The sequence below is a fragment of the Pseudomonas sp. MDV22-iso1 genome, assembly GCF_058145095.1.
In genome coordinates this window covers 344,287-401,957 of record NZ_JBYVMF010000001.1, presented here as the reverse complement: position 1 = coordinate 401,957, position 57,671 = coordinate 344,287, and the positions used below count along the sequence as shown (strand labels likewise).

The 57,671-nt window shown below is 54.7% G+C and carries 50 protein-coding genes (1 of these 50 running past the window's edge); 13 read left to right on the top strand and 37 right to left on the bottom strand.

Going from position 1 to position 57,671, the window contains the following annotated elements; translation table 11 throughout:
- Nucleotides 1-268 carry the 5' end (the start) of an urea carboxylase-associated family protein gene (locus tag AC3ZVB_RS01835; protein WP_490145617.1) on the bottom strand. Its footprint begins 584 nt before the window's first position, so 268 of the gene's 852 nt are visible here — the first part of the coding sequence; the start codon lies at nt 266-268; its stop codon lies off the left edge, out of view.
- Nucleotides 269-468: 200 nt separating this feature from the next.
- Here AC3ZVB_RS01835 and AC3ZVB_RS01830 point away from each other — a divergent pair, with 200 nt between their 5' ends.
- Nucleotides 469-1,026 (top strand): TetR/AcrR family transcriptional regulator, encoded by a 558-nt coding sequence (locus AC3ZVB_RS01830; protein ID WP_162436132.1) that lies wholly within the window; start codon nt 469-471, stop codon nt 1,024-1,026.
- On the opposite strand, the gene fabF is transcribed toward AC3ZVB_RS01830, so the two are convergent.
- The 3 genes from fabF to AC3ZVB_RS01815 all read right to left on the bottom strand — a co-directional run bounded on the left by fabF (nt 1,023) and on the right by AC3ZVB_RS01815 (nt 3,692).
- Nucleotides 1,023-2,297, bottom strand: a complete 1,275-nt coding sequence (gene fabF, locus AC3ZVB_RS01825; protein WP_490145616.1) for a beta-ketoacyl-ACP synthase II — start codon at nt 2,295-2,297, stop codon at nt 1,023-1,025. The two genes, AC3ZVB_RS01830 and fabF, sit on opposite strands and share 4 nt — an antisense overlap.
- Nucleotides 2,298-2,329: 32 nt before the next feature.
- Nucleotides 2,330-3,124: an SDR family NAD(P)-dependent oxidoreductase gene (locus tag AC3ZVB_RS01820; protein WP_490145615.1), complete on the bottom strand. Its 795-nt coding sequence runs from the start codon at nt 3,122-3,124 to the stop codon at nt 2,330-2,332.
- Between the two features lie 232 nt (nt 3,125-3,356).
- Nucleotides 3,357-3,692: a ComEA family DNA-binding protein gene (locus tag AC3ZVB_RS01815; protein WP_490145614.1), complete on the bottom strand. Its 336-nt coding sequence runs from the start codon at nt 3,690-3,692 to the stop codon at nt 3,357-3,359.
- 502 nt (nt 3,693-4,194) lie between these two features.
- Here AC3ZVB_RS01815 and AC3ZVB_RS01810 point away from each other — a divergent pair.
- A complete protein-coding gene (locus AC3ZVB_RS01810; RefSeq protein WP_490145613.1) occupies nt 4,195-5,136 on the top strand; it encodes an NAD-dependent epimerase/dehydratase family protein in 942 nt (313 codons plus the stop codon).
- 62 nt (nt 5,137-5,198) lie between these two features.
- Here AC3ZVB_RS01810 and AC3ZVB_RS01805 read toward each other — a convergent pair whose 3' ends face one another.
- The gene (locus tag AC3ZVB_RS01805; protein WP_490145612.1) at nt 5,199-6,269 is read right to left on the bottom strand and encodes an acyltransferase; all 1,071 of its coding nucleotides are present in this window, start codon (nt 6,267-6,269) and stop codon (nt 5,199-5,201) included.
- 247 nt (nt 6,270-6,516) lie between these two features.
- On the opposite strand from AC3ZVB_RS01805, the gene AC3ZVB_RS01800 reads away from it, so the two are divergent.
- Entirely contained in the window at nt 6,517-7,674 is a 1,158-nt protein-coding gene (locus tag AC3ZVB_RS01800; RefSeq protein WP_490145611.1) for an acyltransferase family protein, read from the top strand.
- A gap of 71 nt (nt 7,675-7,745) precedes the next feature.
- On the opposite strand, the gene AC3ZVB_RS01795 is transcribed toward AC3ZVB_RS01800, so the two are convergent.
- The 19 genes from AC3ZVB_RS01795 to mtnA form a co-directional block, all read right to left on the bottom strand.
- Entirely contained in the window at nt 7,746-9,740 is a 1,995-nt protein-coding gene (locus AC3ZVB_RS01795; protein WP_490145682.1) for a polysaccharide biosynthesis protein, read from the bottom strand.
- A gap of 89 nt (nt 9,741-9,829) precedes the next feature.
- The gene (locus AC3ZVB_RS01790; RefSeq protein WP_490145610.1) at nt 9,830-10,849 is read right to left on the bottom strand and encodes an MraY family glycosyltransferase; all 1,020 of its coding nucleotides are present in this window, start codon (nt 10,847-10,849) and stop codon (nt 9,830-9,832) included.
- Nucleotides 10,846-11,823, bottom strand: coding sequence for a UDP-glucose 4-epimerase family protein (locus tag AC3ZVB_RS01785; protein WP_490145609.1), 978 nt, complete (start codon nt 11,821-11,823; stop codon nt 10,846-10,848). Before AC3ZVB_RS01785 ends, AC3ZVB_RS01790 begins: the two co-directional genes overlap by 4 nt.
- A gap of 31 nt (nt 11,824-11,854) precedes the next feature.
- Nucleotides 11,855-12,976 carry a glycosyltransferase family 4 protein gene (locus tag AC3ZVB_RS01780; protein WP_490145608.1) on the bottom strand — a complete coding sequence of 374 codons (1,122 nt, stop codon included), beginning with the start codon at nt 12,974-12,976 and terminating at the stop codon, nt 11,855-11,857.
- Between the two features lie 158 nt (nt 12,977-13,134).
- Nucleotides 13,135-14,238 (bottom strand): glycosyltransferase, encoded by a 1,104-nt coding sequence (locus AC3ZVB_RS01775; RefSeq protein WP_490145607.1) that lies wholly within the window; start codon nt 14,236-14,238, stop codon nt 13,135-13,137.
- A complete protein-coding gene (locus AC3ZVB_RS01770) occupies nt 14,235-15,023 on the bottom strand; it encodes a glycosyltransferase family A protein (protein WP_490145606.1) in 789 nt (262 codons plus the stop codon). The genes AC3ZVB_RS01775 and AC3ZVB_RS01770 overlap by 4 nt, the downstream gene beginning before the upstream one ends.
- A complete protein-coding gene (locus tag AC3ZVB_RS01765; protein ID WP_490145605.1) occupies nt 15,020-16,264 on the bottom strand; it encodes an oligosaccharide flippase family protein in 1,245 nt (414 codons plus the stop codon). The genes AC3ZVB_RS01770 and AC3ZVB_RS01765 overlap by 4 nt, the downstream gene beginning before the upstream one ends.
- Nucleotides 16,261-17,499 (bottom strand): hypothetical protein, encoded by a 1,239-nt coding sequence (locus AC3ZVB_RS01760; RefSeq protein ID WP_490145604.1) that lies wholly within the window; start codon nt 17,497-17,499, stop codon nt 16,261-16,263. The genes AC3ZVB_RS01765 and AC3ZVB_RS01760 overlap by 4 nt, the downstream gene beginning before the upstream one ends.
- A 266-nt stretch (nt 17,500-17,765) precedes the next feature.
- Nucleotides 17,766-18,821 carry an LPS O-antigen chain length determinant protein WzzB gene (locus AC3ZVB_RS01755; RefSeq protein ID WP_490145603.1) on the bottom strand — a complete coding sequence of 352 codons (1,056 nt, stop codon included), beginning with the start codon at nt 18,819-18,821 and terminating at the stop codon, nt 17,766-17,768.
- A 430-nt stretch (nt 18,822-19,251) separates the two neighbouring features.
- Nucleotides 19,252-19,545 carry an integration host factor subunit beta gene (gene ihfB / locus AC3ZVB_RS01750; RefSeq protein ID WP_134422175.1) on the bottom strand — a complete coding sequence of 98 codons (294 nt, stop codon included), beginning with the start codon at nt 19,543-19,545 and terminating at the stop codon, nt 19,252-19,254.
- 151 nt (nt 19,546-19,696) lie between these two features.
- Nucleotides 19,697-19,975 carry a hypothetical protein gene (locus AC3ZVB_RS01745; protein WP_490145602.1) on the bottom strand — a complete coding sequence of 93 codons (279 nt, stop codon included), beginning with the start codon at nt 19,973-19,975 and terminating at the stop codon, nt 19,697-19,699.
- Nucleotides 19,976-20,260: 285 nt separating this feature from the next.
- Nucleotides 20,261-21,955, bottom strand: coding sequence for a 30S ribosomal protein S1 (gene rpsA, locus AC3ZVB_RS01740; protein ID WP_162436111.1), 1,695 nt, complete (start codon nt 21,953-21,955; stop codon nt 20,261-20,263).
- Between the two features lie 120 nt (nt 21,956-22,075).
- Nucleotides 22,076-22,807: a (d)CMP kinase gene (gene cmk, locus AC3ZVB_RS01735; protein WP_208525567.1), complete on the bottom strand. Its 732-nt coding sequence runs from the start codon at nt 22,805-22,807 to the stop codon at nt 22,076-22,078.
- The gene (locus tag AC3ZVB_RS01730; protein ID WP_490145681.1) at nt 22,762-24,969 is read right to left on the bottom strand and encodes a bifunctional prephenate dehydrogenase/3-phosphoshikimate 1-carboxyvinyltransferase; all 2,208 of its coding nucleotides are present in this window, start codon (nt 24,967-24,969) and stop codon (nt 22,762-22,764) included. Before AC3ZVB_RS01730 ends, cmk begins: the two co-directional genes overlap by 46 nt.
- Before the next feature lie 28 nt (nt 24,970-24,997).
- A complete protein-coding gene (gene hisC / locus AC3ZVB_RS01725; RefSeq protein WP_490145601.1) occupies nt 24,998-26,110 on the bottom strand; it encodes a histidinol-phosphate transaminase in 1,113 nt (370 codons plus the stop codon).
- A gap of 13 nt (nt 26,111-26,123) precedes the next feature.
- A complete protein-coding gene (pheA, locus tag AC3ZVB_RS01720) occupies nt 26,124-27,218 on the bottom strand; it encodes a prephenate dehydratase (protein WP_162436108.1) in 1,095 nt (364 codons plus the stop codon).
- Nucleotides 27,218-28,303, bottom strand: coding sequence for a 3-phosphoserine/phosphohydroxythreonine transaminase (gene serC, locus AC3ZVB_RS01715; RefSeq protein WP_490145600.1), 1,086 nt, complete (start codon nt 28,301-28,303; stop codon nt 27,218-27,220). The genes pheA and serC overlap by 1 nt, the downstream gene beginning before the upstream one ends.
- Before the next feature lie 247 nt (nt 28,304-28,550).
- Complete coding sequence (gene gyrA, locus AC3ZVB_RS01710) at nt 28,551-31,211, bottom strand: DNA gyrase subunit A (RefSeq protein WP_162436106.1); 2,661 nt, start codon at nt 31,209-31,211, stop codon at nt 28,551-28,553.
- Between the two features lie 427 nt (nt 31,212-31,638).
- On the bottom strand, nt 31,639-32,715 hold the full coding sequence (gene mtnA, locus AC3ZVB_RS01705) for an S-methyl-5-thioribose-1-phosphate isomerase (protein WP_162436105.1): 1,077 nt from the start codon (nt 32,713-32,715) through the stop codon (nt 31,639-31,641).
- A 107-nt stretch (nt 32,716-32,822) separates the two neighbouring features.
- Here mtnA and AC3ZVB_RS01700 point away from each other — a divergent pair, with 107 nt between their 5' ends.
- The 5 genes from AC3ZVB_RS01700 to AC3ZVB_RS01680 all read left to right on the top strand — a co-directional run bounded on the left by AC3ZVB_RS01700 (nt 32,823) and on the right by AC3ZVB_RS01680 (nt 37,764).
- Nucleotides 32,823-34,157 (top strand): TRZ/ATZ family hydrolase, encoded by a 1,335-nt coding sequence (locus AC3ZVB_RS01700; RefSeq protein WP_162436104.1) that lies wholly within the window; start codon nt 32,823-32,825, stop codon nt 34,155-34,157.
- A gap of 57 nt (nt 34,158-34,214) precedes the next feature.
- Nucleotides 34,215-34,913: a bifunctional 2-polyprenyl-6-hydroxyphenol methylase/3-demethylubiquinol 3-O-methyltransferase UbiG gene (ubiG, locus tag AC3ZVB_RS01695; RefSeq protein ID WP_162436103.1), complete on the top strand. Its 699-nt coding sequence runs from the start codon at nt 34,215-34,217 to the stop codon at nt 34,911-34,913.
- A gap of 4 nt (nt 34,914-34,917) precedes the next feature.
- Nucleotides 34,918-35,589 (top strand): N-acetylmuramic acid 6-phosphate phosphatase MupP, encoded by a 672-nt coding sequence (gene mupP / locus AC3ZVB_RS01690; RefSeq protein ID WP_162436102.1) that lies wholly within the window; start codon nt 34,918-34,920, stop codon nt 35,587-35,589.
- 132 nt (nt 35,590-35,721) lie between these two features.
- Complete coding sequence (locus AC3ZVB_RS01685; RefSeq protein WP_162436101.1) at nt 35,722-36,462, top strand: YciK family oxidoreductase; 741 nt, start codon at nt 35,722-35,724, stop codon at nt 36,460-36,462.
- 375 nt (nt 36,463-36,837) lie between these two features.
- Nucleotides 36,838-37,764, top strand: a complete 927-nt coding sequence (locus AC3ZVB_RS01680; RefSeq protein WP_490145599.1) for a GGDEF domain-containing protein — start codon at nt 36,838-36,840, stop codon at nt 37,762-37,764.
- Nucleotides 37,765-37,809: 45 nt separating this feature from the next.
- Here AC3ZVB_RS01680 and AC3ZVB_RS01675 read toward each other — a convergent pair whose 3' ends face one another.
- From AC3ZVB_RS01675 to AC3ZVB_RS01665, 3 genes are all read right to left on the bottom strand, one after another.
- Nucleotides 37,810-39,684 carry an MFS transporter gene (locus AC3ZVB_RS01675; protein ID WP_162436099.1) on the bottom strand — a complete coding sequence of 625 codons (1,875 nt, stop codon included), beginning with the start codon at nt 39,682-39,684 and terminating at the stop codon, nt 37,810-37,812.
- A gap of 96 nt (nt 39,685-39,780) precedes the next feature.
- Nucleotides 39,781-40,929 (bottom strand): TDT family transporter, encoded by a 1,149-nt coding sequence (locus tag AC3ZVB_RS01670; RefSeq protein ID WP_490145598.1) that lies wholly within the window; start codon nt 40,927-40,929, stop codon nt 39,781-39,783.
- A gap of 75 nt (nt 40,930-41,004) precedes the next feature.
- Nucleotides 41,005-42,195 (bottom strand): MFS transporter, encoded by a 1,191-nt coding sequence (locus AC3ZVB_RS01665; protein WP_490145597.1) that lies wholly within the window; start codon nt 42,193-42,195, stop codon nt 41,005-41,007.
- A gap of 91 nt (nt 42,196-42,286) precedes the next feature.
- Between AC3ZVB_RS01665 and AC3ZVB_RS01660 the strand changes: the two genes are divergently transcribed.
- Both AC3ZVB_RS01660 and AC3ZVB_RS01655 read left to right on the top strand, forming a co-directional pair.
- The gene (locus AC3ZVB_RS01660) at nt 42,287-42,826 is read left to right on the top strand and encodes a TetR/AcrR family transcriptional regulator (protein WP_162436096.1); all 540 of its coding nucleotides are present in this window, start codon (nt 42,287-42,289) and stop codon (nt 42,824-42,826) included.
- A gap of 249 nt (nt 42,827-43,075) precedes the next feature.
- A complete protein-coding gene (locus AC3ZVB_RS01655; protein WP_490145596.1) occupies nt 43,076-46,546 on the top strand; it encodes a hybrid sensor histidine kinase/response regulator in 3,471 nt (1,156 codons plus the stop codon).
- 218 nt (nt 46,547-46,764) lie between these two features.
- On the opposite strand, the gene AC3ZVB_RS01650 is transcribed toward AC3ZVB_RS01655, so the two are convergent.
- Nucleotides 46,765-48,129, bottom strand: coding sequence for a DNA recombination protein RmuC (locus AC3ZVB_RS01650; protein ID WP_178114271.1), 1,365 nt, complete (start codon nt 48,127-48,129; stop codon nt 46,765-46,767).
- Nucleotides 48,130-48,304: 175 nt separating this feature from the next.
- On the bottom strand, nt 48,305-48,628 hold the full coding sequence (locus AC3ZVB_RS01645; RefSeq protein ID WP_162436093.1) for an SEL1-like repeat protein: 324 nt from the start codon (nt 48,626-48,628) through the stop codon (nt 48,305-48,307).
- A gap of 984 nt (nt 48,629-49,612) precedes the next feature.
- Between AC3ZVB_RS01645 and AC3ZVB_RS01640 the strand changes: the two genes are divergently transcribed.
- The 3 genes from AC3ZVB_RS01640 (at nt 49,613) to AC3ZVB_RS01630 (ending at nt 52,013) form a co-directional block, all read left to right on the top strand.
- Complete coding sequence (locus AC3ZVB_RS01640; protein ID WP_162436092.1) at nt 49,613-49,837, top strand: hypothetical protein; 225 nt, start codon at nt 49,613-49,615, stop codon at nt 49,835-49,837.
- Nucleotides 49,838-50,112: 275 nt separating this feature from the next.
- On the top strand, nt 50,113-50,595 hold the full coding sequence (locus AC3ZVB_RS01635; RefSeq protein WP_194690604.1) for a hypothetical protein: 483 nt from the start codon (nt 50,113-50,115) through the stop codon (nt 50,593-50,595).
- Between the two features lie 146 nt (nt 50,596-50,741).
- Nucleotides 50,742-52,013 carry an OmpP1/FadL family transporter gene (locus tag AC3ZVB_RS01630; RefSeq protein ID WP_490145595.1) on the top strand — a complete coding sequence of 424 codons (1,272 nt, stop codon included), beginning with the start codon at nt 50,742-50,744 and terminating at the stop codon, nt 52,011-52,013.
- Nucleotides 52,014-52,102: 89 nt separating this feature from the next.
- On the opposite strand, the gene AC3ZVB_RS01625 is transcribed toward AC3ZVB_RS01630, so the two are convergent.
- From AC3ZVB_RS01625 to cobU, 8 genes are all read right to left on the bottom strand, one after another.
- Complete coding sequence (locus AC3ZVB_RS01625; RefSeq protein WP_162436089.1) at nt 52,103-52,654, bottom strand: glutathione peroxidase; 552 nt, start codon at nt 52,652-52,654, stop codon at nt 52,103-52,105.
- A gap of 55 nt (nt 52,655-52,709) precedes the next feature.
- Nucleotides 52,710-52,832 carry a hypothetical protein gene (locus AC3ZVB_RS01620; protein ID WP_268932883.1) on the bottom strand — a complete coding sequence of 41 codons (123 nt, stop codon included), beginning with the start codon at nt 52,830-52,832 and terminating at the stop codon, nt 52,710-52,712.
- Complete coding sequence (locus AC3ZVB_RS01615) at nt 52,829-54,037, bottom strand: MFS transporter (RefSeq protein ID WP_194690606.1); 1,209 nt, start codon at nt 54,035-54,037, stop codon at nt 52,829-52,831. The genes AC3ZVB_RS01620 and AC3ZVB_RS01615 overlap by 4 nt, the downstream gene beginning before the upstream one ends.
- Before the next feature lie 52 nt (nt 54,038-54,089).
- Entirely contained in the window at nt 54,090-54,494 is a 405-nt protein-coding gene (locus AC3ZVB_RS01610) for a MarR family winged helix-turn-helix transcriptional regulator (protein WP_162436087.1), read from the bottom strand.
- 114 nt (nt 54,495-54,608) lie between these two features.
- Nucleotides 54,609-55,340 carry an adenosylcobinamide-GDP ribazoletransferase gene (locus AC3ZVB_RS01605; RefSeq protein ID WP_490145594.1) on the bottom strand — a complete coding sequence of 244 codons (732 nt, stop codon included), beginning with the start codon at nt 55,338-55,340 and terminating at the stop codon, nt 54,609-54,611.
- A 2-nt stretch (nt 55,341-55,342) separates the two neighbouring features.
- The gene (cobC, locus tag AC3ZVB_RS01600; protein ID WP_490145593.1) at nt 55,343-55,918 is read right to left on the bottom strand and encodes an alpha-ribazole phosphatase family protein; all 576 of its coding nucleotides are present in this window, start codon (nt 55,916-55,918) and stop codon (nt 55,343-55,345) included.
- Nucleotides 55,915-56,970 carry a nicotinate-nucleotide--dimethylbenzimidazole phosphoribosyltransferase gene (cobT, locus tag AC3ZVB_RS01595; RefSeq protein ID WP_490145592.1) on the bottom strand — a complete coding sequence of 352 codons (1,056 nt, stop codon included), beginning with the start codon at nt 56,968-56,970 and terminating at the stop codon, nt 55,915-55,917. The genes cobC and cobT overlap by 4 nt, the downstream gene beginning before the upstream one ends.
- Nucleotides 56,967-57,488, bottom strand: coding sequence for a bifunctional adenosylcobinamide kinase/adenosylcobinamide-phosphate guanylyltransferase (gene cobU / locus AC3ZVB_RS01590; protein WP_490145591.1), 522 nt, complete (start codon nt 57,486-57,488; stop codon nt 56,967-56,969). The genes cobT and cobU overlap by 4 nt, the downstream gene beginning before the upstream one ends.
- Between the last annotated feature and the right edge of the window lie 183 nt (nt 57,489-57,671).

The following is a 57,671-nucleotide window of genomic DNA, read 5'->3' as shown; positions in this document are numbered from 1 at the left end:
GCCGGGTACGAGCTGCCCACAAGCGTTCCCGCGGATCATTGGCGTTCCAGACGTTGAAGTCCCCCACTTGTGGCCCGACGGGTGTGGTCACACGAAACACATGCCCGGCCGGCACATTCCAGGCGCGGCCAGTGCGAATGGGGACCTCGAACTGTTCGACCAGCGTGCGCCCGTCCTTCGCCTCGCGAATCCGGTCGTAAAAGGCAGTATCAACCTGCAACGCAGAGCCTTTGCTGACCTGATAGGCCGCTGGATAGTCTTTGTACATGGCACGAATCCTCAGTCAGTGAACGCCGTGCAAGTTCGCCGGCCTCAGTGGTCAGTCGGCAAACGAGTAATCACTATTCGTGCCAGCAACTAAATATCCGGAATTCGATTCGAAGCATCTGTGTGCTTTTTTAGAAGTAGAAGTACAGTCACCATCTATGTTTCCTTGGTTAAACTGACGCATTGCCGTGGAGATTTCAGATGCGTTACTCGCAGGATCACAAAGCCCAAACCCACCAACGTATTATCAAGGAAGCTGCTGCACGCTTTCGCCGCGATGGAATTGGCGCCACTGGCCTGCAACCCTTGATGAAAGCTTTAGGCCTGACTCACGGTGGTTTTTACTCGCACTTCGCCTCCAAGGACGAACTGGTAGAAAAGGCGCTGCAAGCTGCGGGCGAAGAAGTGGAAGGCGTTTGCGCAATGTTGTTTGCCGAGGAACGGCCGCTTGAAGCCTTCATCGACCGCTATCTCTCCGAATGGCACCAGACATCGCCGCATCAGGGTTGCCCGCTCCCAACCATGTCATCGGAATTGGGTCTGCGCGGACAGCCCAGCGCAACCTCCGATACCATCCTCAATGCAAGGTTGGAACAGGTGCGAGGAACACTGGAAGGTGACGACGCCGAAGATCGCAGCATTGTCATCATGTCGACGCTGGTCGGCGCACTGCTGCTGTCACGCAGCGTCGAGAATCCCGAACTGGCCCGGCGGATTCTCGACGTCACTCGTGATCACCTCAAGCGATCGCAGGATTAACCCTGCCAGCGCTTGAACAGCACGCTGGCGTTAACTCCACCAAACCCGAAGCCGTTCGACAACGCGTATTCGATTGCCATCGGGCGCGCCTGACCATGAACGATGTCCACGCCTTGCGCTGCCGGGTCAGGATTTTCAAAATTGAGCGTCGCGGGCACCACTTGATCGCGAATCGCCAACAACGTGAAGATTGCCTCGATCCCGCCCGCTGCGCCGAGCAAATGCCCGGTTGCGGATTTGGTCGACGTCACCGCGATATTATTGTCGGTGCCGAACAACGACTTGATGGCCGCCAACTCCCCCAGATCACCGACCGGCGTCGACGTCGCGTGAGCATTGAGATGCTGCACCTGCGCAGGCGAGATGCCGGCTTGTGCCAACGCCAGTGACATCGCGCGTCGGGCGCCGCTACCATCCTCAGGTCCGGCGGTCAGGTGATAGGCATCGGCGCTGGTGCCGTAGCCGACCAGTTCCGCGATGGGCTGGGCACCACGGGCCAGCGCATGTTCCAGGGATTCGATCACCAACAGACCGGACCCCTCCCCCATGACAAAGCCATCGCGGCCACTGTCGAATGGCCGCGAGGCACGCTCAGGTGTTTCGTTGTAACCACTGGACAACGCGCGAGCAGCGGCAAATCCGGCAAGGCTGACTCGATCGATTGCAGCTTCGGCACCGCCACAGACGGCTATGTCCGCCTCACCGCTACGAATCAACCTCGCCGCATCACCAATCGCCTGCACACCCGCTGCGCAAGCCGTCACCGGAGCACCCAAAGGCCCCTTGAACGCGTGCTGAATCGACACATGACCTGCCGCCAGGTTGACCAGAAACGAAGGAATAGTGAACGGCGATAAGCGCCGCGGCCCTCGGCTGTCGGTGGTGCGCACCGCATCCGCAATAGCGCCGAAACCGCCAACGCCTGATCCGATAATGGTTGCAGTGCGCTCCTGAGCGGTGGCGTCCACCGCTTGCCAACCCGCCTGCTCCAACGCCTGACGCGCCGCCTCCATCGCAAACAAAATAAAGCGATCCATCTTCTTCTGTTCTTTAGGAGGCGTCGCCCGATCCGGATCAAAACCCGCTTCGGCATCTTCAGCCAACGTCGGCACCACGCCGCCCACCCTGGCGGGCAAGTCCGCAACCACCTCCTCCGGCAAAATACGCAACCCGGATTGCCCGGCCAGAAGGCGCTCCCAGACCGCTTCAACATCGCTGCCCAGAGGCGACACCAGCCCCATACCCGTTACCACTATTCGACGAACACTCATACCGCACACACCTCGATCCGATTCATGGCGCCTCACTTGTAACGCGTGGCCGCCTTGCTTTTAGACAGGTTCGGCGCCATCACATGACGCGCCGCTACAAAGGCTTCCCAATCGCCAGCGTCCGGCAATGACGGAATGGTGATCAGCTCACCTTGGTCCAGACCAGACAACGCCGCATCTACCATTTCAGCGGCTTCCATCACCATATCCGCAGGAATTTGCGTCGCATCTATACCGGAACGCTCCCAGATTTCGGTGCGCGTCACCCCTGGCAATACGGCCTGGACCTTGACGCCGGTGCCGTCCAGTTCAGCGTTTAACGACTGGGTCAGACTTAACACATAAGCCTTGCTCGCGCTGTAAGTCGCGTTGAAGCGCTCGGGAAACAATGCCACAACCGAGGCGATGTTGATGATCGTGCCACGACCCGCCTTGGAAAAACTTGCCGCCGCCGCCGAGGCCAACCGCGTGACTGCCGTGATGTTGAGCTGAATCAAACGCTCAAGCTGGTCCATGTCGGAGTTGGCCAGCAAACCATCGGCCGCGACGCCGGCATTGTTCAGCAGGAGGCTGATACTGGAATCGCTGCGAAGGCGCTGTTCGAGTTTTAACACGTCGTCCTTCCGCGTCAGATCTGCCTTGAGCACTTCGACTTGAATGCCGCGCTCTGTGCGCAGCCTGGTTGCGGCTGCGTCGAGGCGCTCCTGATCGCGTGCGACCAGGAGCAGGTCAAAACCACGGGCGGCCAGGCGCTCGGCGTAAATCGCACCGATGCCGGAGGATGCACCAGTGACGAGAGCGGTTCCTTGGGCTTTGGGAGAGTTCATAAAGGGTGCTCCAGGGGAGAGGCTGAGGGCGAGAACGTATGAGCGGTTCGTTGGACGACGTATTTATTATAGGCATAATCCAAAGTGCATATGATAGTCGTAATTTTTTAGGCGCCGACGAAAGGAGGTGCCTTGCCGAGTGGCTCTCCTTAAATTGCACAAGAGTTTTGTACTGCGCCATAACGAAAAAAGGCCGGTCAATGACCGGCCTTCCTAGCACTGAACAATCAGCTTAGTTCACCTCAAGCTTCTCACGGTTTTTATCCAGAATCGCTTTGCCGATCCCCTTCACTTCCAGCAACTCATCAACGGATGCAAACGGACCATTCATATCACGATACGCAACAATTGCCTGGGCTTTTGCTTCACCAACACCTGTCAGTTCTCGCTGCAAAGTTGGCGCGTCGGCACCATTAAGGTCGACTTTGCCTGACATTTCCTTCGGCGCAGCTTCCATCACTGCAGGGGGATTGCCAGCCTCGGGCTTGGCTGCGGGCGCAGCAGTGGCGCTGATCGAGAGGCTGGTGAGCAGGGCAAAAATCAGAGAGGAGAGGTAACCGGTACGCATATTTGAAGCTCCATGACATCGATTGGGAAAGCAGCTTTTCCGAAGCTGCCTCCCAAATCTAGGCGATGTATGGGGGCTGTCAAAAGTGTGTCTGTTGCGGGATGTGAAACAATCAGGGGTCACAGTCCAAATCGACGTTAGAAAAATTTTTGAACCTGAAGGAACACTCTCTTCATCGGCATAGATCCAGCATAATCAGAAAGGATCGATGGTAATATCTCGACTAGCTAGACAGTACAGAAAGACGGCATTGGACTTGCTATCAACTTGCGCAATGAAAATCACAACAAAAAATGATACGATAGCTTTGGTTAATAAAAAATGAATACTAATGAAGCGATCCTGGAGCTCTAGATTTAAAAACAATCACTATACCTGCCACCCCAAATCACAGTAAATAGTTAGCAATCAAAAGAAACTTATAACTCACCATTTAAATAAAAAATATGCAAAGTCTATGTTATAGACTCTAACAAATTATGTTTTCTATGTGAGATCCACAATGAATAAAGGTGTAATTTTTATTACCGGCGGAGCTGGATTCATCGGTTCCCACTTGACGGACATTCTACTTAAGAGAGGATACAGGGTTAGAGTATTTGACAACTTATCTACTGGAAAGCGTAGCAACCTGCCACTTGAGAATCCACTTGTACATTTGATAGAGGGGGACATCGCTGATGCAGTAGCTGTTGCGCAAGCAATGAATGGCTGCAATGCAGTCGTCCACTTAGCGGCCGTAGCATCAGTCCAGGCCTCAGTCGAAGATCCGATCAGTACTCATCGCAGTAATTTCGTTGGCACTCTTAATGTGTGCGAAGCAATGCTACAATTAAAAATCAGTCGAATAATATTCGCGTCCAGTGCTGCTGTATATGGTGGGAACGGAGAAGGAAAAGCTATCTGTGAGGACACTCCGAAATCGCCGTTGACACCCTACGCATCAGACAAACTGGCGAGTGAACATTACATTGATTTCTATACACGCCAACACGCTTTTGAATCAGCAATCTTTAGATTTTTCAATGTTTTTGGTCCTCGCCAAGATCCAGCATCGCCATACTCAGGAGTTATTAGCATATTCGCTGACAGAGCCCAGAAAAATTTACCCATAACAGTCTTTGGAGACGGCGAACAGACAAGAGATTTCGTTTATATCGACGACCTTGTCCAGATATTAGTTCAATCATTAGAGGCTCCGAAGGTCAATAGCAGCCCGATCAATGTTGGAATGAATCATTCAACGACATTAAATCAATTGATAGCAACCATACGCGAGATAACTAAATATTCGCTTGGCGTAATTTATGCTCCTGCTCGTACTGGCGACATTAGGCACTCATTGGCAGACAACAAAAAATTAGCTAAACATTATGAGATCAAAAACAAGACCTCATTAAAATCCGGATTGGAAAAATTGCTTGCGCATTCGAGTGATCATTAACAGAAAGCCAATCATGCATTGCTGCCGCTCTGCTTTTGGCAAAATACGCAGCAATACATTTATTATTTTCCGACTGTTCTACCAAGATATTTTAAACGCCCCATCATAAGAACCACACTATAAGAAATTAAAATTATGATCAATGATAAGAAGGGTATCACCCAAATCAAATCCTCAAAATCAACACCAAAATACTGACCATAATAACTAACCACTAGATCCAGCACCATAACATGGACTAAATAAATACCAAAACTAGTATTACTCAAAGAAATTACAAAATCATATATCTTGCGAGGAAGAAACCTAGAGCATTCAACGACTAAATATTTAATTAATATAAACAACCCTACGGAAGCAACAATCACACTCGGTGACAAGACTGCAGTGAAATCTCCAACCAGAACGCCTTCGTTTGCAAGAGTTAGGTTATAGGTAAGGTATCCAGTAATGAATGTGGATACGATGATCACAACAACGCAGACAGCTGCGTGCCAAACAAAGTACTCACGAGTCCCTAGCAAATACCCAAGAACAAAGTACCCTATATAACCAGTGGCATATGACATGTCTATTTGATTTTTTAGTCCAAAGTAATTTTTCAGTAAAGGTAAAATACCTACTGCAACAAACCATAGACAACAATAAAACCAAAGTAACACTCGGTCTCCTCCTACTGTCCATTTTCTTAGAATAGGCACAAACAAGTAGCAACCAATAATCGCGTACAAGAACCACAGATGATAGCTGACAGGAAACATAAACATTTGCGCGACACCACCAAAGTCGACAAATCGCTGTCCCCCGTAGTAAATTTTCCAAATAATGTAACTGACCGTCCAAAAAAGCAATGGAACTAAAATCCTATTTAAGCGCTTATAAAAAAACAAAGAAATTGGCTCATTGAATCTTAGAAGCAAAAAGCCAGATGTCATAAAAAACAATGGAACGCAAGGACGTACAACTGACTCATAAAAATTCACAACAATCCACGCCCTCTCAGGAATCTCGTTGAATTGGTAGTGGTAAGGCGCAGCAATATGTAATACAACAACCATAACGATCGCAATCGCTTTCACCCAATGAATCCAAAAGTGATCGTCGCCTTTTAAATTTCTATCCAGAACATTCAAACCGATACCCTCCGATAAATCGCTACCAGATCAAAAACCTTACAAAAAAACGCTCTTAAAACAATAGTATTTATATTCAAAATGGTCAAACGAGAGCGGCGAAAGAATAAAATTTGAGCTCTATATTATAAGCAGTGAAACGTGTTGATCTTTTCCAGAGAAAAATCGCACTCTAGGTGCTGCATCGTTTATGATCCAAGCTAGGACTAACCCAAAAAGCTACCTGCAAAAAAGGAGTAGCTCGGTAATGCGTACAGAATACAGTGTAGAAACCGCACTAATATCAGCTTTGATAGTTTTGATGTTTATAATTTTTTCAACACTATGGAAGAAAAAAATTGAGAGCGCCGAAGTTCCTCACCAATATAAATTTATAAACGGACTTCGAGGACTTGCTGCGGTATTTGTATTTGTTAATCATGCTCCATTCGTCCTCACGAATCTAGGCATAACAAACAGTAGCTTCTCGTCGTGGGGGCAGATATATCCAAATCTCGGCTCCTTCGGTGTTCAAATTTTCTTCTGCATTACCGGCTTTTTATTTTTCGACAAAATCATGAAGTCGCATTCAATCGACTGGAGTGGCTTTTTCATAGCCCGTTTGAAACGAGTAGCTCCGTTGTATTATGCTTCGTCATTGATCATTGTATTTATAGCAATAATATATTCAGACCTGTCTCTTCTAAACAGAGACACACTAACTACACTTGCCGGGATTATTTCGTTTAACTTCATTGATAACCCAATGAAAATTGGTGATATCTCGCTAATCCCGCTCAGCTCGGTCACATGGACACTTGTTCATGAGTGGAGATTTTATGCAGTATTACCATTAGTTGCGATATGTTATCGTTCACGATATAGAAACTTGGCGCTCCTAGTGACAGTAACTCTCGCAGCGATTGATCTGGGTACATCTGCAGTAGTGTGCTGGACATACTTTCTAACAGGGATAATTGCGGCAACTATTCTCAAAGTTAAAATAGATAGTTTTTTGATAAAATACATTGCAAATATAACGGCCGTGGTCAGCTTTATTCTGACATGCGGTCTTCTCGAAATACCCGGCTACGGATATGAAAGATATTTAATCACATCGCTATTTTTCATATGCATTACGATCTCAAACCCAAGAGCGCTGCACTTTCAATGCCTAAACAGACTAAGCGACATTAGTTACAGCATATATTTGTTACACCTACCGATCTTGTTCGTAACATTCAAATCACTTGCACTGGTTTCCGATCTATCCAGCATCGGAAAATACACGTTCTGGGCGGTCAATTTTGCCGTGATTCCAGTTGTAGTTAGTGTATCCACTATGACTTTTATTTATATTGAAAAAAGATTTATGCTGCATTCGAAGTACGCAAAACAACAAATTAGCGTCGTTCAAGAATCTTGACTATTGATGACTAACTTTTCAAATAAAATGCCATGCTCACTTAAGCATGGCTTTATTACGGACAGACCAATTCAGGGTAAAAGACGTCGCTGCTGATATATATAATCCACAATATCCCCATCAGGGGCATACCCACTGACGGTTTCCCTAAGAAGCTGCCGGACGCGTGAATAGTCATCTTCCTTGACTGCGGCGATGAGTTCTTCAAGCTTAACTTTTAGCGATTCCCACGAAAGATAATCTTCATTTGCACGCATTATCATCGGGTGCTGAGTAGCGACTACATTATCGCCAATAAGCAACTCCTCATATAATTTTTCTCCTGGTCGCAACCCCGTAAATTCTACAGAAATGTCACCATGAATATTTTTTTCAGATCTGACACTTAAACCAGACAGATGGATCATTCTCTCTGCTAGCTCGATAATTTTGACTGGTTCGCCCATATCTAATACAAATACATCGCCACCCTGCCCCATTGAGCCAGCTTGGATCACCAACTGCGCAGCCTCAGGGATGGTCATGAAGTAACGCGTGATTTTAGGATGCGTAACCGTAAGTGGACCGCCGGATTTAATTTGCTTATGAAACAACGGTATTACAGATCCAGACGAACCCAGAACATTGCCAAATCTAACCATAGTGAATCTGGTTTTATTTGGCTTCGGCTCGTTCGTAATATCGCGAAACATAACTGGAGCACGTTCGCAACTCAACGCCTGAAGTGTAAGTTCAGCCAGGCGCTTGGTGCTGCCCATAACATTGGTTGGCCGTACAGCCTTATCAGTAGATATCAGTACAAAATTGTCAACACCAGCTTGCACTGCTGCCTGTGCGGTATATAACGTGCCTATAACGTTGTTCAGCACTCCCTCAGCAATATTATGCTCGACCATTGGAACGTGTTTATAGGCTGCTGTGTGGTAAACCGTAGCAACTTGCCATGTTTTCATTACATCTAAGAGTTTGTCCTGATTTTGAACCGAACCCAAGATCGGCAAAACGCGTACAGGCAAGGACTCACGAGCAACACGTTGCTCTAGTTCCGAAAGTATAGTGTAAAGATTGAATTCACTGTGTTCGAAAAGCAGGAGCGTCGTTGGGTGTAAAGCTATAATTTGACGGCATAGCTCAGATCCGATTGAGCCGCCTGCTCCCGTCACAAGAACCACTTGACCTTTGATGCAATGTTCGAGTAATTCGCTCTGCGCAGGTACAGGATCCCTTCCGAGCAAATCGGCGATATCTACCTCTTGGATATCATCGACTTTAACTCGGCCGCTGGCCAGGTCCATGAAGCCTGGGACACTGCGTACATGCAACGGAAATCCTTCCAGAAATCCTAGAATCTCACGTCTTCTTGCGCGGTTAGATGAAGGGATCGCTAATAGTATTTCTTGCGCGCCGGTAGATTCGATCATCTGCTGAACATGTTTAGGTTTGTACACATGCAGACCCGATATGACCCTATCAGCGATAGAACTATCATCGTCTATAAAGGCCACCGGCCTCATGACGCGACCCATTCGAAGTGCAGCCACTAGTTGATTCCCTGCAGCTCCGGCTCCATATATTGCAACCCTAGTGAGCCCATTATCGCGACTGGTAAATGGAACATGTTGTGCAGCAGAAAACCAATCCCCTAAAAAATACTGACGCATTGCCAGGCGTAATCCGCCAACCATGATCAGGCTCAACCACCAGTAATTGAATATTATCGACCGAGGGACTACATTCTCATGGTTGCTATACCAGTATACAACCACACCAAGAATCAGAGAGGAAAGAGATACCGCTTTGATAATTGCTATTAATGCATCATTACCAAAATAGCGCATTACAGCGCGATACATACCAAACCGAATAAATAGTGGAATGGCTACAGCCGGGGCACTGAGAAACAACCATGCGTGCTGAATGAACGGGTTAGTCAGTTCATCAAGCCCGAGCCTCACCACGAAAGCCATCCACAGGGCAAACCAAACTAATAGGGTATCGGTCAATACCTGAATAAGGCGCTTTTGACGGCGCGGTAAGCCGAGAAGGAACTCTCTCAATCTATCCATAAATCCTCCAATCAACCTACCCATCCTCTCAGAAATTTACTATTAACACATCTGAGCGTAAGAACAGAAACCACGTCAATTTGTACAAACTAGGAACGTACTTCTACTCCGCCTGCATTATATTTGAAGGCGATCAGAATTAAAGGCGAGTACGCAATGACGAGTGCCAAAACGCCATCTAGATATTCCACAGCTACGAGGTAGGCCAAAGGTAGAAGCCAAATTATATTTATTAATGCAACCCCAAGCGTTACATATAGGTGTTTGCCTATACGCCTAGAGGCGAACTGATATGCATGACTTCTATGAGCCTCATACACTTTATCACCTCTAATCAGCCGCCGGATTAAAGTAAACGTAGCATCAACAATGAACACGCCAAGCAAAATTATCCATACCCATAAAAATTTTGGGGATAATGCCGCTGCCTGTAAAGAAAGCGTCGCGAGAATTAAACCTAAGAAACCACTCCCGGCATCACCCATGAATATCTTTGCAGGTGGAAAATTCCAATATAGAAATCCGGTTACTGCAAAAGCTAGCAAGAGAGGAGCCCAAATTAGCTGCTCAATGCCACCAAAAAAGTAGAGTACAGCAGCGCTCAAGCAGACTGTAATAGCCTCAACGCTCGCCAAACCATCAATTCCATCCATAAAATTGTATAGGTTCAGCATCCAGACGAGATATAAAGCCCCAAAAACATACGACAGTACACCGAAGTTTAACTCAAAACCAAAAAAAACCAGGGGCGGTAAACTCGCGACCCAGTATAGAGCCCAAAACGCCGCCGTGAAGTGCCCCAACAACCTCCAACGAGCAGCGATATGTCCATGGTCATCCAGAAATCCGATCAGCGCCACTGCCCCGCCCGATCCTATTAGGCCAATGACCTGCGCCCAAGGGAGATAACCTCCATAAGATAGCAGCGGGAGGAGCATCAAAAAACTCACCACAATAGCAACCCCACCTCCGCGCGGCGTAGGGATCGAGTGCGAACTCCGAAGATTTGGGATATCTATCAAACTATGATTGAGCGCGTACAAGCGAAGCATTCTTGTAAGAATCAGAGAAACGATAAAAATAATCGGTATGAGAAACCATGCGCTCATAGAGTGGCGATTCCTTGGTAATGTTTAACTGTTTTATTCAGGGCTTCATCCACTGATACGGGTGGTACCCAGCCCAATAAAGTTTTATTTTTCGTGATATCGACTTGAAGCGAACCGCATAGTCTATCGGTCAATTTCGCCTTGCCCGCAATACTCGATGCGAATCTTATCACTCTCTCAGGAATCGGCAGGAGGATAGTATGGCTACCCAACGCGCGCGACAGCTTCCTAAGAAGTTGCGTGGTTGACAGATCATCACCATCACTTACAAGGAATATTTGATTCGCTGCCGCCGGGTGAGTCAAACAAACATTGACGAAATCAACCAAGTTATCCAACGCAACTAAACTTCTTCTATTATTGATAGATCCAAATGGTAGCGGTATATTTTTCTCCAGTATACGCATCATTGTCAAAAAATTCGCCTTAACACCTGGCCCATAAACTAACACGGGTCTAATTATTACCACCTGCATATGGGAATCAGCCGCAATTTTTAGTAAGCCAATCTCGGCCTCATGCTTAGAAATACCATACTCATCTACAGGGGCTGCGAGGGAGTCAGCGGTATAGGGAACTCCCGATGAAGTTGCTTCACCATTGACTTTGATAGAGCTAATAAACACAAATCGTTTAACACCCCTTTCAGCGGCTTGCCTCGCGAGATTCAACGTACCTTCGACATTTGTTTTTCGGAACTCAGCCAAAGGGTTCGCGGCCCGCTCGTTCATCACATGAACACGCGCTGCTGAGTGAACAATAATATCCACCCCTTCCAAAGCTTGGGCCCAGCACTGTTGAGCATCTAATTCACGAAAAAATACAGAATTAAAAGTAGTAGGCGCTCCCGCTTTCGGATCACGGGTGGCAACCTTAATATTAAAAATATCTCGATGAGCCATATCGCGCAAAATTGCGCCCCCGACAAACCCAGAGCTTCCTGTCAACAAAACTGTTTCACGAGAAAATTCCATTAACTCACCAAAACTTACAATAAGGAGCTGCTCACTGAAAATAGCTCATCAACCGATCATTTACTTGACGAGCATCAAAATCTTCTTGCGCAATTTTGAAGCTATTCAATCCCATTATCTTAATCTGATCTGGATGGCTTATAAAATATAGCATTTTTTCGGCAATCGCTTCCGGGGACCACGGGGGGACTATGAAGCCATTGACCCCCTCCCTCACCGTTTCCCGGCAACCAGGTACATCTGTGGTAATAACCGGACGACCAATAGCCATGGCTTCCTGAGTACTTCGAGGAACCCCCTCTCGATAGGATGGAAGCACAAACACACTGGAGTTAGAAAGCCAGCCAGCTACGTCGTCAACGTGACCACGGTGATCTACTAATCCCTCACTGACTAATTTGCTGACATCGCTCAAGCTCAGACCGCCGGGATTTGTCTCATCCAGACCACCCAACATCACAAATGTAGCGGAGTCCGACTTCGATCTGACTAATCGTGCGGCCTCAATGAATTCGTTTATCCCTTTCTCCGCAAGCAAGCGACCGACAAAGATAAAGCTTACAGGTCTGACTGGAGGTTCAGAATAAGGATAATTCCGCAAATTCAATCCAATACCGCCAAGCACGCTTATTTTTCGGGCTTTAAGCTTGTGCTTTTCAATCAGATCGATAGGATCATCTTTGTTAAGAAAAATTATTCTTTCAAGAAAAGGAAATGAAATTCTGTACAAAAAAACCTGTACGCATTTCAAAATCCTTCCTTTCAACGATGCTCCCTCAGGCTTCTCGGTGAAGACATAACCAAGGCCTTCAAGCATACCAATGCGTCTCTTAACACCCGCCATTGCAGCGGCTAATGTTCCAAAAATTACAGGCTTTGAGAAGTAGCTGAAGACAAGGTCCGGCGAAATTTTTTCGATAAGCTTTGACAGTTTATAAGTATTTAAAATATCGCCAAATGGATTCAGGCCCGCCCGACTGAAAATGTAGTCAACAGGCTCAGCTCCAAGAGCTTTAACTTTTGCCCGCGTTTCAACGTCGAAGTCAAGCGCAAAGGCATAAACCTGATCTCCCCTTGCCACCAATGCCTGAATCAAATCGGCCCTGAATCCAAGAACACAAGCCGCTGTGGTCCCTATCAACACTATCTTCATTTAAAGATCCATTCGTCGTAGCAAACGAGCTTGCTCCAATACGTCGCAGATCAAACAGGCGGCGTTCAGTCCGCTCATCAGAACACCTGCTGTATATCGTAGTTGGCGCATCAAATGAACACGATACCATGCCTTAGGCGCGGTCTGTTAATACCAGTTCATCGAGGTGTCGCTGGCACCGAATAGAGATTTACCCAAGTAGTGACAACATTATCGAGAGAATACCTCTCAATCACCCTATCTCTGGCCTGAACGCCCAAATTTTCAGCATCAATAGGGCCTAAATCGAGCGCTCGTCTCACTGCTGTAGCTAAGGCATTAGCGTCACCGGGCGAAACAACGAAGCCTTGGTCACCAACCACCTCCTTAACGCCGCCGCTGTCTGTAACAACGACCACCCGTTCTGTGGCCATCGCTTCAGCGACGACCAGTCCGAAACCCTCCCAGGCCGATGACAGAACGTAGACATCAGCACAACTGTAGAAATCTGATACGTTGTCCCGAACGCCTAAAAATCTAACTCGATTATGTATGGATAATTGAATAGATAAATTGACCAGTTTCTCCTTCAATTCACCATCGCCCACAATCCAAAGTTTAAGCGTATCGGCATCTTTGCATAGGATTTGGAAAGCACGCAGCAGGTTAGGATAGTCTTTAGCTTCAACAAGTCGACCTACAGCAAGAATTACCTTATCTCCAGCCTCGACTCCCTCAGCACTTCGAATCAAGGAACGAGCAGATTCCTTGAACATAAATTTTTGAGTATCGATACCATTAGGCACCACCAACATTTCACCGCTTTTTACAGCCCCTTTAGCCTCAAATGCCTGAACGGCGCCACTACTGACATTAGTAGTTACATCCGCGAGAAAATTGGTCGCGCGATATCCTAGCATTCGCAACTTACCACCCTCGTTGTTGCTGTGGGCTGTACATATGAGTCGTGGAATAGAGGTAATGACTCTTACCAACCGAGCCAAGAGATTAGCGTGGACCATGTGAGAATGCACTACATCCGGCTTGAAAGATTTGATCACCGCACGTAAAGCGAAGAGGCATGATATAAGACTGCGAAGCGATTTTGCGCCTCCCAACCCTATAACCTCAAAAGGTTCGTTAGAAGATAGCAAACGACCAGAACCGGTAAGATACACAATTTTAACATGATGATCGCGAGCAACTAGGCGCTGAGCCAAGTCAAGCACCTGACGCTCCGCACCACCGACATCCAGACTAGTGATGAAAAATAATATTTTCATGAGAACCTTTTAAGCATTACATAGATGCAACACTGAATAGAACGTATTGCATACTTAACTTTATAAAAAAAACTTCTCTCCCTGGCAATTTGATACCAATAAAAAGTTAAAAACCCAATAGGATTTTTTCGCAAGTTAGATGAGAAATTATTTGAATAACCGTCTTCTAAATAATCACATAGATAAATCACTGTATTCCCATGAATACGAATGCGTCCTTCATCCCCTATCTTGTTCCATATATAAAGTTCTGGCACAAATTTCTCCGTGCCAAACACAGGAAACTTGTGGCGCAGGAGTAACGCCGTCTTAAATACATACGCGAGATCGCCCTTAAATAGATGGCCCGCTTCAGTGGGCGACAGATATTTGGGACAATTATCTTGGTCGATTCTCGCGCCAACTAAACGCATGTCAAAAAACGCCTTACGGTAGCACCATCCAACAACGTCTCTATCGGCTTGACCTTGAATCTCTGTTATCACTGTTTGAACGGCAGATGTAACCAAAGCATCATCGCTATCAACTATCAAAATCCACGGTGTCAACGCATTCTGGGCGCCGGTATTTAACGCAACATGCTTGCCACCATTTTTCTGCTGAATCACTCTGATTGGGAATGGTGATGCTTCGGAAATTTCGTTTAGTAATTTTGGTGTATCGTCGACACTCCCATCATCAACGACTACCCACTCAAAATCCAGGCAGCTTTGAGCACAAAGACTGCTATATAATCTCGGAATCGTTGACGCTCGATTATAAGTCGCAGTGACGATGGTAATCATTTTTTATCCCCATTTAATGACAGGAGTGTCATTTTTGCCACAACGGCTATCAATGCGAGGAATAGACAAATTTCAGCAAGAACGAAGCCAAAAACCACTCCATCAACTCCGTACCAAATAGAGAGAGCAGCAGCCATCAAAATTGACAGAATTGAAAAAAACATAATAAGGCCACTCGTTAATCTATCTTTGCCCATCGGTATTAACATACATAACCCGAGAGCCTGATTAGCCAATCTAAAAGGTATAATCCAAACGAAGATCTTAAGTATACTACTTGCTACTAAATATTCTTGACCTAGAACACTTCTAATTAGAAAGTCCCCTACAAAAAATATTGCACTCGATGCGAACACCCCGGCAATAAACATCCCTAATACAATAAACAATGATAGTCGAATTGTATTTTGTTTGGATGAAAGGTATTGCCTATTCAGATAAGGAAAAAAGCCAATCAAAACAGGATTCACGAAACCTACGAAACCACGAATAATTTTCTCGGCCGGGACATACGATGCTACGGCAACGTGGCCAGAGGTGGCACCAACCAAAGACGGCCCAGCGCTTAGGAGTATATTATTTGAACTTTTATATATAAACACATGAAAACCAATTTTTAATTGTTGCAAGCCACCGTAAAAACTAAAAAATAATCGCCCTACCTTTTTCAAACACAGTGCGTTCCCCAGGATCGTATTCAACAACCCCAAACTAGACATTATACAGAGCGCTAAAAATGCGTCATCCGCAGAGTTAACGAACAAAAACAAAAGCAGCAGGCTTGCGAAACGCAGCACGACTTCCATGATTACAACAAAGCTTATTTTCTCCAACCCTTGAAAAAACCAAAATGGACTAAATCCGAACGCCAAGAAATACAAGAACCCTAGAAAAATTAGTTTTGGATCATAAAAATAGGAACCTTTAATAAGGCAGACTACCGTGCCAATCAGTACAACTATTGCTACGATCAGAAGCTTGGCAGAGAAAATTTCCCCATATATTCTCGCCAAAGATTGTTTTTCACCACTTGCCAGTGCTATCTGTCTAGAACCACTTAGAGAAAACCCGTACTCCACTACTAATGAAGACAGCAACGCTACAGACTGGATAAGAACTACTTTTCCATACTCTTGGACGCCCAACGCCCTTGCTAGCACGGGAATTTCAAGAATGGGTATCAGATAAGCGCACAACTGTGCAAAAAACAGCAATCCCATGTTTTTAATCAGATACTTCACAATTTAGTGCTCATTTCTTGGGCCAACTCTGAGCTCTCGCCCATATTCGACAATCTCGACAGCCAAGACAACATGATTGCCCAATAGCCCCACTCAGACATCTCTGAACTCAATGGATGAAAGAGCAACAAAAAACAGAAACATGAAGCGCCTAAGTATGCTGCCAATTTGTAGTATGCAACAGGAGCAGCAGTAGGCCCGTTAAACCACTCTCGCAGCGCAAAAAACAGCAGCGGGCTTAGTACAATAATAAGTAGCCCGATCTCGCCCAGCGCTCCAAGGTCACCTAAGATTGCTAAATACACATTATGGATAACCATAGGCTGTCCCCCTACTATAGAGGTCGAGCTTTGGAATCCACATCCTAAGGGTAGGCAAGCCTCAGCATTTAATATGCCATCGCTGAGCATTTTCGACCTAATTGGATCGCCTTCGAACAATCTGTTTACTACGAGGAGCGACTTCCCATCCAGGAATCCATAAATAGCGTCTAGATTAAAAACTGCAAATAGACCGAACAGTAAAATTAATATCGATACAATCGATAACATTCTTGCTGCATTTAACATAAATACCATTGAAGCGAATGCTATTAAAATCACCGCAAACCATAGGAAACCTGTTCGACTTGAATCGGCTAACAGCAAATAAACCGACGATACCAACACAAAAGTCGTAATCATGATTCTAGATATAGGACTGCTAAGCATCTTAGCAATCATAAACGCACAAAAAAAAGCGCTTGTTTTCCACAGCACTCCAGGATACGCAAACAGGCTACCTTGCCGCCCATCTCCTAAAACTATATAGTAATCGCTCAACCAGTATTTGGATATGATGAACACCACTAAACCAATACCCGTCGCAGTAGCTGAAATCCGATAGAAGTCGTCGATGTCTAAGAGCTGCGAGTTGGCATAAACAACCACGAAGACAGCATAAATCATAATAAATTTTACCGCTTGATAAGCAGTATATGCATCTGCATTTGCGAGCCCTGCAATTAACAAAGCCAATACTAAAATAGCAAAACCAAAACTTGCGCACAAAAAAACTATATCTTTATAAATGCGCCCAGCTTTGACAACTAGTGCACCAGATGCCAGAAGCAAGCCCCATAACGCCCAATATCCGAAAGGTGTTATAACGTTTCGCAAATCACCAAGAACCACGAGTGCGCATGCTGAAAGAACAATATAAAATGGCATCCTTTGCTTTTTAGTAATATTGATCACGCCCCGGCCACTCTAGATTTATCAATCATGATTAAAATTAATTTCCGCTCGTGATCGGCATACGCTCATATGTGAGACGGTCGAATTTTAACCTAAGGAGCTCACTGCGGCTTTATGCCCCTTGGCATCGTGATCCCGCTTGCAGCAGATGCCCTTTAACGAGCGGGCATATACATCAGTTATACATATCGAACAATTGGCACCTGCTGACAGTATAAGCGCGTATGCTTAAATCAAAATACGCGAAATAGCTACCGTTGGCATCTTCATACGGCCCGCTTGGCCCTGGCGTCATTTGTGAGATACAAGATGACAGCAATAAATACTCCAGCCATCAACCCCAAAATCACACCCAAAGTAATAATCAATGATTTTTTAGGTTTGATCGGCGCGTCAGGTCGGTTCACATCGCCGTCCTGTCGGTACACCCATACATCTGACGGACTGACATCTAAATTTTTGAAAAAATCATGCTTTGACTGCAGTTCACGAAGATTCATCACAAATGGATCGTCCGACTGCCGCTGTTCCAAGTTCTGAATTTCAGCCTTCAGCGCCTTGGATCCACGCATATATATAATCTGTCCATCCATGCTTCCAGCTAATTCGACAGAAGGATTACCCGTAATGATTGGCGGCTTCTCCAAACCAATTGCTTCTGCGACTTTTAGCGCCTCTTGCAACTTGGTAATGGAATCTTGACGAATTTGCGTGCCCGTTTCTCGAAGAGACTTTATCTGTTGGAGGAGGTTACGAGCCCTGACACGACTTTCAGTGGCGACGTTCTTAATTATCTCCTCTTTCGCCAACAGCCCGGCTCGATCAGCATATTGCTGAACCCAGATCGACGCCAGTTCAGGGTTAGTCGTCTGGACCGCGACTGCAGATTGATCGCCAGCGTCTCTAACCGGCAAAGTTACAATTAATGTCTTTGAGAATCGCGAATACAAAGCATCTCTGGAGCCCTTTCTCTCTTCCTCTGTGAGACTGGGTAAATAAACGGTATTAAAAAATTCGCGATGAAGAGATTCGGAGTCCAAAATTCGCAGAAAAACTGTATAGATATCCTTTATCGTCAAAGGCACTAAATCGTAATCGCGCGTGCGTCCGTAATTAAAGTTAGCTATATCATTCTGCGTTGGCGGGATAAGAAAAAGCTTTGCTTCATATACTGGTTTAGCTGTAAATGCGTACGCAGCAGCCAATAGTGTCGACACTAACGCCACGCCAAAAACAATCCATTTTCGCTTCCATAGCGAACGGACCAGTGCCTGAATGTCAATTTCAGCACTGCTGTGTGATTGTGATGTACTGCTTTGCATGCCCCACTCGCCTTTTCTATTACGGCACAACACAGCAGTGAGGTGCACGTTCGTTCAACCACGATGTAATCTATAAAATTATTACGTTAGGTATGACTTTCGTTCTACAGCGCCATTGTACCAGCGGTGGCGCTCTCTCGGTGAGCATCGGAATTTGCTGTCGATGGTATTTTATCGGGATTGAGGCTTCCTGCCTGAAAAACATCGAGCTAAGAGCATAGCAACTGGACCTATGACCATGCCTAGCAGGAGGGAGGAAGCAACATAGATCGACAGCGGAAGGGGAGGCGTCGACCACCCCAAGAAAATCAAACTAGATGGCTGTTGATTTTCTAAGATGAATACAATTGCCGCCAAAGCTAAGAGTATTCCAAATGTAGCTGTTCCTACACGCCGAAATAGACGCATCTCTCTTACCTCCGATTCGCACTTAATTTTCTTCCTCATCCTCATTAACCCGATCCCGAAGCTCCTTCCCCGGCTTGAAATGAGGAACAAACTTCCCATCCAGGCTAACCGACTGCCCGGTCTTGGGATTACGCCCTACCCGCGGTGCGCGGTAGTGCAAGGAGAAGCTGCCAAAGCCACGGATCTCGATACGATCGCCGGTAGCCAGGCATTGGGACATTTGTTCAAGCATGGTCTTGATGGCCAGCTCCACATCCTTGGATGAGAGCAGCCCTTGATGGGTGACAATTCGTTCGATCAACTCCGACTTCGTCATATTTTTCCCTTCTTTTTCAAGCAGCTAGATCAGCGCTTCAAAGGTTTTAGCACGCTCGGAGCTATTTGAACAGTCCAGGCTTCGACATATATTCAGCAGGCTTGACTCGCCTGTTTTCAGCGCTTCAGGCGTCAGATAGTTCCTTCATCCACTACCGACAGATAACCAGCATAGTGCGGGTCAGATACCCCGCAGGATTAAAGCCGAAGGGGAATTCATCCTCCTCTTTGGCATCATCGGACCTTGCAACAACCTTGTAACCTGCCCCCTTGCACTCCTTGACTGCACGCTTTTGGCATTTCTCCCACCCGGAGCCCAGCCCCGAGCAATCAATCTCTATGCCACTGACTCCACGCACCGCATGAGTTTTGGCAGTTGTGGTACAGCCTGCCAATACCAGCAGTGCAATGGCGACTATGAGCTTGTTCATTCACTTCCTTAATGTCGGGCACCCTACCGGAGGGCGCATGCACCCTAAGCTCTAGCGTAGCTGCAAATAAGCAATTGATCCTGTTAAAGAAAGGGACAGTTTTGGCAGGGGATTGGTTCAAGGCGGAATGTTAGGCAACAAAGTAAAAGATCAAAAGATCGCAGCCTGCGGCAGCTCCTACAGGTGCTCGGTGTTTGATTGATTCACGACCATGGGTGTCTTTGCCAAATTCCGGGCACAAAAAAGGGCGACCGAAGTCGCCCTTTTTCTATGGTCTGACAGAACTTAGTTCTGTTTTTCCATTTGTGCACGCAACAGGTCGCCCAGAGTGGTAGGACCAGCAGCAGGTTCCGAAGTCGCTGGCTTGTCGCGCAGGCTCTGGATTGCTTCTTTCTCTTCAGCATCGTCTTTCGACTTGATGGAGAGCTGGATTACGCGGCTCTTGCGGTCAACGCTGATGATCTTGGCTTCTACTTCCTGGCCTTCTTTCAGAACGTTGCGCGCGTCTTCAACGCGGTCACGGCTGATTTCGGAGGCTTTCAGAGTCGCTTCGATATCGTCGGCCAGAGTGATGATGGCGCCTTTAGCGTCAACTTCTTTCACGATGCCTTTAACGATTGCGCCTTTGTCGTTCTCTTGAACGTACTCGGAGAACGGATCGCTTTCCAGTTGCTTGATACCCAGGGAGATACGCTCGCGCTCTGGGTCAACCGACAGGATAACGGTGTCCAGCTCGTCGCCCTTCTTGAAGCGGCGAACGGCTTCTTCGCCCACTTCGTTCCAGGAGATGTCGGACAGGTGAACCAGACCGTCGATGCCGCCGTCCAGACCAATGAAGATACCGAAATCGGTGATCGACTTGATGGTGCCGGAGATTTTATCGCCCTTGTTGAACTGGCCAGAGAAATCTTCCCATGGGTTAGATTTGCACTGCTTGATGCCGAGGGAGATACGACGACGCTCTTCGTCGATGTCCAGAACCATAACTTCCACTTCGTCGCCGACTTGTACGACTTTCGAAGGGTGGATGTTCTTGTTGGTCCAGTCCATTTCGGAAACGTGTACCAGACCTTCAACGCCTTCTTCCAGCTCAGCGAAGCAGCCGTAGTCGGTCAGGTTGGTTACACGAGCGGTAACGCGAGTGCTTTCTGGGTAACGGGCTTTGATAGCAACCCATGGATCTTCGCCCAGTTGCTTCAGGCCCAGGGAAACACGATTGCGTTCGCGATCGTATTTCAGAACCTTGACATCAATCTCGTCGCCAACGTTGACGATTTCGGAAGGATGCTTGATACGCTTCCAAGCCATGTCGGTAATGTGCAGCAGGCCATCGACGCCACCCAGATCGACGAATGCGCCGTAATCGGTGAGGTTTTTGACGATACCTTTGACTTGTTGACCTTCCTGCAGGGATTCCAGCAGAGCTTCACGCTCAGCGGAGTTCTCGGCTTCGAGGACGCTACGACGGGAAACGACAACGTTGTTGCGTTTCTGGTCGAGTTTGATGACCTTGAATTCCAGCTCTTTGCCTTCCAGGTGCGTGGTGTCGCGCACTGGACGAACGTCAACCAGAGAACCTGGCAGGAACGCACGGATGCCGTTAACGTCGACTGTGAAGCCGCCTTTAACCTTACCGTTGATAACGCCCTTGACCACTTCTTCGGCTGCGAAGGCTGCTTCCAGAACAATCCAGCATTCAGCGCGCTTGGCTTTTTCACGGGACAGCTTGGTTTCACCAAAGCCGTCTTCAACCGAGTCCAGAGCAACGTGAACTTCGTCACCGACATTGATAGTCAGATCGCCAGCGTCGTTGTAGAACTGCTCAAGCGGGATGAGTGCTTCAGACTTCAGGCCAGCGTGAACGGTTACCCAGCGAGCTTGGTAATCGATATCAACGATAACACCGGTGATGATGGAGCCTGCCTGAAGGTTCAGGGTTTTTAGGCTTTCTTCAAAGAGTTCCGCAAAGCTTTCGCTCATTTTAATTCCTGTTGAATAAGGGCGAAGGATACGCCCATCTCCACATCCCAGACGACGTGGGTTATGTTCATTTAAAGAAACAACGCAGGACTATGACTGGTCCCCTGCGAGGCTTCTTGGTCACCCGGCGATATCGCGAATGGCGATCTCACTCATGATGCGTTCCAGCACCTGATCGATGGATAATTCCGTGGAATCCAGCTGTATGGCGTCAGCCGCCGGCTTGAGCGGGGCTACCGCTCGCTGGGTGTCACGCTCATCGCGGACACGTATCTCATCTAGCAGACTCGACAGACTAACACCATCGACTTTGCCCTTCAACTGCAAGTATCGACGGCGCGCACGCTCCTCGGCACTGGCAGTGAGGAATATCTTCAGCGGCGCATCCGGAAAAACCACGGTGCCCATGTCGCGCCCATCGGCCACCAGGCCCGGAGCCTCCTGAAACGCCCGCTGGCGCTGCAGTAAAGCGTCGCGCACAGCCGGCAACGCGGCCACTTGCGAGGCCCACGCGCCGACCTGCTCATTGCGCAAATCATCAGTGACGTCATCACCTTCGAGGATGATTCGTTGCGGATGACCTTCCGTCGCGCCGACGAACTGCACGTCCAGATGAGCCGCCAACAGCTTCAACGACTCTTCGTTCGTCAGGTCAACGCCATGATTGCGGGCGGCGAATGCCAGCAAACGGTACAACGCACCGGAGTCCAGCAGGCACCAGCCAAGACGCTTGGCCAGAATACCGGCAATAGTGCCTTTGCCCGACCCGCTTGGGCCGTCGATGGTGATGACCGGTGGCTTGATGTTCACGACTGAGCCTCTTGAGCAACGCGGATGCCGACCTGAGCGCATAGCGCGAGGAAGTTGGGAAACGACGTCGCGACGTTCGCACAATCATGGATGCGGATCGGCGCGGTAGCGCGCAGCGAGGCAACACTGAATGCCATGGCAATCCGGTGATCGCCGTGACCGTGCACTTCGCCGCCGCCGATCAGGCCGCCATCAATAATGATGCCGTCCGGGGTCGGTTCGCATTTGACGCCAAGCGCCAGCAAACCATCCGCCATCACCTGGATACGGTCCGATTCCTTGACGCGCAGCTCTTCGGCGCCACGCAGGATGGTACGGCCTTCGGCGCAAGCAGCAGCGACGAACAATACCGGGAATTCGTCGATCGCCAGCGGAACCAGCTCTTCCGGAATCTCGATACCTTTCAGTTTAGCTGCACGAACGCGCAGATCAGCCACAGGTTCGCCACCGACTTCACGCTCGTTTTCCAGGGTGATATCAGCGCCCATCAGGCGAAGAATATCGATCACGCCGGTACGCGTCGGGTTGATGCCGACGTGCTCGAGCACCAGCTCCGAACCTTCAGCAATCGAAGCCGCCACCAGGAAGAACGCCGACGACGAGATGTCCCCCGGTACTTCAATGTGGGTCGCGGTGAGCTTATGGCCGGACTCGACCGACGCCGTAGCGCCGTCGACGGTCACCGGATAACCGAAGCCACGCAGCATGCGTTCGGTATGGTCGCGGGTTGGCGCCGGCTCGGTGACGGTAGTCTTGCCCTCGGCATACAGACCCGCCAGCAGCAGGCAGGATTTCACCTGGGCGCTGGCCATCGGCATGGTGTACGTCACGCCTTTAAGCTTGTTGCCACCCCGAATGACCATCGGTGGACGACCTTCAGCAGCAGTCTCGATGACCGCACCCATTTCCCGCAGCGGGTTGGCCACGCGGTTCATCGGGCGCTTGGACAGCGAGGCATCACCGGTCAGGGTGCTGTCGAAGTTCTGCGCAGCCAAAAGGCCGGACAGCAGACGCATCGACGTGCCGGAGTTGCCCAGATAGATCGGGCCCGGCGCAGGCTTCAGGCCATGCAGCCCGACGCCATGGATAGTCACGCGACCGTGGTGCGGACCTTCGATCACGACGCCCATGTCGCGAAACGCTTGCAAGGTCGCCAGCGCGTCTTCGCCCTCAAGGAAGCCTTCGACTTCAGTGACGCCTTCGGCCAGGGAACCCAGCATGATCGAGCGGTGGGAAATCGATTTGTCACCCGGTACACGAATCCGCCCAGTCAGGCGGCCACCAGGTTGTCCCAGGAAAATCAGGTCGTTGGAGTTCATAGCGTCCACATAAGCCCGGCGGGCCAGGATTTTACTGAAATGTTCGCGAGCAACCCGGGCGCGAGTGAAGACGCCCAACAATTGGTGCCCATCCCCTGCATCGACCGCGTCGCGCAAGGCGTCGAGGTCGCTGCGAAATGTATCGAGTGTGCGCAGGACAGCTTCGCGGTTGGCGAGGAAGATGTCGTGCCACATCACCGGATCGCTTCCGGCGATTCTTGTGAAATCGCGGAAACCGCCGGCAGCGTAACGGAAGATCTCAAGATTTTCATTGCGCTTGGCCAACGAATCGACCAAACCGAACGCCAGCAAGTGCGGCAAATGGCTGGTCGCCGCCAGCACTTCATCGTGGCGCTCGACCTGCATGTGCTCGACATCGGCACCCAGTGCGCGCCACAACCGGTCGACCACTGCCAGGGCTGCCGGATCGGTTTGCTCCAGCGGCGTCAGAATCACTTTATGGCGACGGAACAAGTCGGCATTGGAGGCTTCCACCCCGCTCTGCTCGGAACCGGCAATCGGATGTCCCGGAACGAAGCGCGCCGGCATGCCGCCAAACGCTTCAGTGGCCGCGCGAACGACGTTGCCCTTGGCACTGCCGACGTCGGTAAGAATCGCTTGCCCCAGGTCCATACCCGCCAAACGGCCGAGCATTTTTTCCATGGCCAGGATCGGCACGGCCAACTGAATGACGTCTGCGCCCTGGCATGCAACGGCCAGGTCTTCTTCACAGCGATCCACCACACCCAACTCAACCGCCAGCTTGCGCGATTGCGGATCGAGATCGACACCGACCACTTCCCGACAAACACCGCTTTCACGCAAACCCTTGGCAAACGAACCGCCGATCAATCCCAGACCGACCACCACCAGGCGACCGATCATAGGTTCAGCAGATTGCAGTGCAGTGACATCAACCACGAGCCAGAACCTTGGTCAGCGCCTCGAGGAAGCGGCTGTTTTCCGCCGGCAGGCCGATGGTGATACGCAGGTGGTTGGGCATTCCGTAGTTCGCCACCGGACGCACGATCACGCCCTCGCGCAGCAAGCCCTGGAACACCGGAGCAGCAACGCGCCCCAGATCGACGCAAATGAAGTTGCCTTTGGACTCAATCCAGCTCAGCCCCAGTTCGCGGAAGCCCGCTTCCAGTTGCTGCATGCCCGCTTCGTTCAGACGACGGCTTTCAGCCAGGTAATCGGCATCTTGCAGCGCGGCACAGGCAGCGGCCAGGGCCAGGCTGTTGACGTTGAACGGTTGTCGCACACGGTTCAGCACGTCTGCCACCACGGCGGTAGACAAGCCATAACCCACACGCAGCGCTGCCAGGCCGTAAGCTTTGGAGAATGTGCGCGAAACCAGCAGATTCGGATACGCCGCCAGGTAGTCCAGACCGTCCGGCAGGTCACTGCCTTCGGCGTATTCGATGTACGCCTCGTCCAGCACCACCAGGACGTGCTCCGGTACATCCTGCAGGAACTCGTCCAGTGCTTCGGCACCGAACCAGGTCCCGGTTGGATTGTTCGGGTTGGCGATAAAGATCACGCGGGTGTTGGCGTCGATTGCCGCCAGCATGGCCGAAAGGTCATGCCCCCACTCTTTAGCCGGAATCACACGTGCATCAGCACCCACCGCCTGGGTCACGATTGGATACACCGCGAACGCGTGCTCACTGAACACTGCGTTCAAGCCGGGCGCCAGATAGGCGCGGGCGACCAGCTCCAGAATGTCGTTGGAACCGTTACCCAGCGTCACTTGATTCAGCTCGACGCGGCACTGCTCGGCCAGCAGGGTTTTAAGCGCAAAACCGTTGCCGTCCGGATAACGGGTCAGCTCGGCCAGCTCTTCGCGAATCGCAGCCAGAGCCTTGGGACTGGCACCCAGCGGATTTTCGTTACTCGCCAGTTTGACGATGCTGGCCGGATCGATATCCAGCTCACGCGCCAGTTCGTCCACGGGTTTGCCCGGGACGTAAGGCGAAAGTTGTTGCACGCCCGGCTGTGCCAGAGCGAGGAAGTCACCACTCATTTTGCTGTCGCCCTTAAAGAACTGCTTTCGGGTAGGAACCGAGCACTTTGAGTGCTACCGCTTCCTGACTGATCTTTTCCAATACACCTTTGATCAATGGATCGCGGTGGTGGCCGACGAAGTCGATAAAGAACACGTAGGTCCATTTACCGCTGCGCGAAGGACGCGTCTCGATGCGAGTCAGGTCGATGCCATTGTCGTGGAAAGGCACCAGCAACTCGTGAAGCGCGCCGGGCTTGTTGCTCATGGAGACAATGATCGAAGTCTTGTCGTCGCCGGTCGGCGGCACTTCCTGGCTGCCGATCATCAGGAATCGCGTGGAGTTGTCCGGGCGATCCTCGATTTTCTCGGCCAGACGGGTCAACCCGTACAGACTGGCCGCCATGTCGCCGGCAATCGCTGCCGAGTTCCACTCACCCTTGACCCGCTTGGCCGCTTCGGCGTTGCTGGACACCGCCACACGCTCGACATTCGGATAATGGGCGTCCAGCCACTTGCGGCACTGGGCCAGTGACTGGGCATGGGAATAGATGCGGCTGATGCTGTCGGTCTTGGTGTTTTCGCCCACCAGCAGGTGATGGTGAATCCGCAGCTCGACTTCGCCACAAATGACCATGTCATGTTCAAGGAAGCTGTCGAGGGTGTGGTTGACTGCGCCTTCGGTGGAGTTTTCCACCGGAACCACGCCAAAATTCACCGCACCCGCCGCGACTTCACGGAAGACTTCGTCGATTGCTGCCATCGGCTTGCTGATCACTGCGTGGCCAAAGTGCTTCATGGCCGCCGCTTGAGTAAAGGTACCTTCCGGGCCGAGGTAAGCCACTTTCAGCGGCTGCTCGAGTGCCAGGCACGAAGACATGATTTCGCGGAACAGCCGCGCCATCTCTTCGTTGCCCAGCGGCCCCTGGTTGCGTTCCATCACTCGCTTGAGCACCTGAGCTTCACGCTCGGGACGATAGAACACCGGCACTTCGCCTTCGGCCAGCGAGGCCATCTTTACCCGCGCAACTTCCTGGGCGCAGCGCGCGCGCTCACTGATCAGCTCCAGGACCTTGGTGTCCAGAGCATCAATGCGAACGCGCAGTGCCTTGAGTTCTTGCTCAGACATTAGCCGTGTTCCTTCTCGAACTCTGCCATGTACGAAATCAGTGCGTTGACCGCAACGATGTCCACGGCGTTATAGATGGAGGCGCGCATGCCGCCTACGGAACGGTGACCCTTGAGGTTCAACAGGCCACGCGCTTCGGCACCGGCCAGGAACGGCTTGTCCAGACGGTCGTCCGCCAGGCGGAACGGCACGTTCATCCACGAGCGGTCCGACTTGTTGATCGGGTTGCTGTACAGGCCGCTGGCGTCGATGAATTCGTACAGCGTGCGCTGCTTCACTTCATTGAGCTTGCCGATGGCTTCAACACCACCCTGCTCTTTCAGCCACTCGAATACCAGACCGGACAAGTACCAGGCCAGGGTTGGCGGGGTGTTGTACATCGAGCCGTTGTCGGCCGCGACCTTGTAATCGAGCATGGTCGGGCACAGGGAACGGGCGCGACCCAGCAGGTCTTCGCGAACGATGTTAACCACGATGCCACTCGGGCCGATGTTCTTCTGGGCGCCGGCGTAGATCATGCCGAAGCGCGACACATCGATTGGACGCGAGAGGATGTCCGAGGACATGTCGGCGACCAGCGGGACGTCACCGGTTTCCGGGACCCACTGGAATTCCAGGCCGCCGATGGTTTCGTTCGGCGCGTAGTGAACGTAGGCCGCGTCTTTCGACAGCTTCCATTCGTTCTGACCGGGAATTGCAAAATAGTCGTAGGGCTTGGCGGTACCGGCAACATTGACGTGTCCGTAGCGCGTCGCTTCCTCGATGGCTTTCTGCGACCAGATACCGGTATCGATATAGTCGGCCGTACCATCTTCCGGCAACAGGTTCAGAGGGATCTGAGCAAATTGCTGGCTGGCACCGCCCTGCAGGAACAGCACTTTATAATTGGAGGGGATATTGAGCAGATCACGCAGATCCTGCTCGGCCTTGGTGGCAATGGACACGAACTCATCGCTGCGATGGCTCATTTCCATGACCGACAGGCCCTTGCCGTGCCAATCAAGGAGTTCACCCTGAGCGCGCTTCAGGACAGCTTCGGGAAGCGCCGCAGGACCGGCACAGAAGTTATAGGCTCTCTTGCTCACATCCAATCTCGCTCTGATTTGGTGGTAATCACGCAATAGTACGGGGTGATCGTCCCGCGAATGGCTGGCGCGATCAACTGTAGGAGCGAGCTTGCTCGCGATGGATTCGAAGACGTCGCGCTTAATCAGAAAACCCGCGTCATCGTTGACGTCCATCGCGAGCAAGCTCGCTCCTACAGGGGCATCATTAATTCCAGAGAGACAAACAACAAGGGGGCGAATTCTCATCCGCCCCCTGCTTGTCCGCTTATTCCTGCGGTTCTTCGTCGGCTGCGGCGTCGAGTTGCTGGTCTTCGGCAACGTTGTCGTCGATCACGACATCACCGTCGAACACTGCACCCTCTTCACCGTCTTCCAGCTCTTCGCCTTCGACTTCCGACGGTTCCTGAACCCGCTCCAGACCGACCAGCGTTTCATCGCTGGCCAGCTTGATCAGGGTCACGCCCTGAGTATTACGGCCCAGGCTCGACACTTCGTCGACACGGGTACGAACCAGCGTGCCCTGGTCGGAAATCAGCATGATCTCCTCGCCATCAAGCACCTGGACTGCACCGACCAGACGGCCGTTACGGTCGTTGCTGACCATGGCGATAACGCCCTGACCGCCACGCTTGTACTCAGGGAACTCGCTGATCGCCGTGCGCTTGCCATAACCACGCGCCGAAGCGGTGAGGATCTCACTGCCTTCTTCGGGGATCAGCATGGAAATCAGCTTCTGGCCTTCTGGCAGACGCATGCCGCGAACACCGCGAGCAGTACGGCCCATGGCGCGAACGTCGGTTTCCTTGAAGCGAGTCACTTTACCGCCGTCGGAGAACAGCATGACTTCGCGCTCGCCATCGGTAATGGCGGCAGAAATCAGTACGTCACCTTCGTCCAGTTCCAGCGCGATCAGACCGACGCTGCGTTGACGGCTGAAGGATTCCAGCGGGGTCTTCTTCACGGTGCCTTTGGCGGTGGCCATGAAGATGAAGTGACCTTCGGTGTACTCCTCGACCGGCAGCATGGTGGTGATGTATTCATCACTGTCCAGCGGCAGCAGGTTGACCAGCGGACGACCACGGGCAGCGCGGGAGGCTTCCGGGATTTCGTAGGTTTTCAGCCAGTACACCTTGCCTTTGCTGGAGAACAGCAAGAGCGTGGTGTGACTGTTGGCGACCAGCAGGTGAGCGATGTAGTCCTCATCCTTGACGCCGGTCGCCGACTTGCCTTTACCGCCACGACGCTGAGCCTGGTACGCAGCCAATGGCTGGGTCTTGGCATAGCCACCGTGGGAGATGGTCACGACGCGCTCTTCTTCCGGGATCATGTCACCCAGGGTCAGGTCGAGACGGGCATCAAGAATTTCGGTGCGGCGCACATCGCCGTATTCGGCGCGAATCACTTCCAGCTCTTCGCGGATCACTTCCATCAGGCGCGTGGCGCTGTTGAGGATGCGGATCAGCTCGCCGATCTGGTTGAGGATCTCTTGATATTCGGCCAGCAGCTTCTCGTGTTCCAGACCGGTCAGGCGGTGCAGACGCAGTTCGAGAATGGCTTGCGCCTGCTCTGGCGACAGGAAGTACTTGCCTTCGCGCAGACCGTATTGCGGGTCCAGGGTCTCGGGACGGCAAGAGTCGGCACCAGCACGCTCGACCATCGCGACCACAGCGGAAGATTCCCACGCAGTCTTGATCAGCGCTTCCTTGGCTTCCGACGGTGTCGGCGAAGCCTTGATCAGGGCAATGACCGGATCAATGTTCGACAGGGCGACCGCTTGCCCTTCAAGGATGTGACCCCGTTCGCGCGCCTTACGCAGTTCGAACACGGTACGACGGGTCACCACTTCACGACGGTGGCGAACGAAGGCTTCCAGCAGGTCCTTGAGGTTCAGGATCCGCGGACGGCCGTCGATCAGCGCAACGATGTTGATGCCGAACACCGCTTGCAGCTGGGTCTGGGCGTAGAGGTTGTTGAGGATCACCTCAGGCACTTCGCCACGACGCAGTTCGATCACGACGCGCATACCGTCCTTGTCGGACTCGTCGCGCAATTCAGTGATGCCTTCCAGCTTCTTCTCTTTGACCAGCTCGGCGATCTTCTCGATCAGACGGGCCTTGTTCAGCTGGTAAGGGAGTTCGGTGATGACGATCTGCTGACGACCACCGACCTTGTCGATGTCTTCGATCGTCGAGCGGGCGCGCATGTAAATGCGGCCGCGACCGGTACGGTAGGCTTCAATGATGCCGGCACGACCGTTGATGATCGCAGCGGTCGGAAAGTCCGGACCGGGGATGTATTGCATCAGCTCATCGATGGTCAACTCGGGGTTGTCGATGAGTGCCAGGCAACCGTCGATGACTTCACCGAGGTTGTGCGGCGGGATGTTGGTGGCCATGCCCACGGCGATACCGCTGGAGCCGTTGACCAACAGGTTGGGAATACGGGTCGGCATGACCGCCGGGATCATTTCAGTGCCGTCGTAGTTCGGCACCCAGTCCACGGTTTCTTTGTGCAGGTCAGCCAGCAGCTCGTGCGCCAGCTTGGTCATGCGCACTTCGGTGTATCGCATGGCCGCAGCGTTGTCGCCGTCCACCGAACCGAAGTTGCCCTGCCCGTCTACCAGCAGGTAACGCAGCGAGAAAGGCTGCGCCATACGAACGATGGTGTCGTACACCGCGGTATCACCGTGCGGGTGATACTTACCGATCACGTCACCGACAACACGGGCAGATTTCTTGTACGGCTTGTTGAAGTCGTTGCCCAGCTCGCTCATCGCGAACAGCACACGCCGGTGCACGGGCTTCAAGCCATCGCGCGCATCCGGCAGTGCCCGCCCGACAATTACGCTCATTGCGTAGTCGAGGTAGGACTGCTTCAGCTCGTCTTCGATATTGACCGGGAGGATTTCTTTGGCCAGTTCGCCCATGAGAAGCCTGATTCCTTTTTCTGGTGAAACCTCGTCACATCCATATGGGACGAACGAAGCTCGCCGCTGCAGGCTGGAGTGCCATACACCGACTTACGACAAATCAACGAGTTGTGCCATGGATTTGCGCAGTAAAGACAACCCCGTGGGACTGCCTCGGAAAACGCCGGATGTTATCACAAGAGCCGCCACGCACCTATCCCTCTGATGCGCATGGAGCATAGTTAGTTGACCGGTGACAGGCTTGAAGGGGATCAGAGAGGCTTAGAGCTACTGCGAATGCCGAATTGGCGACCGAATTAAGGTTGTTTATTGACTTTCAGCCCCAAATCGCCAGCAGGCTGGCTCCCACATTAGATCTAAGTCGATCACAAACCCTGTGGGAGCCAGCCTGCTGGCGATGAAGTCCTTTCAGACGCTACGGAAATCAATGCAGACGCTTGCGGCACATCAACTGCGCCATTTTCGCGGTGTCTGGCCGCTCGACGATGCCTTTTTCGGTGACGATGACATCGATCAGGTCCGCAGGGGTCACGTCGAATACCGGATTGAACGCATCCACGTCCGCACCGACGCGCTTGCCGCCCACTTCCAGCAACTCGCGGCCATCGCGCTCTTCAATGGGAATGTCGTCGCCACTGGCCAGGTTCATGTCGATGGTTGAACTCGGGGCCACGACCATGAAGCGCACGCCGTGGTGCATGGCGTTCACTGCCAGCTGATAGGTACCGATCTTGTTGGCCACGTCGCCATTGGCGGTGATCCGGTCGGCGCCCACGATCACCCAGGTAATGCCCTTGGTTTTCATGATGTGGGCTGCAGCAGAGTCGGCATTGACCGTGACGGGAATGCCTTCGTTGGCCAACTCCCACGCGGTCAAGCGCGAGCCTTGAAGCCATGGGCGGGTTTCATCGGCGTACACGCGCTCGACCATACCTTCGATGAACGCCCCGCGAATCACCCCCAATGCGGTGCCGAAGCCGCCAGTGGCCAGCGCGCCGGTGTTGCAGTGAGTCAGAATCGCCTGAGCGTTGCCCTGATGCTTGCGAATCAGGTCCACGCCCAGCTGCGCCATGGTCAGGTTGGCTTCCCGATCGCTTTCATGAATGGCGATTGCCTCGGCTTCCAGCACTGCCAGTGGATCGGCGTGATTCTTCAGGCGCTCCAGGCGATCGCGCATGCGGCCCAGCGCCCAGAACAGATTGACCGCCGTTGGCCGGGAGTCCGCCAGCAGTGCGAAATCAGCTTCCAGCGCCGCCTGCCAGTCGCCTCCTTCGGCAAACCGGGCGCGGGCTGCCAGTACCATGCCGTAGGCGACGCTGATGCCAATGGCCGGAGCACCCCGCACCACCATCGAGCGAATGGCCTCGGCCACACCGGCGGCGCTGGTGCAGGCAATCCAGGTCTCCTCGAACGGCAATACGCGCTGATCCAGCAGGTACAGGGCGCCATCACGCCAATCGATGGCTTTTACCTTCTCCGCAGCCAACAGTCGATCGCGCATCCCACACCCCGTACTCAGTAACAAAGCCGCCGATTATAGCGAGCCCCCGGCGAAGACGCTCGGGTATACTTCGCCATCCTTTACAAAAGCACTGGAACCGATCTTCGATGCCGAACACTGCCGCTGCGCTCGACCTGTTGCTGCTGCCGACCTGGTTGGTACCTGTCGAACCCGCAGGCGTTGTCCTCAAGGAGCATGCCCTTGGCATCCGCGACGGGCGCATCGTTTTTATCGGCCCACGCGCCACCGCACTCAAGCTTGATGCGACCGAAGTGCGCGAACTCCCGGACATGCTGGTCTGCCCCGGCCTGATCAATGCGCACGGCCATGCCGCAATGACACTGTTCCGCGGCCTGGCTGACGACCTGCCACTGATGACCTGGCTGGAAAACCACATCTGGCCGGCTGAAGCCAAGTGGGTCGACGAAGCGTTCGTGCGTGATGGTACCGACCTGGCGATCGCCGAGCAGATCAAAGGCGGTATTACCTGTTTCTCTGACATGTACTTCTTCCCGAAGGTTGCCAGCGAGCGCGTGCACAACAGTGGCATTCGCGCACAAATCGCGATTCCGATCCTCGACTTTCCCATTCCAGGTGCCAGCACGGCGGATGAAGCCATTCGTCAGGGAGTGGAATTGTTCGGCGACCTCAAGCACCACGAACGCATCAGGATCACCTTCGGCCCGCATGCGCCCTACACCGTGTGCGACGAAAACCTGGAGAAGATCCGGGTGATCGCTGAAGAACTGGACGCTTCGATTCACATGCACGTCCACGAGACTGCATTCGAAGTGCAACAGGCGGTCGACCAGACCGGTGAACGTCCGCTCGCTCGTCTCGGCCGCCTGGGCTTGCTGGGACCGCGCTTCCAGGCGGTGCACATGACTCAGATCAGCGAAGACGACCTGGCATTGCTGGTAGAAAGCAACACCAACGTTATTCACTGCCCGGAGTCGAACCTGAAACTGGCCAGCGGCTTTTGCCCGGTCGAGCGTCTGTGGCAGGCCGGCGTCAACGTCGCCATCGGCACCGATGGCGCCGCCAGTAACAATGATCTGGATTTGCTGGGCGAAACCCGCACCGCCGCGTTGCTGGCCAAAGCCGTCGCAGGCTCTGCCACCGCACTCGACGCGCACCGCGCATTGCGCATGGCCACGCTGAACGGCGCCCGGTCAATGGGGATCGAGGCCGACGTAGGATCGCTGGAAGTCGGCAAGGCCGCGGACATTGTCGCCTTCGACCTGTCCGGCCTGGCCCAGCAACCCGTCTATGACCCGGTTTCACAGCTTATATATGCCACCGGCCGCGATTGCGTAAAACACCTATGGGTGGCCGGCAAGCAACTGCTCGACGACCGTCGCTTGACCCGTCTGGATGAAGAACAGTTGTGCGCTACCGCCAAGGCCTGGGGCCAGCGGATCAGCGGCCATACCGAATCGTAAGCACCCCGGGGCACCTGCCGGGGCAACAGGATTTTTCAAGTTTTAGAGGACTGAACCATGAGCAACGTCGACTACGCCGAAATCGCCAAATTCGAAGCCCTGGCCCATCGCTGGTGGGACCGCGAGAGCGAGTTCAAACCGCTGCACGACATCAACCCGCTGCGGGTCAACTGGATTGACGAACGGGTCCAACTGGCCGGCAAGAAAGTCCTCGACGTCGGTTGCGGCGGCGGCATTCTGAGCGAGGCCATGGCCCAACGCGGCGCGACCGTCATGGGCATCGACATGGGCGAAGCGCCGCTGGCGGTGGCGCAGCTGCACCAACTGGAATCGGGTGTGACGGTCGAGTACCGGCAGATCACCGCCGAAGCCTTGGCGGAAGAAATGCCCGAGCAGTTCGACGTGGTCACTTGCCTGGAAATGCTCGAACACGTGCCGGATCCGTCCTCCGTGATCCGCGCTTGCTACAAGATGGTCAAGCCGGGCGGCCAGGTGTTCTTCTCCACGATCAACCGCAACCCGAAAGCCTATCTGTTCGCCATTGTTGGCGCTGAATACATCATGAAGCTGCTGCCGCGCGGCACCCATGATTTCAAGAAATTCATCCGCCCTTCGGAGCTCGGTGCCTGGAGCCGCATGGCCGGCCTGACCGTCAAGGACATCATCGGGCTGACTTACAACCCGCTGACCAAGCACTACAAGCTGGCCTCCGATGTGGACGTCAACTACATGATCCAGACCCTGCGCGAGGAGTAAGCCGATGCGTATCAGAGCAGTCCTTTTTGACATGGACGGCACGCTGCTCGACACCGCGCCGGACTTTATCGCCATTTGTCAGGCGATGCGTGCCGACCGCGGCATGCCGCCGATGAACGACAAGCACATTCGCGACGAGATATCCGGTGGTGCCAAGGCGATGGTCGCAGTGACCTTTTCCATGGACCCGGAATCGCCTGGCTTCGAGGAGCTGCGTCTGGAGTTCCTGGATCGCTACGTCAAAGGGTGTGCCGTTCACAGCAAATTGTTCGACGGCATGGGTGAACTGCTGGCCGATATCGAAAAAGCCAACTTGATCTGGGGAGTGGTCACCAACAAGCCCCTGCGGTTCGCCGAGCCGATCATGCAGCAGCTGGGTTTAGCCGAGCGTTCGGCGTTGTTGATCTGCCCTGACCACGTGAAGAACAGCAAGCCGGACCCGGAACCGCTGATCCTCGCCTGCAAGATGCTCGACCTGGATCCGGCCAGCGTGTTGTTTGTGGGTGATGACCTGCGCGATATCGAGTCCGGGCGCGATGCCGGCACCAAAACGGCTGCAGTGACCTATGGCTACATCCATCCAGACGACAACCCGCGGCACTGGGGTGCGGATGTGGTGGTTGATCATCCGCTGGAGTTGCGCAAGGTGCTGGATAGCGCTCTTTGTAGCTGCTAAACCGACCTTTTTTACAGGAGCACGGCTTGCCGGCGATAGCGAACTTATAAACGTCATCGCTGGCAAGCCAGGCTCCCACAGGGATCGCGCTCCGATCGCAACTGCCCGCATTCTGATTTGTTGAGGTTTTTTATGTTTGATTATTCCGCCCGTCCCGACCTGCTCAAAGGCCGGGTCATTCTGGTCACCGGCGCTGGCCGTGGCATTGGCGCTGCAGCTGCAAAAACCTACGCCGCTCACGGCGCCACCGTGTTGCTGCTGGGCAAGACAGAAGCCAACCTGACTCAGGTCTACGACGAAATCGAAGCCGCCGGCCATGCACAACCGGCCGTGATCCCGTTCAACCTCGAAACCGCCCTGCCCCATCAATACGATGAGCTGGCAGCGATGATCGAAACCGAATTCGGTCACCTCGATGGCTTGCTGCACAACGCATCGATCATTGGTCCGCGCACGCCGATCGAACAGTTGTCCGGCGAAAATTTCATGCGTGTCATGCACGTCAACGTCAACGCCATGTTCATGCTCACCAGCACCCTCTTGCCACTGCTCAAGCTGTCTGCGGATGCATCGGTGGTGTTCACGTCCAGCAGTGTAGGACGTAAAGGCCGGGCGTATTGGGGGGCTTATGGCGTCTCCAAGTTCGCCACCGAAGGCCTGATGCAGACCCTCGCTGACGAGGTCGATACCGTCGCCCCGATGCGTTCCAACAGCATCAACCCCGGCGCAACCCGCACCAGCATGCGCGCCCAGGCTTACCCTGGTGAAAATCCGCTGAACAACCCGACACCCGAGGAGATCATGCCGGTCTACCTCTACCTGATGGGGCCGGACAGCACTGGCGTCAACGGTCAGGCATTCAACGCCCAGTAACACCGTGCGTCGCCCTACGTATCGCGGCGGCTTCCCGTCGCGGTGCGTAACAGCCGTCGCAAATGCACGAGTTCTTCGTCAAACAACCGTCACCTAATTCGCCAAATCCGCCCTGTCAAATGCTCAGCCTATTGATTTCAAAAGCTTTTAAATCGACTGAACTGAATGGCACGACTTTCGCTCTAATTTTGCTCAGACACGCCGAGTGAAGGCACATCGGGCGATGCGTAAGTCGATAGGTTAATAATCGTCGCCAAAAGCGGACTAGACTTGATTCAAACGTCCTACGGGACTGATGGACCAGTATGATGCGCTGCCCAACGCCGCTCTCACCCAGCTTGTAAGACTGTCTTGCTGCTTAGGGGCGCATGCCATATGAAATCACCATCCCAGACCAACGCGATTGACTTCGACAGCGCGAAATTGCAACGCCTGGGCTTTGGACAGCAGCCCCCTATTCTGGAAAGACCGGTCAGCCTTGCGAAGTTGCGTCAACAGCTCTGCCTGCAACTTCAGACCAGCCTTGAGCCGCAACGCATACTCGGTCTCTTTTTCCGCGAAATTCAACGATTGGTACCGCTCGACGCCTTGAGCTACGAACACAAGGCCACAGATCTGCGCCTGGAATTCGGCCAGCGCGGTCACCATTCGATCAGTTACAGCCTCAGCCATGAAGGTGAGCATCTGGGAGAATTGGTTTTTCGCCGCAACCAGCGTTTCAGCGATCAGGAACAGGGCCATCTCGAGTCGTTGTTGTCTGCACTGCTGTTCCCGATGCGCAACACTTTGCTTTATCGGGCCGCCACCCAAAGCGCGTTACGCGATCCGCTGACAGATACCGGTAACCGCATCGCCATGGACCAGACGTTGCAACGGGAAATCGACATGTCGCGCCGTCACCTGCAGCCTTTATCGCTGTTGATGCTGGACATCGATCACTTCAAACGCATCAATGACGACCATGGTCACAGTGCCGGTGATGAGGTCCTCAAAGCCGTCGCCGCCGCGATCAAAAGCCAACTGCGCAACGTAGACATGGTGTTCCGTTTCGGCGGTGAAGAGTTTTTGATCCTGCTGTCCAACACCGGGCGTGAAGCCGCAGCCCTGGTGGGCGAACGACTGCGATTTGCGACGCAGGCCAAAGAGTATTCGGCCGACGGCAAGTCGGTCGAACTGACGGTCAGCCTTGGTTGTTCAACCTTGTTGCCTGGCGAGTCGGCCGAAAGCCTGTTGCGCCGCGCCGACAGTGCGCTGTACGTGGCCAAGCGCGAGGGACGCAACCGGTTGGCGATGGCGGGCTGAATCCCCCAGCGGGCACGCGTGCAGGGCGGCCCGCGAAAGAATGAATCAGCGCACAGCGCCGCGTAATGCTCCCACCAGGCCTTGCAATTTGGCTGGTTCCGCAGCTTCAACCGGCACTGCCGGCCCAGCGACCAGCGTCACCCGCGACCACAGCCGACGAAACACACCTTTGTCCGGATCGCGGCTGAAAAAACTCCCCCACAACCCCTGCAACGCCAACGGAATCACCGGCACCGGTGTCTCTTCGAGAATCCGCGTCAACCCGCCCCTGAACTCGTTGATCTCGCCATCCGTAGTCAGCTTGCCCTCTGGAAAGATACACACCAACTCACCATCTTTGAGGTATTGAGCGATCCGCTTGAAAGCCTTTTCGTAGATCTGAATGTCTTCCTGACGCCCCGCGATCGGGATCGTGCCCGCCGTGCGGAAGATAAAGTTCAGCACCGGCAGGTTGTAGATCTTGTAATACATCACAAAGCGAATCGGCCGACGCACCGCACCGCCAATGAGCAACGCATCGACGAACGACACATGGTTGCAGACCAGCAACGCGGCGCCTTCGTCGGGAATCAGCTGCAGATTTCGGTGCTCGACCCGGTACATGGAGTGGCTCAGCAGCCAGATCATGAAACGCATGGTGAACTCGGGAACAATGCTGAAAATGTAGGCATTCACGCCGATGTTCAGCAACGACACCACGAGGAACAGCTGGGGGATCGACAGCTTGACCATGCTCAGCAGCACGATGGAGACAATCGCCGAGACCACCATGAACAGCGCGTTGAGAATGTTGTTGGCGGCTATCACGCGCGCCCTTTCGTTCTCGGCAGTACGGGACTGGATCAGCGCGTAAAGCGGCACGATGTAGAAACCGCCGAATACACCCAGACCGAGAATGTCGAACAGCACCAGCCAGGTGTGCCCGAACCCCAGCACTTCGATCCAGCCGTGGCCCGCGACGCTGTCCGGGATTCCACCGGAATGCCACCATAACAGCAGACCGAAAACCGTCAGGCCGAACGAGCCGAACGGCACCAGGCCGATCTCCACCTTACGGCCAGAGAGCTTCTCGCAGAGCATCGAACCGAGCGCGATACCCACCGAGAACACCGTCAGAATCAGGGTCACCACGGTTTCGTCGCCGTGCATCCATTCCTTGGCATACGCCGGGATCTGCGTCAGATAAATCGCCCCGACGAACCAGAACCACGAGTTACCGACAATGGAGCGCGACACCGCTGGCGTCTGCCCGAGGCCAAGCTTCAAGGTGGCCCAGGACTCACTGAAAATGTTCCAGTTCAGGCGCATGTTCGGCGTTGAGGCTGCCGCGCGAGGAATGCTGCGGCTGGCGAGATAGCCGAGTACGGCGATGCCAATAATCGCCGTAGACACGATGGGAGCGTAATGAGAGGACGACATCATGATGCCGGCGCCGATGGTTCCGGCGAGGATCGCCAGGAATGTTCCCATCTCGACCAGTCCATTGCCGCCGACCAGTTCTTCCTCACGCAAGGCCTGGGGCAGTATCGAATACTTCACCGGCCCGAACAGCGCCGAATGAGTGCCCATGGCGAACAGCGCCACCAGCATCAGCGACAGATGATCGAACATGAACCCGACTGCACCGACCGCCATGATGGCAATTTCCCCAAGCTTGATCAGACGGATCAATGCGTCCTTGGCGAACTTCTCGCCGAACTGACCCGCCAACGCCGAAAACAGGAAGAACGGGAGGATGAACAGTAATGCACAGAGATTGACCCAAATCGAACGATCACCGTCGATGGTCAATTTGTAGAGAATGGCGAGGATCAGTGACTGCTTGAAGATGTTGTCGTTGAACGCCCCAAGCGACTGGGTCACAAAAAAAGGCAGGAAACGTCGGGTGCGAAGCAAGGTGAACTGTGAGGGGTGGCTCATCTTCCGTGTGTCCCTTTTGCAGTAAAGAGTGGCGTGGATACAGACATTGGAATGCCGAAGCTCGATCCAGGCCACACATTACCTAATCTTCGCCGGTTATTTCTTCAATCCTGCGATACAAGGCGAGACAAACAACTCCCCTCGCCAGGCTCCCCGCACCGTACGTTTGCTGACGATCAGCCACATGAGCGTCAGCAAGCCCACCAGCACGCATCCGAAAACCTCGAAGAACGCCAGATTCAAAGTGCTGGCCAGTTTCATCGTCGCCAGCGAATACACGCCCAGCGGAAAGGTAAAGCCCCACCAGCCCAGATTGAAAGGAATACCGGCCCGCAGGTAACGGACGGTGATCAGCATGGCTATCAGCATCCACCACAGACCGAATCCCCAAAGCGTAATGCCCGCTACCAGCCCCAGCCCGGCAGCGACTTCACCGATACCCGGCAAACCGTTGGCTGCGAAAATCGCCGGTGCATCGGCGCCCAGCAGCAACATCCCGAGCGCTCCCGTGCCAATGGGACCCAGCGCGAGCCAGCTCGAAGCGGCCATGTTTTCGTGGGGCAATTTATGCAGCGCCATGCGCAGCAACAGGATCGTCAGAATGCTGAAGGCTACCGGCAGGGAAAACGCCCAAAGGACGTAGCTGGTCACCAGCATCACCAACTGCGAATGGGCGTCGACCAGATGCGGTGCGAGCAAGCCCCCGCTGGCCGCCGCAACTTCCGCAGCGACCACCGGCAACAGCCAGACCGCCGTCATCTGGTCAATGCTGTGTTCCTGGCGCGTGAACATCATGTAAGGGATCAACACGCCGCACGCCAGGGACATCGCCACATCCAGCCACCACAACACCTCGGCGATTTGAATCACGCCATCGCCCCATCGCGGCAGGCCGAACACCAGAAAACCGTTAATGATCGTTGCCAGCCCCATGGGAATGGTGCCGAAGAACATCGATACCGTTGAATGCCCGAAGATCCGCCGTGCCTCATCGAAGAACAATGTCCAGCGCGCCGCGTAGAGGGCGGTAAACAGCACGAACAGAAAAATATTGAACAGCCACAGCGCTTCGGCGAGGGCGTGCAAGCCGGGGATGGCCACAGGGACCTGCGCCAACGCCAACGCCAGAACGCCGGTACCCATGGTGGCGGCGAACCAGTTCGGGGTGAATTGGCGAATCACTTCGCGCGGGTGTTGAAGGTGGCTGAAAGGTTTGATGCCGGTTTTGGCCTGGGTGCATGTCATGGCGGTCTCCTGTCCTCTGGTGAGGTGGAAGCCATGGTAGAACCGAATCGAATATCTATATAACGGGTAATATCTCTAACTGTTATCTGTTTTGCAGATATACGAGCGCTGGCGCATTAACGTGAGCAGTGCGCCCACCGACAGAATAATCAGCACAGCGCCATACCCATCAGTGGTTGCCACCAGACCAAAGGTTCGCGTCAGGTTGCCCGCCAACAACGATGGCAAGCAGAACGCCAGATAACTGAGCACATAAAACGCCGACATCAACCCCGCTCGTTCATGGGGCAGTGCCAGCGGCACGACACTGCGCAATGCACCCAGAAAACCCGCGCCGAAGCCACAGCCCGCCACCAGCGTCCCCACGAAAAACAGCGACAGGCTCGCACTGTGTACGGCGATCAGAATCAACGCGACACCCACCGGCAACAGGCTGGCGCCCAACTGCAGAACCTTGTCGGCAGGACGGTTACGCAAGGTGTAGATCATCAGGGCGCCCGTGACCGTCAATGCGGCGACCGTCGCCCCACCGATCAGGTTCGAAGTCGATCCGGTGGCGGTGCGCACCAGCGACGGTGCCAGCGAGGCGTAAAAACCACCCAGCGCCCACACGGCGATGTCGATGGGCAACACTCGCCATAGCGCACGCCGGGCCTGAGTCGGAACGTGCAAGGTCGGGCGCAGCGAAGCAAATGCACCCGGTTGCCGACTGACGCTTTCCGGCAGCCGCCACACGTACAGGGCCTGCATTGCGAACAGCGCCAGCAGCACCCAATAGGTGAGCTGCAACGGCAGTGGCGCGAATTCGGCCAGCAAGCCGCACCCCATCGCACCCATTGCCATCCCCAGCAGTGGCGCAACGCTATTGACCAAGGGGCCTTGCTGACGATCAGTGTCCAGCAGCGCCGCACTCAGCACCGCGGTTGCCATCCCGGTGGCAAATCCCTGCAGCACCCTGGCGGCGATCAGCCACGCGACACTGTCGGCATTGATAAACAGCAACATCGCTAGCATGTTCAGCAAAACCGCGGCGAAAATGACCGGTTTTCGTCCGAGGAAGTCCGACAGCGAACCGACGGTCAGCAGCGCCACCAGCAAACTGATGGCGTAGACACCGAAAATAACTGTCAGCGTCGCAGCCGAAAACTGCAGATGTTCCTGGTACAAGTGATAGAGGGGCGTCGGCGCGGTGGATGCCGCCAGAAAACTGAGTAAGGTAAACGCCAGAAACCACAGGCTGGTCTTTTGTGAGGCTGAGCTGGGCATGGACTGTCTCCGCAAAAGCTAATATTTTGCTTTTGCGGAGTGTGCTACTGACCAGCCCTTAAAGCAAATTCTTTGTGTTAAGGTCCGATGCATGGCTATTAAAGAAGGTTTACGCCCCGGCGGCCGCAGCGCCCGGGTGCAAGAGTCGATTCACTCGGCGGTCCGCGAACTCCTGGAAGAACAGGAGCGCTCAACCGTGACCGTGCCGCAGATCGCTGCCCGTGCAGGGGTTACCCCGTCAACCATTTATCGGCGTTGGGGCGATTTGTCCGTGTTGCTGGCCGACGTTGCCCTGGCGCGCATGCAGCCGGATGGCGAGCCCGCCAACACCGGCAGCTTGCGCGGTGATGTGCGGGCCTGGGCCGAGCAATACCTGGACGAGATGAGTTCCGAACCCGGTCGCAACATGCTGCGCGATGTTCAATCCAGCCTGACACCCGGTTACTGCGTGACGATCATTGGCGCGCAGTTGCAGACGATTCTGGATCGCTACCCCGATGTGCCGAAGCCGAGCGTCGACCGGCTGATCAACCTGGTGGCGGCGCCGACGGTGTTTCGCATTCTGTTTTCCGAGAAGGCGCTGGAGGTTGAGGAGTTGCACACGTTGCTCGAGATCGCGCTGGATCAGTGACGACGTCATCGTCGCAAAGCCGCCCGGACCAGGCTCGGCTCCCACAGGTATCTTCGGCGTTAACTCATTCCTTGTGGGAGCCGAGCTCGCTCGCGATGAGGCCTGCAAAAACAGCAGAAAATCTACCGGCCTGTCTACCCTGCGACACCCCGCCACGCCACGACCTTGGTCGACACTGACGAACCCCCGACATCGTGCGAGACTGTCTGACCGGGCTGGAGTCCCGGGTGTCTTTTGCCTGGAGTTCTCATGTCGCTGTCCAGCGGGCTGATCGCCGCCGTCGCCCTGGCCTATATGGCCATCATGTTCGCTATCGCCTTCTACGGTGACCGCCGCGCCGCGCCGTTGCCACCGCGCGTGCGTGCCTGGGTGTACAGCCTGTCGCTGGCGGTTTACTGCACCAGCTGGACTTTTTTCGGGGCCGTGGGCCAGGCTGCCGAACAACTCTGGTCGTTCCTGCCGATCTACCTCGGGCCGATCCTGCTGCTGGTCTGCGCCCCTTGGGTTCTGCAGAAAATGGTGATGATCAGCAAACAGGAGAACATCACCTCCATCGCCGACTTTATCGCGGCACGCTACGGCAAATCCCAGTCGCTGGCCGTGGTCGTTGCGCTGATTTGCCTCGTCGGCGTTTTGCCCTACATCGCTTTGCAACTCAAAGGCATCGTGCTCGGCGTGAATTTGTTGATCGGCGCTGGTGCTGACGCGATGGGCGTGCGCGCGCAGGACACGGCGCTGATCGTGTCGCTGGTGCTTGCGCTGTTTACCATCGTGTTCGGTACCCGCAACCTCGATGCCACGGAGCACCACCGGGGCATGGTGCTGGCGATTGCGTTCGAGTCGCTGGTCAAGCTCTTCGCTTTTCTTGCCGTCGGTGCATTCGTGACCTACGGCCTCTACGATGGATTTGACGACTTGTTCAATCAGGCCATGCTTGCCCCGCGGCTGGAGCAATACTGGAAGGAAACGATCAACTGGCCGTCCATGGTGGTTCAAACCGGTGTGGCAATGATGGCGATTATCTGCCTGCCCCGGCAATTCCATGTGACCGTGGTCGAGAACATCGAGCCTCAGGACTTGCGCCTGGCGAAATGGGTGTTTCCCGCCTACCTGGCACTCGCGGCTCTGTTTGTCGTACCCATCGCCCTGGCAGGTCAGATGTTGCTGCCCAGCTCGGTGCTGCCAGACTCGTTCGTTATCAGCCTGCCGCTGGCGCAGTCCCACCCTGCGCTGGCGCTCCTGGCGTTTATTGGTGGCGCCTCGGCCGCGACCGGCATGGTGATCGTCGCCAGCGTTGCGCTGTCGACCATGGTGTCCAACGACATGCTGTTGCCATGGCTATTGCGCCGCAACAATGCCGAGCGTCCGTTCGAAGTATTCCGTCAGTGGATGCTGTCGGTGCGCCGCGTCAGCATCGTGGTGATTCTGCTCCTGGCGTATGTCAGCTATCGCTTGCTGGGCTCTACCGCGAGCCTGGCGACCATTGGCCAGATCGCCTTCGCTGCCGTGACCCAACTGGCCCCGGCCATGCTCGGCGCGCTGTACTGGAAACAGGCCAACCGCCGAGGTGTGTTCGCCGGCCTCGCCGCCGGGACATTTCTCTGGTTCTACACCCTGATCCTGCCTATTGCCGCCCACAGCCTGGGCTGGTCGCTCAACACCTTCCCGGGATTGGCGTGGCTGCACAGCAACCCACTGAACCTGCCACTGACTCCGCTGACCCAAGGCGTGGTGTTATCGCTGGCGGCCAACTTCACGCTGTTCGCCTGGGTCTCGGTGCTATCGCGCACGCGGGTATCGGAACACTGGCAGGCCGGTCGTTTTATCGGACAGGAAATCAGCGCACGCCCAAGCGCACGCTCGATGCTGGCCGTGCAGATAGACGACTTGCTGCAACTCGCGGCACGCTTTGTCGGTGAGGAACGCGCTCGTCAGAGCTTCATCCGCTTCGCCTATCGCCAAGGCAAAGGCTTCAATCCGAACCAGAATGCCGACGGCGAGTGGATCGCCCACACCGAACGCTTGCTGGCTGGTGTACTGGGCGCTTCATCGACGCGCGCCGTGGTGAAGGCGGCCATTGAAGGTCGGGAAATGCAGCTCGAGGATGTCGTGCGAATCGCCGACGAAGCCTCTGAAGTCCTGCAATTCAACCGCGCATTGCTGCAAGGCGCGATCGAGAACATTACCCAAGGCATCAGCGTGGTCGACCAGTCGCTCAAACTGGTGGCGTGGAATCGTCGCTACCTTGAACTGTTCAACTATCCGGACGGCTTGATCAGCGTCGGTCGCCCCATCGCTGACATTATTCGCCACAACGCCGAGCGTGGCCTGTGCGGCCCAGGGGAAGCCGAAGTGCACGTCGCCCGGCGCCTGCACTGGATGCGCCAGGGCCGCGCCCACACGTCTGAAAGACTGTTTCCGAATGGGCGGGTGATCGAGCTGATCGGCAACCCGATGCCGGGTGGCGGCTTCGTTATGAGCTTCACCGACATCACCGCGTTTCGCGAGGCCGAGCAGGCACTGACCGAGGCCAATGAAGGCCTGGAGCGTCGCGTCACCGAACGTACTCATGAACTGTCGCAATTGAACGTAGCGCTGACCGAAGCCAAAGGCACCGCCGAGTCCGCTAACCAGTCGAAAACCCGGTTTCTGGCCGCCGTCAGCCATGACTTGATGCAACCCCTGAACGCTGCTCGACTGTTTTCAGCCGCCCTTTCCCATCAGGACGACGGCTTGTCCGCAGAGGCCCAGAAACTGGTGCAACACCTCGACACCTCGCTACGTTCGGCCGAAGACCTGATCAGCGACCTTCTGGACATTTCCCGTCTGGAAAACGGCAAGATAAATCCCGATTCAAAACCGTTTGTGCTTAACGAGCTCTTCGACATTCTGAGTGCGGAATTCAAAGCGCTGGCTCGGGATCAAGGTTTGAAATTCCGTGTCAGAGGCAGTTCGCTGCGTGTCGAAAGCGACAGCAAATTGCTGAGGCGAATTCTGCAAAACTTCCTCACCAACGCCTTTCGCTACGCCAAAGGGCCGGTGTTGCTAGGTGTTCGGCGACACAAAGGCGAGCTGAGCCTGGAAGTGTGGGACCGCGGGCCGGGCATCCCGGAAGACAAGCAAAAGGTGATTTTCGAAGAGTTCAAACGCCTCGACAGTCACCAGACGCGTGCCGAGAAAGGCCTTGGGCTCGGGCTGGCGATCGCTGACGGCTTATGCCGCGTTCTGGGACATACCTTACAAGTACGATCGTGGCCGGGACGCGGCAGTGTGTTCAGCGTCCGCGTGCCGTTGGCCCGCACGCAAACGGCAATGCCCGTCAAGGTCGCCGAACTCAACGGTAAATTGCTCAGCGGGGCCCAAGTGCTGTGTATCGACAATGAAGACAGCATCTTGATCGGCATGAACAGTTTGCTGACCCGGTGGGGTTGCCAAGTGTGGACGGCGCGCAATCGTGAAGAATGCGCCGCGTTGCTCGATGAAGGCGTACGACCGCAGTTGGCGTTGGTGGATTATCACCTGGATGATGGTGAAACCGGGACGGACCTAATGGCGTGGCTGCGAACCCGTCTGGGCGAGCCGGTGCCGGGCGTAGTGATCAGCGCTGATGGGCGGCCCGAAACGGTGGCCCAGGTGCATGCGGCAGGTCTGGATTACCTGGCAAAACCGGTGAAACCGGCGGCGCTACGGGCGTTATTGAGTCGACATCTGCCGTTGTAACCAAACCGTCGGACTCACTCAAAACCTGTGACGAGGGCTGACCTGAGCCGGGTGAAGCCCTTTGGCGAACGAGATCCTGTGGCAAGAGAGTTTACTCCCGCTGGGTTGCGAAGCGCCCCCCTGCTTTTTTGTCAGACACCTCGCTAACCATTGGCACGACTGCTGCGCAGTCGAGCGGGAGCAAGCTCCCTCGCCACAAAACAGTCGTTAGCCCGTTACTATTCTGGCAACTCCGCCAACCCATCCACATCCGTCATCGCCCGTTCCAGCAAATCAGCCGGCAGACTTTTACTCGCCCGCGCGCCCAGCAACTTGAGCTGTTCACTGCGACTCACCAGGTTGCCACGGCCCTCTGTCAGCTTGTTACGCGCCGAGCTGTAGGCTTTGTCCAACTGCTGCAGGCGATTGCCGACTTCATCCAGATCCTGAATGAACAACACGAATTTGTCGTAAAGCCAACCCGCCCGCTCGGCAATTTCCCGGGCGTTCTGGCTCTGGCGCTCCTGCTTCCACAGACTGTCGATGACGCGGAGCGTGGCGAGCAAGGTGGTCGGGCTGACGATCACGATATTGCGGTCGAACGCTTCCTGAAACAGCGTTGGCTCGGACTGCAGTGCCGCGGAAAACGCCGCTTCTATCGGCACAAAAAGCAGGACGAAATCCAGGCTGTGCAAGCCGTCCAGCCGTTTGTAATCCTTGCCCGCCAAGCCTTTCACATGATTGCGCAGGGACAGCACGTGTTGCTTGATGGCGATCTGGCCGATGGCATCGTCTTCGGCCGCCACGTATTGCTGATAGGCCGTAAGACTGACCTTGGAGTCGACCACCACCTGCTTGTCACCCGGCAGATAAATGATCACGTCGGGCTGGAAGCGCTCGCCGTCCGGGCCTTTCAGATTGACCTGAGTCTGGTACTCACGGCCCTTTTCCAGTCCTGCGTGCTCCAGCACGCGCTCAAGAATCAGCTCGCCCCAGTTGCCTTGTGTCTTCTGACCCTTCAGAGCGCGTGTAAGGTTCGTGGCCTCGTCGCTCAACCGCAGATTCAACTGCTGCAGGCGCTCGAGCTCTTTGGCCAGGGAGAAACGCTCTCTCGCTTCTGCCTGGTAGCTTTCCTCGACGCGTTTTTCAAAGGACTGAATGCGTTCTTTCAGAGGATCAAGCAATTGACCGAGGCGTTGCTGGCTGGATTCGGCAAAACGCTGCTCACGCTCATCGAAAATCTTGCCCGCCAATTCGGCAAACTGCGCACGTAGCTCGTCTCGCGAGCCTTGCAAGTCATTGAGACGCTGCTGGTGGCTTTCCCGCTGCTCCCGCAGCTCGGCGTTGAGCGAAGCGGTCTGCGCGTCGAGGCGACGCAAATCAGCCTCTTTGCCGGCACGTTCGATATTCCACGCGTGCGATGCGTCGCGTGCGTCATCGCGTTCGATCTGCAGCAGTTCGACTTCACGACGCAAAGCCGCCAGATCCGATTGCCGCAGGGTGTTGACCTGACTCAAATCACCGATTTCATCGCGACAGGCGTCGAGCTGGGCGTTCAACCCGTCCTGCGCCAGCTGGGCTGTGGACAAGCGCTCTTGCAGCAGTGCTACCTCTGACTGAAGGGTGCTCGCGCGACGCTGCAGTTGCCAGGCCAGTACCAATAATGGCAATGCCGCTCCTGCCAGACCAAGCAATATGCTGGTCAAGTCCATAGCCATAGCCACTCCTGCTAATTCGATAAAGCCTGAAGGTTAACCAAGGCGTCAGGTCTTGGACAGCTCAGTCTTCGACTAGGCCCAGCTCGCGCTGGGCGCGTCGATCACCTGCCCGTGCCGCCTGGCGCAACAGGTCCTGGCCGATACGGCGGTCCCGGGCGTTGCCACATTCCCGGCACATCAACTGGCCGAGGCGGCTTTGCGCCGCCACGATACCTTCACGCGCCGGTTGCTTGAGCAGGCGTCCGGCAAAATGTTTGACGTTGGTGTTTTCACTAAGGCGCGGGCTGTCCAGTAACCACTCGGCCACACGCATTGAAAAGCGTTTGGGTGGGGTAACAGCTGTGGGTGGAGTGGTTACGGAAACTGATACTGAACGAAACTTCATAAAACACTGTAGGGCAGATCGGAAGGCGCGCCACTCTACTCTTTTTTTCTTACAGGTAAAGCCTAAAAAAACCCGGCACGCCCGTCCTAGAGCAAGCGCTCGGGACAATCCACAGAAGCTGTGGATAAGTCAGTGGACAACCGCCCTTGAACTCTCGCAAACCCCTGTGGAATGGGGCTCGCAGTCAAACTGACGATTTTTTCACCAGTAAAAAAAAGCGATGTTTTTCATTGACTTAAATTTTGGTTACAGGCACCCACTGCGTTTGAAGGCAAGATGACAGCGGGGTGACAACGTTCGCAACTAATGTGCACAAGTACCTGCAAGGCGGTTATATCGGTGCGCTTTTTTGACGCATTTTGATGGATGATGCTGGGGATAACCCTCGGTTTACCGTGCGTCATGCTGATTCAAGCTGGCTGCAAAACGACGCACCAGCCGTCGGATGATGGGCTATGGGCCTGCGCAATCACGCAAATCAGCGTCCGCCTGGCCCTTTTCAATGCGCCAATGGCAATCTTTTTTGCTAACACACTTCCATTCTCAAATTCAATCCGTTAGTATCCGCGGCGTTAGTACCAAGCTGAAAGTCAATTCTGGTCGAACAAATCCCCCCGGTCAGCCTTCCCAAAGGAAGCCTCCACCGAACAAGCGGGATCGACCACCTCGATGGTTTCCAGGTAAACCTTGTTTCAACACAGCCTTTGAATCAAAAGCAAAGGGTGTTGCCAAGCTCACTTACTCTGACCGAACCAGCCTGCAAATTGATCAGGATCTTCACCCCGGGCCCAGAACCTTTGCCCTTGATGTGTTGCCTGCCCTCCTAAGTACCTACCTGCCAGCCCAAGCGCGCCAATTATCAGCGCTTCAAACTGGCTGCTTTGTTCCAGTCGGGTTCTTCGTTCGACCAACGGTGGTCGTCGTCACTGGAACGTTTTAATTTTGCACGGCTCTTATCCGTGTCGCTTGTAGGAACACCCAATAATGACTACTCAAATCCACACCCAAGATGCAATTCGCACCTTAACCAACGCTTTTGCACCAATGAACTGCCTGATCATGGCCGCTCGCAAAGGCTGCTTCAGCTTCACTCTGGTGAACGAACACGGCATCGCTCGTCACAGCGAACGCCTGTACCCCGATCAATACTCCAGCGCAGAACCGCTGCAGGCCGTGATCGATCGTACTCGTCAGGCACTGGTTGCCTGATACGCCAGAAAGGCTGAAAACCTCAAAAGCCCTGCTTCAATAGCGGGGCTTTTTATTGCCTGATATTTCCCTTTCTGCCGCCTGGGCCTAAGTACTAACCGATATAACGGTTATAACTCGTCGCCGGAAATATTTTAAAAACAGTCCTTTACAGCGCGAATATGACACTACACTTCAACTCAAGCGGCGTGATCCGCTTCCGGCGAGCCTGAGTCGACTCACTGCTGCCAAGGCCCCTTCAGGCATCGCCGCCCACTTCATGTTTCGAGGGCTTTATGGGTATCGCTGCCAGCGAACTGTGCCGTTATGTGATCCGTCCGACCCTGCTCTACCTCGGACGTCATAGCGCAACTGCCGAATCCCTGTTGCTGGGCATAGCCGCCAGCCAGTCTGCCCTTGGATCCGCTCTTCATGACCGCCGCGGCCATGGCCTCTACCGAATCGCCGAACCCCGTCATCAGGCGCTCTGGGACCATTACCTGGCCCTGGATCCGGAACGCGCCAGCCTGGTAAGAGGCCTGGCGAGTCAACACGCTTTCCTGAGCAGCCCGCACCTGGAACTGACCGTCAACCTGCGTTACGCCACTGCCATCGCCTGGCTACTGGTCGAAGAACAAAACACCTCGCTCCCCGAAGCAGACGACCTGCTGGGAATGGCCCGAATCTGGCGCCAAACCTTCCAGCCCCAAGGACGCCTGAGAGACTTCACCTGCGCCTGGCAAACTTGTGTTTCAACTTTGAATCAGGTCGCCTGCTGATCCGCCCATTTCAAAAGATCGCACAACAGGTCGCGAATCTGGTCGGATTGTCCTACAAAACCGCTCTAACTCAAGCGATACAGCCTATAGCGCTGGGACGAAAATGTTGGTAATTTTCGCCCCGGTGATCACCAGGAGTTCTAATAATGAAAAAAGTAATGCTCAAAACCACCCTTAGCCTCGCCGTTACCTTGGCATCCACCCAGATCTTTGCAGCTGGCTTTGCCATCAACGAACAAAGTATCAGCGGGATGGGTACAGGTTTTGCCGGGCGATCTTCCTCTGCCGATGACGCAAGCACCATTTTTGGCAACCCTGCCGGCATGTCGCGCATCAAGCGCGAACAAGTCACCGGCGGCGCTGCAATGCTCGACGCACACACCGATATCAGCAACGCCAGCTCCAGCCCGAACGGCGGCAGCAACAAAGGCGACATGGTGCCCTTCATCGCCGTACCTATGGGCTACTACGTCAAGCCAATCGACGACCATTGGGCAGTCGGTGTGGGCGTCTATGCTCCATTCGGCCTGGTGACCGACTATGAGCAAGGCTTCGCTGGCCGTTACTTCGGCAGCAAGAGCGACGTTAAAGTCGTGACCCTGCAACCGACTGTCAGCTACGCCTTTAACGACAAGGTGTCCATCGGTTTCGGTCCGACCATCAACCGCATCGACGGCAAGCTGGAATCGAATCTGTCGATCACCCAGGCCGCGCCAGATGGCGAAGTCAAGATCAAGGGTGACGACACCGCGCTGGGCTACAACATCGGCGTGCTGGTTCAAGCCACCGACAGCACCCGCCTCGGCCTGACTTACCACTCGAAAGTGAAGTACAAGCTCGAAGGCAACACCAAGGTCAACTACAACGTCCTGGGCCTGATCGGTCAGAACCCTAGCCAGAAGTACGATGCCTCCCTGGACCTGACGACGCCTGAGTCGGTGGACTTCTCGGTCACGCACAAGCTGGATGACCAGTGGACCCTCTACGCAGGCAGCACCTGGACTCGCTGGAGCCGCCTGAAAGAGATCACCGTTGAAAACAGCGGCGTTCCAGCGGTCCTCAATGGACAATTCGGGACCATCACCGAAGAACAGAACTGGCACGACACCTGGGCTCACGCCATCGGCGCGTCCTACCAGTTGAACAAGCAATGGGTACTGCGTACCGGCCTGTCCTTCGACCAGGCACCGACCAACAACGAAGACCGCTCCCCACGCATCCCGACTGGCGATCGCAAGATTTTCAGCCTGGGCGCTGGCTGGAGCCCGACCGACGACCTGACCATCGACGTGGCGTACTCGTACCTGCGTGAAGAGGCGGTCAAGGTCAACAACAGCAACGACCGTGGCCAGACTTACAACGCCAAGTACGAAAACTGGGCGAACGGTTTCGGTGTGGGTGCAACCTACCGCTTCTAATGATTCACGGCGAACCTGAACGGCTCGCTACCTGAATCAAAAAAGCCCCGCTCTCTGGTTCAGAGGCGGGGCTTTTTAGTGGGCAGCAATCAGGGTTGCGAAGCCAGGGCTTTCTCCACGGCGGCAATAAATTCCGGATCATCGGGCTTGGTCAGGCTGGAGAAATTGGCGATCACCTTGCCCTGGCGATCGACCACATACTTGTAGAAATTCCACTTCGGGGCGCTGGTCTGTTCGGCGAGCACCTTGAACAGATGAGTCGCATCGGCGCCACGGACGTTCTGCGGTTCGGTCATGGTGAACGTCACGCCGTAATTCACGTAGCAGACCTTGGCGGTCTCGGCACCGTCCTTGGACTCTTGCTTGAAGTCATTGGAAGGAACGCCGATTACCTCCAGGCCTTGAGCCTTGTAACGCTGATTCAACGCCTCAAGGCTTTTGAATTGCGGGGCGAACCCACAGAAGCTCGCGGTATTGACCACCACCAATGGCTTGCCGGCGAACCGCTGGCACAGGTCGATTGATTCCTTGGCACGCAGTTTCGGCAACGAACCTTGCAACAGTTCCGGACATTCCGCCGCTTGGGCCACACCACAAAACGCAACCAGTAACGCGGGAACTGCAAGCCAGCGCATCTGCATAACCGTGCATCCTTGAGAAGATCGTCAGGACGAAGTTACTCGTCCTGACGCCCTGCTAGCAAGCGCCCATGCCCAACTGCATCAGCGCCAGCCCACCCTGATGCCAACCCCACCACACCAGTGCCAGCAGCAACGCGCCAGCGCCCACCAGAAGTATGCGTGGCCAGAGCCTGTTCATAGCGCACTCAGCTGGGTTTGCAGGCGCGCCACCGGCTGCTCACGTACGGGCCAATTCAGCGCTGCAGCCAACAGGCTCAAGAGAATCGCTACCTGCCAGATCAAGTCATAGCTCCCGGTCCGGTCATACACCACCCCGCCCAACCAGCCTCCGAGGAAGGAGCCCAACTGGTGAAAGAGGAAAACAATCCCTCCGAGCATGGACAGGTTTCGCACACCAAACAAGGTGGCCACGGTGCCGTTGGTCAACGGAACGGTCGACAGCCACAGGAACCCCATCGCCATGCCAAACAGGTACGCGGACGTCGTGGTCACCGGCGCCCACAGGAACAGCCCGATCACCACGGCCCGCAACAGGTACAAACCGGTCAGCAAACGGGGTTTGGACATCCGTCCACCCAGCCATCCGGCAGTGTAGGTACCGAAAATATTGAACAGCCCGATGAGCGCCAACACCGTAGTGCCGACGGTGGCAGGCAGGTGCTGGTCCACCAGATAGGCCGGCAGGTGCACGCCGATGAATACGACTTGGAAACCACAGACAAAAAAGCCAAACGCCAATAGCCAGAAACCGGAATGGGAACAGGCCTCGCGGAGCGCTTCAGTGAGGCTTTGCTCATGACCCAACGTCGGCAGCGGTTTGTCCTTGAGCATGCTCACCAGCGGCACGATCAGCGCCACCAGCAGCCCCAGCACCAACAATGCCGCGGACCAGCCAAGCCAGCCGATCAATCCCAGGGTACCCGGCAACATGGCGAACTGACCGAAGGAGCCGGCAGCACTGGCGATGCCCATGCCCATACTGCGCTTCTCTGGTGGCACCGCGCGCCCGACCACGCCGAGAATCACCGAGAAAGACGTGCCCGAGAGACCGATACCAATCAGTAACCCGGCACTCAGGGACAAGGTCACTGCCGAGTCGGACAGCCCCATGCACACCAGACCCACCGCGTACAAAATGCCGCCGATGAGCACCACCTTCGCCGCACCAAACCGATCAGCCAGGGCGCCAGTGAAAGGCTGCGCGAGCCCCCAGATCAAATTCTGCAAGGCAATGGCGAAGGCGAACGTTTCACGCCCCCAGCCGAACTCGGCACTCATCGGCGCGAGAAACAGCCCGAAGCCGTGCCGCACGCCCAGCGATAACGCCAGGATCAGCGCACTCCCCAACAGAACCCAACCACACGTACGCCACATCGATGTCATTCTTGTTCTCCGGTCGCGGGTATATACCCGCTTAAGACTGAACAAACTGGCCTCAAGCCAGTTCATCCAGCAATTTCAGCAAGACTTCACGCTTCTCGGCGCCCAGACGATCAACCAGTCGCTGCTGTGCCGCTTCCCAGGCCGGAAGGGCCGCTGCGAGGCGCTCAGCCCCGGCATCGGTGAGCCTGACGATGCGATTGCGCATGTCCTCGCCCTCAACCAGCATCACCAGGCCTTCCCCCTCGAGCACCCGAAGGTTGCGCCCCAACGTGCTGCGATCAAGGCCCATGGCTTCAGCCAAAGTGGAAATACTCGGCTGATCGAGGCGCTGCAGATTGCACAGAAGAGAATACTGGGCGACGTTGATCCCGAAGCCATCGAGAGCGCCGTCGTAATGCCTGCTGACGCCACGAGCGGCGCGACGCAGGTTGATACATAAACATTGGGAGTCGAGCATGATGCGTGTATATACCCGCGAGTCAGTTAAATCAAGTTACACATGAGGTTGGGATAGAAAGGCCCCAGCCTCGTTTCACCCGACAGTGCCTACAAAACGGCCAGCACGTCAGTCTCAGATCAACACCATGCCGACCAACACTGCAACCTCAAGCAGCTCCAGCATCGCTCCCGCCGTATCCCCCGTCGCCCCACCCAATCGCCGCAACATCACCTGTCGCAGCCAGACAAACACCAGCGCAGCCAGCACCACCGCAACAACGCCACTCAAACCCGCAATCAGTACGCAGGCCAACGTACTGAGCGCCAGCACACGCTTACCGGCCAACCGGGGCAAATGATCGGCCAGCGCCTGCCCCAATCCGCCTGCACGCACATAAGGCGTGGTCAGGAACAGCCCGAGCAATGCGGCGCGACCTATCAGCGGAACGATGATCAGGACAATGCCTTGATGCTGTTCGATTAATGCCAGCAACGCAGCGAACTTGAGCAGCAACACCAGCACCATTGTCACCACGGCAATCGGCCCGCTTCGCGGGTCCTTCATGATCGTCAGGGTGCGCTCTCGATCACCGAATCCTCCGAGCCATGCGTCGGCGCTGTCAGCAAGGCCATCGAGGTGTAAAGCGCCGCTGAGCGACACCCAAATCGTCAGCAACAATGCGGCGTGAAGCAACAGTGGCGTACCGAGCAAAAGCCCGTTCATCGCCCACAAAATCACACCAAACAGCAGGCCCACCAGCGGATAGAAAAGCAGCGACCGCCCGAGTTCCTGCGGCGCCGGCATGCCCGGCAGACGAATCGGCAAGCTGCTCAGGAACTGCAAGGCAATCCAGAAGGGCAGCATCTTCAGCTCGCTTCCCGCAACAAACCGTCTGCCTCGACCGCCAGCGAAAACAACGCGCCGTGCCCGACTTCAACATTGAGCAATTGCTCGCGCGGTAGTCCCCGGGCCTGAGCCAGCAACAAACGCATGACGCCTCCGTGACTGATCAACAACACCCGCTCCCCTGCATAAGTCGCGTGCAGACGCTGGACTGCCGCCAATACCCGCACCGAAAAGTCCGCGACGGGCTCGCCCTGAGGCGGCGTGAACGAATAAGGGTCAGCCCAGAACTGGCCCAACGCTTCGGCGTCGGTCTCCATCAGCGCCAAGGCACTTTGCCCTTCCCAGGCACCGAAATGCAGCTCCTGCAGATCTTTTTCCAGCTGCACCGGCAAACCCAATTGCGCACCGAGTTCGTTGGCAAACCGCGCGCAACGCTGCAACGGCGAACTGATCAGACGGTCCCACGGACCTTGCTCGATGACGGCCCCGCGCATCTGCGCCCAGCCCGTGTCAGTCAACGCATCGTCGAGACTGCCGCGCAAGCCGCCGCCGAGTTCGGTTTCCCCGTGACGCAACAGATCGAGCCGCAAGGTCATGCCGGACGGTCCGCAACGGCGGCTTCGGCGAAAGTCGCCATCTGGCCATGGAGGTCGCAGGCCAGACGCAGCAACGGCACCGCCAACGCTGCACCACTGCCCTCGCCCAGGCGCAAACCGAGATCCAGTAGCGGTTCAGCACCCAGCGCTTCCAGCACATGCCGATGCCCCGGCTCGGCGCCACAATGACCGAACAACAGCCATGGACGAGATTGCGGGTTCAACCGCACCGCCACCAACGCAGCGACACTGCAAATGAAACCGTCCACCAGCACTGCAACGCCTTCCTGCGCACACGCCAGATAGGCGCCGACCAGTGCGGCGATTTCGAAACCGCCGAGGTTGTACAGCGTCTGCAACGCATCGCCACGCTGAGCATTGTGCAACGCCAAGGCGCGCTCGATGACCTGAGCTTTATGGCTGACGCCCGCTGTGTTCAGCCCGGTGCCCGGCCCGGTGAGGTGCACCACCGGGCAATCGAGCAGCGCGCAGGCCACCGCACTGGCTGAAGTGGTGTTGCCGATGCCCATTTCGCCACCAATGAACAATTGCGCACCCGCCGCCAGTGCTCGCTGCGCACTGTCGCGCCCCGCCTGCAGGGCAAGTTCACCCTGGGTTTGAGTCATGGCCGCTGCTTCAACAAAATTCGCCGTACCGGGACCAATGTTCAAATGGCGCACGCCGGTCAAATTCAGCGCCGGATTGATGGTGCCCAGGTCCACCACTTCCAGCGAAGCGCCCAACTGCCGCGCCAGCACACTGATCGCCGCGCCGCCGTTGACGAAGTTGTGCAGCATCTGCCCGGTCACTTCCTGGGGAAAAGCAGACACACCTTCGGCAACCACACCGTGGTCACCGGCAAATAGGGCGATCCACAGGTGATCGAGGGTGGGTTTGACCTGCCCCTGCATCCCCGCCAGCTGCACCGCCACCGACTCGAGACGACCGAGGGAACCCGCGGGCTTGGTCAGCTGCTGTTGCCGGGCCTCAGCCTGTTCGACGCTCTGGGCGTCGATGGACTTGCAAGGGTTCAGCCACCAGGATTGAGTCATAACGCGGTTCCTTTCAGAGTCAGGGGCAGACCAGCGACAGTCAGTACGACGCGCTGACAGCGTTCGGCCAAGGCTTGATGCAGCCAACCGGCTTCATCGACATAGCGACGCGTCAATTCGCCGAGCGGCACGACGCCCATTCCGGTCTCGTTGCTGACAAAAATGATTTCACCCGGCAGCGACGCCAGGCAATCCAGCAGCGCTTCACGCTCGACCGTCAGCCGCTCGGCATCGTCGAGCATCAGCAGATTGGTTAGCCACAGGGTCAGGCAATCGACCAGCAGGCAGCGGTCAGCACCAGCGGTTTCACGCAGCACGCGAGCGAGCTCAAGGGGTTCTTCGATCAGCGCCCATTCGGCTGGACGACGGGCGCGATGATGGAGCACCCGTTGGCTCATTTCACCGTCAAGAGGCTGGCTGGTGGCGATGTAGGTCACCGCCAGTTCGCTGTCAGAGGCGAGCTTTTCGGCCAGACGGCTTTTGCCGGAGCGGGCACCGCCGAGGATCAGTTGGAGCATGGTTTATTCCTTGAAATCGTCGATGAGGCACCTGGCCACATCGCGAGCAGGCTCACTCCCACAGTTGATTGATGGTGAACACAAATTTTATGTCCACTGCAGATCTCCTGTGGGAGTGAGCCTGCTCGCGATGAGGCCGGCCTGGTGAACTTAGAAACCACAGAGCTCGCGCAACAACCGGGT

Excerpts from the sequence above, each read along its gene's own strand:
- cobT (WP_490145592.1), bottom strand. The coding sequence starts at position 56,970 with ATGACTCAATCCTGGTGGCTGAACCCTTGCAAGTCCATCGACGCCCAG.
- AC3ZVB_RS01785 (WP_490145609.1), bottom strand. The coding sequence starts at position 11,823 with ATGGAATTTTCTCGTGAAACAGTTTTGTTGACAGGAAGCTCTGGGTTT.
- fabF (WP_490145616.1), bottom strand. The coding sequence starts at position 2,297 with ATGAGTGTTCGTCGAATAGTGGTAACGGGTATGGGGCTGGTGTCGCCT.
- AC3ZVB_RS01655 (WP_490145596.1), top strand. The coding sequence starts at position 43,076 with ATGTCGCTGTCCAGCGGGCTGATCGCCGCCGTCGCCCTGGCCTATATG.
- AC3ZVB_RS01680 (WP_490145599.1), top strand. The coding sequence starts at position 36,838 with ATGAAATCACCATCCCAGACCAACGCGATTGACTTCGACAGCGCGAAA.
- AC3ZVB_RS01820 (WP_490145615.1), bottom strand. The coding sequence starts at position 3,124 with ATGAACTCTCCCAAAGCCCAAGGAACCGCTCTCGTCACTGGTGCATCC.
- AC3ZVB_RS01755 (WP_490145603.1), bottom strand. The coding sequence starts at position 18,821 with ATGCAAAGCAGTACATCACAATCACACAGCAGTGCTGAAATTGACATT.
- AC3ZVB_RS01615 (WP_194690606.1), bottom strand. The coding sequence starts at position 54,037 with ATGACATCGATGTGGCGTACGTGTGGTTGGGTTCTGTTGGGGAGTGCG.
- pheA (WP_162436108.1), bottom strand. The coding sequence starts at position 27,218 with ATGTCTGAGCAAGAACTCAAGGCACTGCGCGTTCGCATTGATGCTCTG.
- AC3ZVB_RS01800 (WP_490145611.1), top strand. The coding sequence starts at position 6,517 with ATGCGTACAGAATACAGTGTAGAAACCGCACTAATATCAGCTTTGATA.
- AC3ZVB_RS01730 (WP_490145681.1), bottom strand. The coding sequence starts at position 24,969 with ATGATCGGTCGCCTGGTGGTGGTCGGTCTGGGATTGATCGGCGGTTCG.
- cobC (WP_490145593.1), bottom strand. The coding sequence starts at position 55,918 with ATGACCTTGCGGCTCGATCTGTTGCGTCACGGGGAAACCGAACTCGGC.
- gyrA (WP_162436106.1), bottom strand. The coding sequence starts at position 31,211 with ATGGGCGAACTGGCCAAAGAAATCCTCCCGGTCAATATCGAAGACGAG.
- AC3ZVB_RS01665 (WP_490145597.1), bottom strand. The coding sequence starts at position 42,195 with ATGCCCAGCTCAGCCTCACAAAAGACCAGCCTGTGGTTTCTGGCGTTT.
- mupP (WP_162436102.1), top strand. The coding sequence starts at position 34,918 with ATGCGTATCAGAGCAGTCCTTTTTGACATGGACGGCACGCTGCTCGAC.
- AC3ZVB_RS01810 (WP_490145613.1), top strand. The coding sequence starts at position 4,195 with ATGAATAAAGGTGTAATTTTTATTACCGGCGGAGCTGGATTCATCGGT.
- ihfB (WP_134422175.1), bottom strand. The coding sequence starts at position 19,545 with ATGACGAAGTCGGAGTTGATCGAACGAATTGTCACCCATCAAGGGCTG.
- AC3ZVB_RS01645 (WP_162436093.1), bottom strand. The coding sequence starts at position 48,628 with ATGAAGTTTCGTTCAGTATCAGTTTCCGTAACCACTCCACCCACAGCT.
- AC3ZVB_RS01770 (WP_490145606.1), bottom strand. The coding sequence starts at position 15,023 with ATGATTACCATCGTCACTGCGACTTATAATCGAGCGTCAACGATTCCG.
- AC3ZVB_RS01635 (WP_194690604.1), top strand. The coding sequence starts at position 50,113 with ATGGGTATCGCTGCCAGCGAACTGTGCCGTTATGTGATCCGTCCGACC.
- AC3ZVB_RS01700 (WP_162436104.1), top strand. The coding sequence starts at position 32,823 with ATGCCGAACACTGCCGCTGCGCTCGACCTGTTGCTGCTGCCGACCTGG.
- cmk (WP_208525567.1), bottom strand. The coding sequence starts at position 22,807 with ATGCGCTCAGGTCGGCATCCGCGTTGCTCAAGAGGCTCAGTCGTGAAC.
- AC3ZVB_RS01640 (WP_162436092.1), top strand. The coding sequence starts at position 49,613 with ATGACTACTCAAATCCACACCCAAGATGCAATTCGCACCTTAACCAAC.
- AC3ZVB_RS01620 (WP_268932883.1), bottom strand. The coding sequence starts at position 52,832 with ATGAACAGGCTCTGGCCACGCATACTTCTGGTGGGCGCTGGCGCGTTG.
- AC3ZVB_RS01685 (WP_162436101.1), top strand. The coding sequence starts at position 35,722 with ATGTTTGATTATTCCGCCCGTCCCGACCTGCTCAAAGGCCGGGTCATT.
- mtnA (WP_162436105.1), bottom strand. The coding sequence starts at position 32,715 with ATGCGCGATCGACTGTTGGCTGCGGAGAAGGTAAAAGCCATCGATTGG.
- AC3ZVB_RS01790 (WP_490145610.1), bottom strand. The coding sequence starts at position 10,849 with ATGAGCGCATGGTTTCTCATACCGATTATTTTTATCGTTTCTCTGATT.
- cobU (WP_490145591.1), bottom strand. The coding sequence starts at position 57,488 with ATGCTCCAACTGATCCTCGGCGGTGCCCGCTCCGGCAAAAGCCGTCTG.
- AC3ZVB_RS01625 (WP_162436089.1), bottom strand. The coding sequence starts at position 52,654 with ATGCAGATGCGCTGGCTTGCAGTTCCCGCGTTACTGGTTGCGTTTTGT.
- AC3ZVB_RS01610 (WP_162436087.1), bottom strand. The coding sequence starts at position 54,494 with ATGCTCGACTCCCAATGTTTATGTATCAACCTGCGTCGCGCCGCTCGT.
- AC3ZVB_RS01660 (WP_162436096.1), top strand. The coding sequence starts at position 42,287 with ATGGCTATTAAAGAAGGTTTACGCCCCGGCGGCCGCAGCGCCCGGGTG.
- AC3ZVB_RS01795 (WP_490145682.1), bottom strand. The coding sequence starts at position 9,740 with ATGGATAGATTGAGAGAGTTCCTTCTCGGCTTACCGCGCCGTCAAAAG.
- rpsA (WP_162436111.1), bottom strand. The coding sequence starts at position 21,955 with ATGAGCGAAAGCTTTGCGGAACTCTTTGAAGAAAGCCTAAAAACCCTG.
- AC3ZVB_RS01815 (WP_490145614.1), bottom strand. The coding sequence starts at position 3,692 with ATGCGTACCGGTTACCTCTCCTCTCTGATTTTTGCCCTGCTCACCAGC.
- AC3ZVB_RS01675 (WP_162436099.1), bottom strand. The coding sequence starts at position 39,684 with ATGAGCCACCCCTCACAGTTCACCTTGCTTCGCACCCGACGTTTCCTG.
- AC3ZVB_RS01670 (WP_490145598.1), bottom strand. The coding sequence starts at position 40,929 with ATGACATGCACCCAGGCCAAAACCGGCATCAAACCTTTCAGCCACCTT.
- ubiG (WP_162436103.1), top strand. The coding sequence starts at position 34,215 with ATGAGCAACGTCGACTACGCCGAAATCGCCAAATTCGAAGCCCTGGCC.
- AC3ZVB_RS01780 (WP_490145608.1), bottom strand. The coding sequence starts at position 12,976 with ATGAAGATAGTGTTGATAGGGACCACAGCGGCTTGTGTTCTTGGATTC.
- AC3ZVB_RS01830 (WP_162436132.1), top strand. The coding sequence starts at position 469 with ATGCGTTACTCGCAGGATCACAAAGCCCAAACCCACCAACGTATTATC.
- AC3ZVB_RS01630 (WP_490145595.1), top strand. The coding sequence starts at position 50,742 with ATGAAAAAAGTAATGCTCAAAACCACCCTTAGCCTCGCCGTTACCTTG.
- hisC (WP_490145601.1), bottom strand. The coding sequence starts at position 26,110 with ATGAGTGGTGACTTCCTCGCTCTGGCACAGCCGGGCGTGCAACAACTT.
- AC3ZVB_RS01605 (WP_490145594.1), bottom strand. The coding sequence starts at position 55,340 with ATGCTGCCCTTCTGGATTGCCTTGCAGTTCCTGAGCAGCTTGCCGATT.
- AC3ZVB_RS01775 (WP_490145607.1), bottom strand. The coding sequence starts at position 14,238 with ATGAAAATATTATTTTTCATCACTAGTCTGGATGTCGGTGGTGCGGAG.
- AC3ZVB_RS01745 (WP_490145602.1), bottom strand. The coding sequence starts at position 19,975 with ATGAACAAGCTCATAGTCGCCATTGCACTGCTGGTATTGGCAGGCTGT.